The organism is Rahnella sp. GSA61A (assembly GCF_019969905.1).
Classification (GTDB): Bacteria; Pseudomonadota; Gammaproteobacteria; order Enterobacterales; family Enterobacteriaceae; genus Rahnella; species Rahnella aceris.
Window position 1 is genome coordinate 57,672 of the sequence record NZ_JAHXYO010000017.1, and the last position, 51,864, is coordinate 109,535.

Annotated in this window: 48 protein-coding genes, 1 tRNA gene and 1 other RNA gene (1 of these 50 cut by a window edge); 26 read left to right on the top strand and 24 right to left on the bottom strand. The window is 52.0% G+C overall.

Features of this window, described 5'->3' with window-relative positions:
• The 5 genes from LC431_RS19425 to LC431_RS19445 all read left to right on the top strand — a co-directional run.
• Positions 1-1,004, top strand: the 3' portion of a protein-coding gene (locus LC431_RS19425; protein ID WP_013575981.1) for an ABC transporter substrate-binding protein. Its footprint begins 577 nt before the window's first position; 1,004 of the gene's 1,581 nt are visible here — the last part of the coding sequence; the start codon falls outside the window, past its left edge; its stop codon occupies positions 1,002-1,004.
• Positions 1,005-1,065: 61 nt separating this feature from the next.
• Positions 1,066-2,082 (top strand): ABC transporter permease, encoded by a 1,017-nt coding sequence (locus tag LC431_RS19430; protein WP_015690085.1) that lies wholly within the window; start codon positions 1,066-1,068, stop codon positions 2,080-2,082.
• 4 nt (positions 2,083-2,086) lie between these two features.
• A complete protein-coding gene (ddpC, locus tag LC431_RS19435) occupies positions 2,087-2,998 on the top strand; it encodes a D,D-dipeptide ABC transporter permease (RefSeq protein ID WP_112152523.1) in 912 nt (303 codons plus the stop codon).
• A gap of 1 nt (position 2,999) precedes the next feature.
• On the top strand, positions 3,000-4,028 hold the full coding sequence (locus tag LC431_RS19440; protein ID WP_112152524.1) for an ABC transporter ATP-binding protein: 1,029 nt from the start codon (positions 3,000-3,002) through the stop codon (positions 4,026-4,028).
• Positions 4,028-4,984 carry an ABC transporter ATP-binding protein gene (locus tag LC431_RS19445; RefSeq protein WP_223510184.1) on the top strand — a complete coding sequence of 319 codons (957 nt, stop codon included), beginning with the start codon at positions 4,028-4,030 and terminating at the stop codon, positions 4,982-4,984. Before LC431_RS19440 ends, LC431_RS19445 begins: the two co-directional genes overlap by 1 nt.
• 262 nt (positions 4,985-5,246) lie before the next feature.
• Here the strand turns inward: LC431_RS19445 and LC431_RS19450 are convergent, their stop codons facing one another.
• Genes LC431_RS19450 through galB form a run of 4 tightly spaced genes read right to left on the bottom strand, consistent with a single transcriptional unit; the run spans position 5,247 to position 8,726 of the window.
• A complete protein-coding gene (locus LC431_RS19450) occupies positions 5,247-6,131 on the bottom strand; it encodes an NAD(P)-dependent oxidoreductase (RefSeq protein WP_223510185.1) in 885 nt (294 codons plus the stop codon).
• Positions 6,124-7,248 carry a 4-oxalomesaconate tautomerase gene (locus LC431_RS19455; RefSeq protein WP_223510186.1) on the bottom strand — a complete coding sequence of 375 codons (1,125 nt, stop codon included), beginning with the start codon at positions 7,246-7,248 and terminating at the stop codon, positions 6,124-6,126. The genes LC431_RS19450 and LC431_RS19455 overlap by 8 nt, the downstream gene beginning before the upstream one ends.
• 9 nt (positions 7,249-7,257) lie before the next feature.
• Positions 7,258-7,983 carry a 4-carboxy-4-hydroxy-2-oxoadipate aldolase/oxaloacetate decarboxylase gene (locus tag LC431_RS19460; protein ID WP_131637880.1) on the bottom strand — a complete coding sequence of 242 codons (726 nt, stop codon included), beginning with the start codon at positions 7,981-7,983 and terminating at the stop codon, positions 7,258-7,260.
• Positions 7,980-8,726, bottom strand: coding sequence for a 4-oxalmesaconate hydratase (gene galB / locus LC431_RS19465; protein WP_013575973.1), 747 nt, complete (start codon positions 8,724-8,726; stop codon positions 7,980-7,982). Before galB ends, LC431_RS19460 begins: the two co-directional genes overlap by 4 nt.
• A gap of 150 nt (positions 8,727-8,876) precedes the next feature.
• On the opposite strand from galB, the gene LC431_RS19470 reads away from it, so the two are divergent.
• The 3 genes from LC431_RS19470 (at position 8,877) to LC431_RS19480 (ending at position 12,826) form a co-directional block, all read left to right on the top strand.
• Positions 8,877-10,106: a LysR family transcriptional regulator gene (locus tag LC431_RS19470; RefSeq protein WP_112198151.1), complete on the top strand. Its 1,230-nt coding sequence runs from the start codon at positions 8,877-8,879 to the stop codon at positions 10,104-10,106.
• A 361-nt stretch (positions 10,107-10,467) separates the two neighbouring features.
• The gene (locus LC431_RS19475; RefSeq protein WP_223510187.1) at positions 10,468-11,580 is read left to right on the top strand and encodes a glycosyltransferase; all 1,113 of its coding nucleotides are present in this window, start codon (positions 10,468-10,470) and stop codon (positions 11,578-11,580) included.
• Positions 11,573-12,826 (top strand): O-antigen ligase, encoded by a 1,254-nt coding sequence (locus LC431_RS19480; RefSeq protein WP_131637874.1) that lies wholly within the window; start codon positions 11,573-11,575, stop codon positions 12,824-12,826. Before LC431_RS19475 ends, LC431_RS19480 begins: the two co-directional genes overlap by 8 nt.
• Positions 12,827-12,895: 69 nt before the next feature.
• Here LC431_RS19480 and aroQ read toward each other — a convergent pair whose 3' ends face one another.
• The 5 genes from aroQ to dapF form a co-directional block, all read right to left on the bottom strand.
• Positions 12,896-13,336 (bottom strand): type II 3-dehydroquinate dehydratase, encoded by a 441-nt coding sequence (gene aroQ / locus LC431_RS19485; RefSeq protein ID WP_015690079.1) that lies wholly within the window; start codon positions 13,334-13,336, stop codon positions 12,896-12,898.
• Between the two features lie 16 nt (positions 13,337-13,352).
• Positions 13,353-14,186, bottom strand: coding sequence for an amidohydrolase (locus LC431_RS19490; RefSeq protein ID WP_223510188.1), 834 nt, complete (start codon positions 14,184-14,186; stop codon positions 13,353-13,355).
• Entirely contained in the window at positions 14,183-15,445 is a 1,263-nt protein-coding gene (locus tag LC431_RS19495) for a gallate dioxygenase (protein ID WP_223510189.1), read from the bottom strand. Before LC431_RS19495 ends, LC431_RS19490 begins: the two co-directional genes overlap by 4 nt.
• A 105-nt stretch (positions 15,446-15,550) precedes the next feature.
• Positions 15,551-16,930: an aromatic acid/H+ symport family MFS transporter gene (locus LC431_RS19500; RefSeq protein WP_013575966.1), complete on the bottom strand. Its 1,380-nt coding sequence runs from the start codon at positions 16,928-16,930 to the stop codon at positions 15,551-15,553.
• 322 nt (positions 16,931-17,252) lie between these two features.
• Positions 17,253-18,092, bottom strand: a complete 840-nt coding sequence (dapF, locus tag LC431_RS19505) for a diaminopimelate epimerase (RefSeq protein WP_223510190.1) — start codon at positions 18,090-18,092, stop codon at positions 17,253-17,255.
• A 101-nt stretch (positions 18,093-18,193) separates the two neighbouring features.
• Between dapF and LC431_RS19510 the strand changes: the two genes are divergently transcribed.
• On the top strand, positions 18,194-18,763 hold the full coding sequence (locus LC431_RS19510; RefSeq protein WP_112152533.1) for a GNAT family N-acetyltransferase: 570 nt from the start codon (positions 18,194-18,196) through the stop codon (positions 18,761-18,763).
• Between the two features lie 174 nt (positions 18,764-18,937).
• On the opposite strand, the gene LC431_RS19515 is transcribed toward LC431_RS19510, so the two are convergent.
• Genes LC431_RS19515 through LC431_RS19530 form a run of 4 tightly spaced genes read right to left on the bottom strand, consistent with a single transcriptional unit; the run spans position 18,938 to position 23,222 of the window.
• Positions 18,938-19,867: an ROK family protein gene (locus LC431_RS19515; protein WP_223510191.1), complete on the bottom strand. Its 930-nt coding sequence runs from the start codon at positions 19,865-19,867 to the stop codon at positions 18,938-18,940.
• The gene (locus tag LC431_RS19520; protein WP_121019210.1) at positions 19,864-20,730 is read right to left on the bottom strand and encodes an ABC transporter permease; all 867 of its coding nucleotides are present in this window, start codon (positions 20,728-20,730) and stop codon (positions 19,864-19,866) included. Before LC431_RS19520 ends, LC431_RS19515 begins: the two co-directional genes overlap by 4 nt.
• Positions 20,730-21,650 carry an ABC transporter permease gene (locus tag LC431_RS19525; protein ID WP_223510192.1) on the bottom strand — a complete coding sequence of 307 codons (921 nt, stop codon included), beginning with the start codon at positions 21,648-21,650 and terminating at the stop codon, positions 20,730-20,732. The genes LC431_RS19520 and LC431_RS19525 overlap by 1 nt, the downstream gene beginning before the upstream one ends.
• Before the next feature lie 27 nt (positions 21,651-21,677).
• Positions 21,678-23,222 carry an ABC transporter substrate-binding protein gene (locus LC431_RS19530; RefSeq protein ID WP_013575960.1) on the bottom strand — a complete coding sequence of 515 codons (1,545 nt, stop codon included), beginning with the start codon at positions 23,220-23,222 and terminating at the stop codon, positions 21,678-21,680.
• A gap of 235 nt (positions 23,223-23,457) precedes the next feature.
• Here LC431_RS19530 and LC431_RS19535 point away from each other — a divergent pair, with 235 nt between their 5' ends.
• Genes LC431_RS19535 through LC431_RS19545 form a run of 3 tightly spaced genes read left to right on the top strand, consistent with a single transcriptional unit; the run spans position 23,458 to position 27,877 of the window.
• Positions 23,458-24,597 carry an ROK family transcriptional regulator gene (locus LC431_RS19535; RefSeq protein ID WP_013575959.1) on the top strand — a complete coding sequence of 380 codons (1,140 nt, stop codon included), beginning with the start codon at positions 23,458-23,460 and terminating at the stop codon, positions 24,595-24,597.
• 12 nt (positions 24,598-24,609) lie between these two features.
• Positions 24,610-26,043 carry a M81 family metallopeptidase gene (locus LC431_RS19540; protein ID WP_126124965.1) on the top strand — a complete coding sequence of 478 codons (1,434 nt, stop codon included), beginning with the start codon at positions 24,610-24,612 and terminating at the stop codon, positions 26,041-26,043.
• A gap of 1 nt (position 26,044) precedes the next feature.
• Positions 26,045-27,877, top strand: a complete 1,833-nt coding sequence (locus LC431_RS19545) for an ABC transporter ATP-binding protein (RefSeq protein WP_223510193.1) — start codon at positions 26,045-26,047, stop codon at positions 27,875-27,877.
• Positions 27,878-27,933: 56 nt separating this feature from the next.
• Here LC431_RS19545 and LC431_RS19550 read toward each other — a convergent pair.
• The 4 genes from LC431_RS19550 to LC431_RS19565 all read right to left on the bottom strand — a co-directional run bounded on the left by LC431_RS19550 (position 27,934) and on the right by LC431_RS19565 (position 29,761).
• A non-coding RNA gene (locus LC431_RS19550) (RtT sRNA) lies at positions 27,934-28,063 on the bottom strand.
• A gap of 43 nt (positions 28,064-28,106) precedes the next feature.
• A tRNA-Tyr gene (locus tag LC431_RS19555) sits at positions 28,107-28,191 on the bottom strand.
• A 213-nt stretch (positions 28,192-28,404) separates the two neighbouring features.
• Positions 28,405-29,253: a formyltetrahydrofolate deformylase gene (gene purU, locus LC431_RS19560; RefSeq protein ID WP_013575956.1), complete on the bottom strand. Its 849-nt coding sequence runs from the start codon at positions 29,251-29,253 to the stop codon at positions 28,405-28,407.
• A gap of 43 nt (positions 29,254-29,296) precedes the next feature.
• The gene (locus tag LC431_RS19565) at positions 29,297-29,761 is read right to left on the bottom strand and encodes a YchJ family protein (RefSeq protein ID WP_013575955.1); all 465 of its coding nucleotides are present in this window, start codon (positions 29,759-29,761) and stop codon (positions 29,297-29,299) included.
• A 148-nt stretch (positions 29,762-29,909) separates the two neighbouring features.
• On the opposite strand from LC431_RS19565, the gene rssA reads away from it, so the two are divergent.
• The 4 genes from rssA (at position 29,910) to LC431_RS19585 (ending at position 34,507) form a co-directional block, all read left to right on the top strand.
• Entirely contained in the window at positions 29,910-30,821 is a 912-nt protein-coding gene (gene rssA / locus LC431_RS19570) for a patatin-like phospholipase RssA (RefSeq protein ID WP_013575954.1), read from the top strand.
• Positions 30,822-30,917: 96 nt separating this feature from the next.
• Positions 30,918-31,931, top strand: a complete 1,014-nt coding sequence (rssB, locus tag LC431_RS19575; RefSeq protein ID WP_013575953.1) for a two-component system response regulator RssB — start codon at positions 30,918-30,920, stop codon at positions 31,929-31,931.
• A 215-nt stretch (positions 31,932-32,146) separates the two neighbouring features.
• Positions 32,147-33,490, top strand: coding sequence for a UDP-glucose/GDP-mannose dehydrogenase family protein (locus LC431_RS19580; protein WP_013575952.1), 1,344 nt, complete (start codon positions 32,147-32,149; stop codon positions 33,488-33,490).
• A gap of 9 nt (positions 33,491-33,499) precedes the next feature.
• Positions 33,500-34,507 carry an NAD-dependent epimerase gene (locus tag LC431_RS19585; RefSeq protein ID WP_013575951.1) on the top strand — a complete coding sequence of 336 codons (1,008 nt, stop codon included), beginning with the start codon at positions 33,500-33,502 and terminating at the stop codon, positions 34,505-34,507.
• Between the two features lie 201 nt (positions 34,508-34,708).
• On the opposite strand, the gene hns is transcribed toward LC431_RS19585, so the two are convergent.
• The gene (hns, locus tag LC431_RS19590; RefSeq protein ID WP_013575950.1) at positions 34,709-35,116 is read right to left on the bottom strand and encodes a histone-like nucleoid-structuring protein H-NS; all 408 of its coding nucleotides are present in this window, start codon (positions 35,114-35,116) and stop codon (positions 34,709-34,711) included.
• Between the two features lie 623 nt (positions 35,117-35,739).
• On the opposite strand from hns, the gene LC431_RS19595 reads away from it, so the two are divergent.
• A complete protein-coding gene (locus LC431_RS19595; RefSeq protein WP_013575949.1) occupies positions 35,740-36,348 on the top strand; it encodes a thymidine kinase in 609 nt (202 codons plus the stop codon).
• 112 nt (positions 36,349-36,460) lie between these two features.
• On the opposite strand, the gene adhE is transcribed toward LC431_RS19595, so the two are convergent.
• On the bottom strand, positions 36,461-39,130 hold the full coding sequence (gene adhE / locus LC431_RS19600; protein WP_013575948.1) for a bifunctional acetaldehyde-CoA/alcohol dehydrogenase: 2,670 nt from the start codon (positions 39,128-39,130) through the stop codon (positions 36,461-36,463).
• A 535-nt stretch (positions 39,131-39,665) separates the two neighbouring features.
• Here adhE and LC431_RS19605 point away from each other — a divergent pair.
• From LC431_RS19605 to oppF, 7 genes are all read left to right on the top strand, one after another.
• On the top strand, positions 39,666-40,310 hold the full coding sequence (locus LC431_RS19605) for a YchE family NAAT transporter (protein ID WP_223510194.1): 645 nt from the start codon (positions 39,666-39,668) through the stop codon (positions 40,308-40,310).
• Between the two features lie 594 nt (positions 40,311-40,904).
• Entirely contained in the window at positions 40,905-41,108 is a 204-nt protein-coding gene (locus LC431_RS19610; protein WP_126124218.1) for a hypothetical protein, read from the top strand.
• 376 nt (positions 41,109-41,484) lie between these two features.
• A complete protein-coding gene (oppA, locus tag LC431_RS19615; RefSeq protein WP_013575946.1) occupies positions 41,485-43,125 on the top strand; it encodes an oligopeptide ABC transporter substrate-binding protein OppA in 1,641 nt (546 codons plus the stop codon).
• Positions 43,126-43,312: 187 nt separating this feature from the next.
• Positions 43,313-44,233, top strand: a complete 921-nt coding sequence (oppB, locus tag LC431_RS19620) for an oligopeptide ABC transporter permease OppB (RefSeq protein WP_013575945.1) — start codon at positions 43,313-43,315, stop codon at positions 44,231-44,233.
• 15 nt (positions 44,234-44,248) lie between these two features.
• Entirely contained in the window at positions 44,249-45,157 is a 909-nt protein-coding gene (oppC, locus tag LC431_RS19625) for an oligopeptide ABC transporter permease OppC (protein WP_013575944.1), read from the top strand.
• A gap of 11 nt (positions 45,158-45,168) precedes the next feature.
• Positions 45,169-46,194 (top strand): ABC transporter ATP-binding protein, encoded by a 1,026-nt coding sequence (locus LC431_RS19630; RefSeq protein WP_153376529.1) that lies wholly within the window; start codon positions 45,169-45,171, stop codon positions 46,192-46,194.
• Positions 46,195-46,223: 29 nt separating this feature from the next.
• On the top strand, positions 46,224-47,228 hold the full coding sequence (gene oppF, locus LC431_RS19635; RefSeq protein WP_015690069.1) for a murein tripeptide/oligopeptide ABC transporter ATP binding protein OppF: 1,005 nt from the start codon (positions 46,224-46,226) through the stop codon (positions 47,226-47,228).
• Positions 47,229-47,363: 135 nt separating this feature from the next.
• Here oppF and LC431_RS19640 read toward each other — a convergent pair whose 3' ends face one another.
• Both LC431_RS19640 and cls read right to left on the bottom strand, forming a co-directional pair.
• Positions 47,364-47,687, bottom strand: coding sequence for an HI1450 family dsDNA-mimic protein (locus LC431_RS19640; protein WP_013575941.1), 324 nt, complete (start codon positions 47,685-47,687; stop codon positions 47,364-47,366).
• Positions 47,688-47,767: 80 nt separating this feature from the next.
• The gene (cls, locus tag LC431_RS19645) at positions 47,768-49,228 is read right to left on the bottom strand and encodes a cardiolipin synthase (protein WP_013575940.1); all 1,461 of its coding nucleotides are present in this window, start codon (positions 49,226-49,228) and stop codon (positions 47,768-47,770) included.
• A gap of 297 nt (positions 49,229-49,525) precedes the next feature.
• Here cls and LC431_RS19650 point away from each other — a divergent pair, with 297 nt between their 5' ends.
• Positions 49,526-49,708, top strand: a complete 183-nt coding sequence (locus LC431_RS19650) for a YciY family protein (RefSeq protein WP_037034487.1) — start codon at positions 49,526-49,528, stop codon at positions 49,706-49,708.
• On the opposite strand, the gene LC431_RS19655 is transcribed toward LC431_RS19650, so the two are convergent.
• The 3 genes from LC431_RS19655 to LC431_RS19665 form a co-directional block, all read right to left on the bottom strand.
• Positions 49,709-49,870: a YnfU family zinc-binding protein gene (locus LC431_RS19655; protein WP_013575939.1), complete on the bottom strand. Its 162-nt coding sequence runs from the start codon at positions 49,868-49,870 to the stop codon at positions 49,709-49,711. It abuts the gene before it with no gap.
• A 116-nt stretch (positions 49,871-49,986) separates the two neighbouring features.
• Complete coding sequence (locus LC431_RS19660) at positions 49,987-50,277, bottom strand: zf-TFIIB domain-containing protein (protein WP_013575938.1); 291 nt, start codon at positions 50,275-50,277, stop codon at positions 49,987-49,989.
• A 163-nt stretch (positions 50,278-50,440) separates the two neighbouring features.
• Positions 50,441-50,737 carry a YciI family protein gene (locus LC431_RS19665; protein ID WP_037034485.1) on the bottom strand — a complete coding sequence of 99 codons (297 nt, stop codon included), beginning with the start codon at positions 50,735-50,737 and terminating at the stop codon, positions 50,441-50,443.
• A gap of 213 nt (positions 50,738-50,950) precedes the next feature.
• Between LC431_RS19665 and LC431_RS19670 the strand changes: the two genes are divergently transcribed.
• Positions 50,951-51,682, top strand: a complete 732-nt coding sequence (locus LC431_RS19670; RefSeq protein WP_013575936.1) for an energy transducer TonB — start codon at positions 50,951-50,953, stop codon at positions 51,680-51,682.
• Positions 51,683-51,864: the final 182 nt, after the last annotated feature.

The window sequence follows — 51,864 nt, forward strand, 5'->3', positions numbered from 1 at the left end:
GTAAGGCGTGGCTGGCGGGACATACTGCCGGTTCCGGCCCGTATAAACTCGATCGCTGGCAAAAAGGTCAGCAACTGGTGCTGGTGCCCAATCCGCATTACAGCGGCGCAAAACCAGCCTTTAAACGTGTTACCGTGAAAATTATCGGTGAAAGCGCCACCCGCCGCCTGCAACTGTCGCGCGGGGATCTGGACATTGCCGATTCCCTGCCGATGGACCAGCTGGCTGCCCTGAAAAAAGAAAATAAAGTCGCCGTGGAAGAATTCCCGTCGTTGCGCGTGACCTATCTGTATCTCAATAACGGCAAAACGCCGCTGAATCAGGTGGATTTACGCCGCGCAATTTCTTCTGCCGTGGATTATCAGGGCATGGTGAAAGGCATTCTCGGCGGTAACGCCAAACAAATGCGCGGGCCAATTCCTGATGGCATGTGGGGTTTCGACCCGACGGCGAAGCAATACACCTTAGATCTGACGCAGGCCAAAGCTGACCTGGAGAAAGTCAAAGACAAGCCGCAGACGCTGGACTTCCTGTATTCCGATAACGATCCGAACTGGGAATCCATCGCGCTTTCCGTGCAGGCCAGCCTCGGCCAGGCCGGGATTAACGTGAAGCTGGAAAAACTGGCTAACGCCACCATGCGTGACCGCATCGGGCAGGGTGATTACGACATCTCAATTGGTAACTGGAGCCCGGACTTCGCCGACCCGTACATGTTTATGAACTACTGGTTTGAGTCCGACAAAAAAGGCCTGCCCGGTAACCGTTCCTTCTACTCAAATCCTGACGTTGATGCGTTGCTGAAAAAAGCCGTGTCAGTGACCGATCAGAAACAGCGCACCGACTATTACCAGCAGGCGCAGAAAATCGTTATCGACGAAGCGGCATACGTGTATTTGTTCCAGAAAAACTATCAGGTGGCGATGAACAAAGACGTCAAAGGCTTTGTTTTCAACCCGATGCTGGAGCAAGTCTTCAATGTTGGTCAGATGCATAAGCAATAACCGCAATATCATTCACGAAAACCCCTTTCACGACCTGAAAGGGGTTTTACGGGGAAAAACTATGACTTTTTGGACTCTGATTCGCCAGCGCTGCTGGGGTCTGATACTGGTGATGGCGGGCGTGTGCGTCATTACTTTTATCATCTCGCATATGATCCCGGGTGATCCGGCGCGGCTGCTGGCGGGCGATCGTGCAAGCAATGAAATGGTCGAACATATCCGTGAGCAACTGGGGCTGAATCAGCCGCTTTACGTGCAGTTTTTCCGTTACGTCAGCGATTTGTTGCACGGCGATTTGGGCACGTCGATCCGTACCGGTCGTCCGGTACTCGAAGACCTGAAAGCGTTCTTCCCGGCGACCCTGGAACTGGCGGTCAGCGCACTGTTTCTGGCGATTGTGCTCGGCATTCCGCTGGGCGTGTTGTCGGCGGTGTACCGCAATAAATTTCCGGATCATCTGGTGCGTCTGCTTTCCGTGCTCGGCATTTCCACGCCTGCGTTCTGGCTGGGACTGGGCGTCATCATCCTGTTCTACGGGCATCTGAACCTGCTGCCGGGCGGCGGAAGGCTGGATGACTGGATGGATCCGCCCGCCAATATCACCGGCTTTTATGTGCTCGATTCCCTGCTGACCGGTAACCGGGACGCCTTCTGGAACAGCCTGCAACATCTGGCGATGCCTGCGCTGACGCTGGCGTTTGTACACATGGGGATCGTGGCGCGGCAAATTCGCTCGGCGATGCTTGAGCAACTGAGTGAAGACTACATTCGGACGGCGCGGGCTAACGGGTTGTCACGCTGGCGGGTGATCCTGAGCCACGCCTTGCCGAACGCGCTGATCCCGTCGGTCACCGTGCTTGGGCTGGCGATGGGCGATTTGTTGTATGGCGCGGTGCTGACCGAAACGGTGTTTGCCTGGCCGGGTATGGGCGCGTACGTGGTGAATTCGATTCAGGCGCTGGATTTCCCGGCGGTGATGGGTTTTGCGGTGGTGGTGTCGTTTGCCTACGTCATCGTCAATTTATGCGTCGATTTACTGTATGTGTGGATCGATCCGCGCATCGGCCGTGAGGGGTGAGCCAATGTCTGTGATTGAACCGGGCGTCAATAATCCTCGGGCCGACATCGTGGCGCCAGATGTCAAACCGCGCTTTGCCAACTGGCGGCGCACATTCTATCTGCTGAGCCGCAGTCCGCTGACGATGTTAGGGCTGGCGATCATGCTGATTGTGCTTTTCATCATGATCTTTTCGCCGTGGCTGGTGCCGCACGATCCTAACGCCATCAGCCTGACTGACCGCTTGCAGGCACCTTCCGCGCTGCACTGGTTTGGGACTGATGAAGTCGGGCGGGATCTGTTCAGTCGTGTGCTGATAGGTAGCCAGCAATCCGTAGCCGCCGGGCTGGCGGTGGTGATCATCGCGGGCACGACAGGCTCGTTGCTTGGCTGTTTTTCCGGCGTGGTCGGCGGTGTGGTGGATGCGCTGATTATGCGCTGTATGGACATCATGCTGTCGGTGCCGTCGCTGGTATTAACCATGGCGCTGGCCGCCGCGCTCGGGCCGAGTTTGTTTAACGCCATGCTGGCGATTGCGGTGGTGCGCATTCCGTTTTATGTGCGGCTGGCGCGCGGTCAGACGCTGATGCTGCGTCATCAGGCTTATATGCAGGCTACGCGGACGTTCGGCGCGTCACGCTGGCATCTCATTACCTGGCACGTGCTGCGCAATGTGATGCCGCCGCTGGTGGTGCAGGCTTCTCTGGATATCGGTACCTCGATTCTGATGGCGGCAACGTTAGGGTTCATCGGCCTGGGCGCTCAACAACCGACCGCAGAGTGGGGCGCGATGGTCTCCAACGGCCGCAATTATATTCTCGATCAATGGTGGTATTCAGCCTTTCCAGGTGTGGCAATTCTGATTACCGCCACCGGTTTTAACCTGTTCGGCGACGGTCTGCGCGACCTGCTGGATCCGAAAAGCAGAGGGCGCTGAGATGACTGAACAATCCCAGGCGCCGGTACTGGAAATCGACAATCTGCAACTGGTCTTTCCGGTTTACGGCGGAGAAGTGAAAGCGCTGAATCAGGTGTCGCTTTCAGTGAACGCTGGCGAAATCGTCGGCGTGGTCGGTGAATCCGGCTCAGGCAAATCGGTCACGGCGATGATGGCGATGCGCCTGCTGCCACCTGACGGTTTTACCGTGACCGGCGGTGCGTTACGCATGCTCGGCACCGACGTGATTCACGCCAGTGAGGAGCAGATGCGCACATTGCGCGGCGCGCGCGTGGCGATGATTTTCCAGGAGCCGATGAACGCCCTGAATCCGACGCGTAAAATTGGCCGTCAGATGTGCGAAGTCATTTGTCTGCACCAAAAACTCAGCAAGGCACAGGCGTGGCAAAAAGCCATCGGCCTGCTGCAGGACATGCAGATTGCCGATGCGGAGCAGGTGATGTCACGTTATCCGTTCGAACTCTCCGGTGGTATGCGTCAGCGTGTGCTGATCGCCATGGCATTTTCCTGCGAGCCGGAGCTGATTATCGCCGATGAACCGACCACGGCGCTGGATGTTACGGTGCAGCGTCAGGTTTTGCGTTTGCTCCAGCGCAAAGCCCGTGCCAGCGGAACCGCCGTGTTATTTATCACCCACGATATGGCGGTGGTGTCCCAGTTGTGCGACCGGGTGTACGTGATGTACGCCGGACATGTGATTGAAAGCGGCAACACGGCGGATGTAATTGAAACGCCATCGCATCCCTATTCCATCGGATTATTACAGGCGGCACCGGAAAACGGCGAGCCGCGCAGTCTGCTGAAAGCCATACCCGGCACGGTACCGAATCTGGCAAAACTGCCGCAGGGCTGTGCGTTTCGTGGCCGCTGCAATCATGCCGATGACCGCTGCATCGCGACACCGGCGCTGGCCTCGTTGCCGTATTTTCCGCAGCAATCTGTTGCCTGCTGGCATCCGCAGCGTTATGCCGGCGAAATCCACATTCAACGCATTGAGGAGCATTCCTGATGATGGCTGAGGCACTGGTAGAGTTGCAGGATGTGCGCGTGCGGTTCCCCGCCAGTTATAACTGGCGCGGCAAACCCACCAGTTATGTGCACGCGCTGAACGGGCTGGATCTGAATATTATTCGCGGCGAAACGTTAGGCATTGTCGGGGAATCCGGCTGCGGGAAAAGTACGCTGGCGCAGTTGCTGATGGGCTTACAGAAGCCGAGCAGCGGAGAAGTGCACCGCGCACGCCATGACAATTCCTGGTTCGGCTCCGGTATGCAAATGGTGTTTCAGGACCCGCAATCGTCGCTGGATCCGCGTCTGCCGGTCTGGCGGATCATCACCGAACCGGTGTTCGTGCAAAAACACAACAGCAGCCGCGAGCGTCGTGAACTGGCTGCGACGCTGGCAGAGCAGGTGGGGATCCGCAGGGAATACCTCGACCGTCTGCCGCATGAGTTTTCCGGCGGTCAGCGTCAGCGTATTTCTATCGCCCGTGCGCTGTCTTCAGAGCCAGACATCATCGTGCTGGATGAGCCGACCTCGGCGCTGGATATTTCAGTGCAGGCGCAAATCCTCAATTTGCTGGTGGAACTGCAACGCCAGCGCAACCTGACTTATGTGCTGATTTCTCACAATGTGTCGGTTGTTCGCCACATGAGTGACCGCGTGGCGGTGATGTATCTCGGGCAAATTGTGGAACTGGGCACTGCGGAAAACGTATTGTCCGAACCGCAACATCCTTACACCCGTCTGCTGCTGGATTCGGTTCCCCGCGCCGGTCGTCAGCTTGATGAAGGGATAGTCGATAAGAAAGGTGAATTACCCAGCAACCGTAACCTGCCGATGGGATGTTACTTCCGCGAACGTTGTCCGCTGGCCGGGGATGGTTGTCAGATGCCGCAGGATCTTGTGCATGGGGTGGGCGGCGTGGTGGCGAGGTGTCATCGGGTTATGCCGGAGCGGGTGTAGTTTTTAGCTCCTCCCCTGCGAAGGGAAGGAAGCACGCCAGTTAAATCTGACCAGAGTTTGGTTTTAGCTCCTCCCCCTGCGAAGGGGGAGGCGGGGAGGGGGTATTAATGGCGAAACGATTGTTGAAGTATCCGCCGGGTAAAAACGTGCCAAAGCAAACTTCAACGCTATGATTTCTCTGTAATACCCCACCCCAACCCTCCCCTTCGCAGGGGAGGGAGTTGACCGGTTTTCTCCTCCGGTCAGGTGAGAAAGGGACAACTTATTTTCGTAAAAGATCTACTGTCCTCCCCCAGTCAAACGGCTCCAGATCCGTATATCTGACCCCCTTCGCGGCCAGCGCATCCACCAGCCCCTGCTGGGCAAGTACGGTTCCCCGGCTCAGGTTGGGCGCGACGCCGACGTCTTCCAGTGTTTTCACCACTTCACGCATTTCCTCGGCGCGGCGCTTGCCGTGTTCAGCGATGCGGCTGATAAGATAATGCGGAAACGGTCCGTCCCAGCCCAGTGACGGAAAGCTGGCGTGCAACGAGGCGAGCACTTCTTTCTCGACGCCGTACTGACGTGCGGCACTCAGACATTCGGCGGTCAGCGCTTCCAGGCCTTTTATCATCACACTGCGGCACATTTTTATCGCCGAGGCTTCTCCGACGGTGTTGCTGTGAACTTTGCTGTTAAATCCGGTTTCATTCAGCCATTCATTGATCGCGTAAACATGTGTGCCGCCCAGCAGTAACGGGGTTTTCAGCCTTGCAGGCGGATAGGGGGCCATGACGGCGACATCAATGTAATTGCCACACGCCTGCTCAATCAGCGCCATCGCTTCGCGTTTGGTGTGCGGCGAAACTGAATTCAGATCGAGAAAGAACTGACCGGGTGCGAGATGCCGGGCGACGGCACCGGCTACATTCAACGCTTCGGCGGCGGTCACAGCGGAGAAAATGATCTGACTGCCTTTCACGGCGTCTTCCAGTGACGGCGCAAAATGCACTCCGGCGTCACGGGCGCGCTGCCGGATAACCGCTGAATCTGTCAGCTTATCAAACGCCACGATATCCGGTGCCGGATTTTGCTTTTTCAGATCCGTTGCCAGAATGGTGCCCACTTCGCCGAGGCCGATGAGGGTAATGCGGGTCACGTTATTCATGATGAGATCCCTGTTGATCGTCCTGATGACCGTCCCAGACGCTGGCGGGGATGGCGACACGGCCTTCAAAAATCAGCCTTGCGGTACGTAACAGGGCACAGCCAGCCAGCCGTTCTGCCCCTGTTTTTGTCGGATCGAGTTGTAATTCCACGCTGAATTCCCCGGCCGGATGTTCCACGCTGATTAAAGGCGTGTTGCCGGACGGCGTATGTGCCAGCCCTTCGGTGATGCTGCCGGGGATCAGGCAGGCGCTGGCGACGCTGACCGCGCCGAGTACGCCAATCGAGGCGTGGCAGCGATGCGGAATAAACGTCCGGCTGGAGATGGCACCGCCATTTCGCGGTTCGGCAATTAATGTCATTTTTGGCACGGTGCGCTGCGTGACATCGCCGAGTTTCATTTTCGGGCCCGCCTGTAAGCGGATGGATTCGAGGCCTTTTTTCAGCTCCGTGTCTGCATCCAGCTGTTCACGGCTTTCATAACCACTGCGCCCGAAATCGGCGGCGCGCAGCAGAATAACCGGCATGCCGTTGTCGATGCAGGTGACGTCGATACCGTCGAACGTGTCGCGGGCGTTACCGGTTGGCAGCAACGCGCCGCAACTGGAACCGGCGATATTGGCAAATTCCACGCTGATTTTGGCCGCGGTGCCCGGTACGCCGTCGATGCGCAACTCACCCTGATAGCACACCTGACCCTCTTTTACCGGCACATGCGCGGTCGCAATCTGGCCGGTGTTTTCCATGAAGATCCGCACCGGGGTAATCCCTTCAACCGCGCTCAGCAGTTGCCTTTCAATGGCGAACGGGCCGACGGCAGCCAGGATATTGCCGCAGTTTTGTCCGTAATCCACCACGGCTTTATCGACATTAACCTGCGCAAAAAGATAATCGACGTCGGCGTCAGGGCGTGCCGAAGGGCGGATAATCGCCACTTTGCTGGTCAGCGGATCGGCGCCGCCAAGGCCATCAATCTGGCGCGGATCGGGGGAACCCATCGCCGCCAGCAGCACATTGTCGCGTAAGGCCTGCTCGTGCGGTAAATCGTCCGCCAGAAAAAATGCGCCTTTTGACGTCCCGCCGCGCATCAGCAGGCAGGGGATTCGGGTCTGCGGCATATCGGCTCCTCAGCGCCTTGCGGCATTTTCCAGTTCTTCCAGCGAATCGAAATACTTCAGGCCTTTTTCTGCCAGACGCGGGCGCATATTGTAGATATCCAATCCGAGTTCACCGTCAGCCATCCTGGCACGTTTACTTTCTTCCAGCGCTTCACGCTCACGGCTGGCCTGTGCCACTTGCGCGACCTCTTCGCGGGGGATGACCACAACGCCGTCATCATCGGCCACAATGGCATCGCCCGGATTCACTAACTGTCCGGCGCAGACAACCGGCACGTTCACGGAGCCGAGCGTTTCTTTGATCGTACCCTGCGCGTGAACGGCCCGTGACCAGACGCGGAAACCCATATCGCGCAGCGTTTTGGTATCACGCACGCCGAGATCGGCAACCAGCCCGACCACGCCGCGCGCTTTCAGTGACGTTGCCAGCAAATCGCCGAAGAAGCCGTCAGAACATGGCGAGGTTGGCGCAACCACCAGAATATCGCCCGGCTGACATTGTTCGACTGCGACGTGGAACATCCAGTTATCGCCCGGTGCGGTGAGCACGGTGACGGCGCTGCCGGAAATCGCACAATCCTGCTGTATCGGACGGATGCCCGCATCCAGCAAGCCTTTGCGACCCTGCGCTTCATGTACCGTCGCCACGCCAAAACCCGCCAGTGCCGACACATCTGCTTTATTTGCCCGTGGAATATGGCGAATCACGACGCCTTTTTTGCCGACCAGACTCATGCTAAATCCTCCGTCACTCGCGGGAAGAGGCTCTGATAGCCTTCGCCGTAAACGATGTTTTTGGTGCTGGTGATCCCGACGTTACGTTTGGCCTGCACGCCGCGCTGTTGGGCGACGCGGGTATAGTATTCCCACAGATGTTCCTGACCGGCCATGCATTGAATGGCCTGATATTTCTTGTCCCAGACATCAGTGATATCGAGCAGAACATCGGGTTTCCAGTCGCACTGTTCCGGCTGATGTGGTTCAAAACAGTAAACCGGCGGTGCACCGACAATGGTTTCGCCCGGCTTATAGCCTTCTGCCTGCGCGATAATCCGCGCTTCCTGTGCCAGATGCGTCGCCATCGGGTGATCGTAGTTGTACGGGTCTTTCAGCGAATGGGTCAGCACAAAATGCGGCTGTACGCGGCGGTAAACATCGGCCAGACGGAACAACGATTCCTTGTCGGCGCGCAGCGGATAATCGCCCATATCGAAAAACTCGACACTGGCCCCGAGGATTTCGGCGGCGGCCATGGCTTCTTCGCGGCGTGATGCTTTCACGACTTCTTCGGTCATATTGCCTTTGCGCCACAGTTTGGCAGACTCACCGCGTTCACCAAACGACAGGCAAACGATGTGCACGGCGTAACCGGCCTGAGTATGTCTGGCGATGGCACCGCCCGCACGCCAGACGAAATCGGCAGAGTGGGCACTGACGACTAATGCACTTTTAGTGTTCTCTTTTTTGGGCTGAGTCATGGAGATGTCCTTGGTTTTTGTTCTCAAAATGTCTGAGTTCCATGCTGTCAGTCTGTGTCTGCGACGGGTAATTCATTTGATTGCATGGGGTATGCGTTTTATTTATATTGCAGGGAAAGGTCACGCAAAAAATGCTGAAGGGAGAAGGGGATGGCACAGTCGCAGATGTTGAGTAACCTGATGCAAATCAGAGCATTTTGTCAGGTGGTCGACCAGGGAAGTGTATCCCGCGCGGCTGATGAACTGTACCGCACACAATCTGCGGTAACACGGGCGATACGGGATCTGGAACAGTCCCTCGATGTTCCGCTGTTTGAACGTCACGCCAACGGCATGCTACTGACGGATTTCGGTAAATGCGTGCTGCCGCGTGCGCGACGGGCGATTGCCGAATTGCGGCAGATCCCCTCGCAGCTGGCGAAATTACAGGGCAAAAGCGGGCAAAGGCGCGGGGATACCGAACCGCTGTATCTGTTTAACGTCCGGCGTCTGCAAATTTTTATCTCTCTGTGTAAAACCCGGCATATGCAGACGGTCGCCACGCTGCTCGGCCTCAGCCAGCCCGCGGTCAGTGCTGCGCTGAAAGTACTGGAAAACGGTGCCGGTGTTGCGCTGCTGGAACGCACACCGCACGGCATGATGCCTTCACTTGCGGGGCAGGATATCGTGCCGAACCTGCGTCGTGCGCTTAATGAATTGCGTCATATTCCCGCCGACATTGCCGCCCGTCGCGGTGTGCTGGAAGGCACTGTGCAGGTTGGCGCTTTGCCACTCGGGCGCACGCGCTTACTGCCGCAGGCGATTATCGGCCTGACGCAGCGCTACAGCGGCGTGAAAGTGGTGACCAACGAAAGTGCCTTCAGCGCACTGGCGTCCGAGCTGCGGTCCGGCGAAGTGGACTTTATTTTTGGCGCGCTGAGATCCCGTGATTATGCGGCTGATATGGCAACAGAAACATTGTTTACCGAAAGCATGGTGATTCTGGCGAGAAAAGGACATCCGTTGCTGGCAGAAAATGTCACGCAGGAAACTCTGCGCGAGGCGCGCTGGGTGTTGCCGCGTGCTGAAACCCCGGCAAGACACCTGCTGGATAACAGTTTTGCCGCCATGGGGATGCCGCCGCCGGACCCGGTGGTGGAAAGCGGTGATCTGGGGATTGTGCGTGGGCTGCTGCTCGGTTCGGACATGCTGGCAGCAGTATCAGCCCGCCAGCTTGAGCATGAGCTTGAATCCGGCGAACTGGTTAAACTGCCGCTGGATCTGGCCGATACGCACCGCGCCATTGGCCTGACCTTCCGCGCCGGAAGTCTGCTTTCACCTGCCGCAGAGGCGCTGGTGATGGAGATCAGAAAAGTGTGTGGCAACCCCATTTTCATATGAAAATTTTGATTACGGGTAATTATCGTGTGTGAAATATGAACGATGTTGTTATGTGCTTTGGGTTTTGGGTCATTATTATCCTTAATACAAACAGGATGAATTCCGGTTCGTTGTATAAACAAAATACCTGTATCAGATCGCCCTCGTTTTACAGGCCCTGTCAGTATTGGGAATTCTCTAATTTTTAAGACAAGGTTACGTTTGTGTCTGTTTTGTACATGAATGGCCTGTCATTTTAAGGTAAGATGTCCGCCCTTGTGAAGGGAATGCCTGTTTTTTGATAAACCTTGTATAAATATGTGTTGAGAAATAAAGGTTGAATATTGCTCTCGCGGTTTGAGGGCTGTGAAGAGACTGGACTATGATAACTAAAGAAAAAGAAGTTATTAATAAAAAGAAAATAGTGCTTGTGACAGATTTACTTATCGGGCGTGGCGGCATGGAAAACGTGACCAGCCAGGTAATATCAGCACTCAAAAAGAGTGAAGAGTTTGAGGCGGGTTTTTTCGTCATCAATAGTGGTGAAAAGACGTACTCAAAATCCTGGCTCGATAATGCCGTGCTATTTGAAAGTGTCTGCACACTACGAAATAAAAAAGTAAAAAACTTCATACATACTCTGCGGCTTCTCTTATTTATCAGAAAATATAAACCAGAACATGTCATTACACTTAATACAATACCCAGCTTAATGGCACGTCGTGCAATTACCTTTTCTGCGCATAAGACTGTTTTATCCACATGGATGCATCTTCCACCCCGGGAGCGGTATCGCCCGCATTATCTGTTATCAGCAGAACATCATTTTGCGATCAGCGATGAAATAAAAAATCAACTGACAGAGTTGGGTGTCGACAAAAATAACGTCGATGTGATTTTTAACCCCGTGAAAAAAACGGATACGGTTATTTTAAGACCCGAGTCGCTCAGAATCCTCTACATCGGCAGAATACATTTTGAAAGACAAAAGCAGTTAAAAGATCTCTTTGATGCGCTTGCCCGGGTCAATGTCCGCTGGTCATTAGATATCGTGGGAGATGGTGAAGATTTGGCCATATGTCAATCTTATACGCAACAGTCGGGGATTTCTGATCAGATTACCTGGCATGGATGGCAAAGTGACCCCTGGGAATATGTCGAAAATAATATCAAAGAAGTCACTTGCCTGGTCATGACGTCTAATTTCGAAGGCTTCCCGCTTGTGCTGCTGGAAGCGATATCCCGGGGAATATATTGCGTCTCCTCTGATTGTATCAGCGGTCCGTCAGAAATAATTGAAAACAATATTAATGGGCAACTTTATCCGCAAAATGACATTATTACGCTTTCTCAAATCATTAATAAAATAGGCAGTGATCGGGTATTGCCAGAGCAGGCCGTGATAAAGGAAAGTATCGGGAAGTTTTACGAAGATGCGTATATGAATAATTTTAAGAATATTCTTAATAAGATTGCTGAGGGAAAAGATGAATAGCAAATCTGCTACAGCTCCTTTGAAAATAATTGTTAATGCATCAGTTATTGCTCTTTGCATTTCACTTTCATTGAGCATGTTTATTACCGGATGGCCACAAAAAATATTCTATGTTGTTTCTTACGTCAGTTTTTTTACCACTTTATATGCTATTTACAAAAAGGATATCTCATTTAAGAATGAACATTTTTATCTGGTGATGTTCTTTTCATTGTTTTTTTTAGCCGCAGTCCGTTTTGTCTGGGCAATGATGCTAAAGCATAATGGCATAGATCCCTCGCCGACGAGCGCAGGCATCATTAACAATTATTTAGTAGGGAGCAAAAGGATCCTGCTGGGTGCTTTTGTCATCTTATGTCTTTCTGTGTATGGTTCGCTGACAACTCAAAAAACTATATTCTTAAGTAAAGTAATAATCGTGCTGGGGTTGATTGTTACGCTGGGCTTCGGGTTACATGAACATTTTTATACCGTGAATGACCGGATAAAACTGACGACTGATGCATCGTCAATGTCCTCTTATATGATTATTTTCATATACGCGGCTTATCTGGGGTTAAGCCGGTTAGAAAATCATCGTTATTCAAAATGTGTGGATCTAGGGGCTTTTATACTGACCTTTATCCTCCTGTATTTATGTGGGACAAGAATTACCATTCTCGCTCTCATATTCCTTAAGCTTACCTTTATATTTTTAGAGTATAAAATAGACTTAAGAAAAAATTGGCAGATGGCGGGGTTGGTCGTGCTCGCTATTGTGGCGATTTTAGGCATCACCGGGCATCGCTGGGCCCAGGGTATTAATGATATCCAGAAATATGATGTACAAAGTTCAACATCACTGGGGGCCAGGGTGGCGATCTGGCAAAGTGGTATATACCTGTTACATCACCATATTGGTTTTACTACGCCTGATGAGAGAACCACGTTGGCCAGAGCGTTTATCAAAACGCATCATCCGGAAAACACGGAAGGCTATACCAATGTTCAATATAATATGCACAACGAATTTCTTGAGGTCACTACACTTCAGGGATTATTAGGAACGTTTTCCTTATTGCTGCCTTATCTGGTTTTAATCTATGGGTGGGTGAGGAAAGTTAATATTAAAGGCATGGTGCTACCATTTATTGCTTTATTCGTTACCGGACTGACGGATTCAGTGATTCTTTATGATCAGACAGCAACATTGTTTGTCATGTCGCTGGCAGTCTGCTGTATTGGTATTCGAAAATCTGCTGAATAACATGCCTGAAATATAAGGATTCACACTCTGAATCCTTATATTATTTAAGTTTTTTTCCAAAAATCTGCTTTATTTATTCAGATTCACCACAGCCTGTCTGATCGCATATTCATAGCCCTGAATGCCAAAACCGCAGATTACGCCGACGGCAACGTCGGAAAGGAATGAATGGTGGCGGAAGGCGTCGCGTTTATGCACGTTGGTGATATGCACTTCGTACAGCGGCAGGCTGACGGCGGTCACGGCGTCACGAATAGCTACTGAAGTGTGCGTCCAGGCAGCGGCGTTGAGCACAATCGCGTCCACTTTGCCACGGCATGCCTGAATGCGGTCAATCAGATCTCCTTCGTGATTGGTCTGGAAGAATTCGATTTTTGCGCCGCAGTTTTCGCCAGTCTGATGACAAAGCTTTTCGATGGTCGCCAGCGTGTCGTGACCGTAGGTTTCCGGTTCACGGGTGCCCAGTAAATTGAGATTCGGGCCGTTGAATACGGCAATGTTGTAGTTCATCAGTGTCTGCCTTTTTTCAGTAATCCGTAAATCCAAACAAATCTTTCGGGGTCTGCCACAAAATCTGCTGGCGGATCTTTTCATCAGGAAATAATTGTCCGACCAGCATCAGTAACGTACCGAGATCCATCCGGTGCTCCGCCCGCAGGAACGGCCAGTCGGAACCCCACATGCAATGCTCCGCGCCGAAGGCATCCAGCAGGGCGTGCTGGTAGGCGTGCCCGTCCTGATACGGGAAAGGCTGACGGCTGAATTTCGCTAAGCCCGACAGTTTTACCCAGGTTCTTTGCTGGTCAGCGAGGCTGAGCAGTGCCTGAAAAGCCGGTTGTTGCAACCCCTGCGTAACGTCTGGTCGTCCTGAGTGATCAATCAGCAGCCGCGTGCGGGTACGGTTAATCAGCGGCAACAACGCCAGAAGCTGATCGTTTTGCACCTGAATGGCGGCGAACATATCCAGTTCGGCAAGACGCCCCATCAGGCCGTCGAGATGCAAAAACGACTCCGTGCCGAGCATCGCGACGTTCATGGCAATGCCGACCACACCGGCATTTTTCAGGTTTGCAAGCTGCTCAATGCCGATGTCAAACGGCACCACGGTAATGCCTTTGAAGCGCCCGTTGCCTTTTTGCAGCGCATCTAGCAGACACGCACTGTCGGTGTTATATCCCGAGGTCGGGCCGACAATCAGCGAGTGGCGGATGTTGTACGCCTGCATCACGGCACGGTAATACTCGGTGGTGCCAATCTCGTGACCTTCCGGACGATACGGCGTGTCCGGCAGGTACGGAAAGCGCGCCGGATCAAACACGTGGTGATGGGTGTCGATCTTGGGTTGCTCAAAAATTGTCATGCTTTCGCTTTACCTGCTACTGAATAGAGAACTTGCTGATTGCGGGTTTTCTGGAATTCTTCCAGCGTTTCGCCCCGCATCGCGGAATAAATATGTAAGTTGGACACACCGACTACCGCGCCGAGTTTTTCCAGCAGAAAGAAACTGACGCCGTAATGGATCATGCCGCGCCAGTCGAGTTCGCGCAGCAGTTGCTGTTCCTCGTCCGTCAGCTTGTTTTCGGCAAACAGCGCATGTTGATCGGTAAGAAAACGTTCACGCCATGCAGGCTGGATCAGACGGTGCAGGAAACGGTTGATGCGCAACGCTTTCAGACTGCGTGCCTGGGTGAACGGATAGGTGCCCGGCAGCTTTTCAACGCCCGCCATTTGTTGCGCGATTTTGTCACGCTGGCGCTGTTGCACATCATACGGTGCTTCACGCGACTGATTTTCGAGGATCAGCGTGGCGATACCGGTCATCGACGGCAGGTAATAAGCCTGATGCAGTTTCTTCACATTGGCTGACAGCGCACCGCGCATCACCAGCCACATGATCACTTCCGCGCCTTCCATGCCGCCCAGCGTGGCGAATTCAGCCAGCGTTATTTCGGTCAGACGTTCCGGGTCGTTGACGATCATATCGACAAACTGCTCATCCCAGTCCGGGTTGTTAAACCCGCAGCGTTCGCCGTGAACCTGATGCGACACGCCGCCGGTGGCGACAATCGCCACGTTTAAATCTTCCGGGAAACTTTCAATCGCACGGCGCAGCGCCTGACCGAGTTTGTAGCAGCGGCGGGCGGTGGGAATAGGGAACTGTAATACGCCGATTTGCAGCGGAACGATTTGTGTTGGCCAGCCGCCTTCATGCGGGAGCAGGGCGGAAAGCGGCGAGAACAAACCGTGATCCAACGGCTTATCCTGAAAGAAAGACATATCGAATTCATCCGCCATCAGGCTGGCACCGATATGCTGAGACAGCGCCGCATGGCCTTTGACCGCAGGCAGGTCACGCGGGCCGCCGCCTTCATCGGCCACTTCATACTGCTCGTCGATACCTAACGTAAAGGCGGAATAGTGATCGAAGAAGAACGAGGTCACGTGGTCGTTGAAAATGTAGACCAGCACGTCCGGTTTTTTCTCATCCAGCCATTTTTGCATCGGCGCAAAGCTCTCGAAAATCGGCGCCCAGGCGCTTTCTTCCTGCTTGTTATGGTCAACCGCAAAACCGATGGTCGGGGTATGTGAAACTGCTAAACCGCCTATGATTTTCGCCATCTTAAATCCTCAATACTTTTTGTAGGGTAACTGCGACACGCACGTCGCGCCGCATTATTTATGGTGATGAATATGTTTCTAATTATCAGGTGGCTAATCCGGAGACTAGCGGATATTCATGGTGCGCGACAACTCCGGGATGTCAGTAATATCAACGCCTTTGATCATCTCGGCCGGGTGCGCCGCGCGGTGTAAAAGAATGCTCAGCCCCGCCAGCAACGCAGGCAGCGCCAGAATAATAAAGATCATGTTTTGGCCGGAGAAAACGCCCAGCAGAACGCCGCCCATCGATGAACTGATAATCGCGCCGCTGCGGCCGATACCGTGCATCCAGCAGACGCCGGTGGCACGCATTTCGGTCGGATAGAAGGCCGGAGAAAACGCCTGCAAACCGGTCTGTGCGCCGTTAATACACACACCGCTGATGAACACCAGCAGGGCGAGAATATCCGGGCCAAAGTTGCCAATACCTTGCGACAGCAGGCTGACCACGCCCATCATGTAGAAACCCGCAATGACACGTTTGGCGGTGAATCTGTCCATCAGCCCGCCGACCATCAGGCCGCCGAAAGTGCCGCCCAACTGGAACAAACCGGCGACGATAGCCGCGCGTTCCAGCGAGAAACCGCCGTTACGCATAATGGTTGGCAACCAGCCGTTGAGCAGATAAATCACGAACAGGCCCATGAAGTAAGTGACCCACAACACCATCGTGCCTTTGGCGTAGCCATTGGTGAAAAGCTGGAATACTTTGGCTTTTTTCTGAATAACCGGCGCCTTGAGCACAAATTTGGTTCCTTCGCTGAAAACACCCCCGGCGCGGGTCAGCACTTTGGCAATTTTTTCTTTCGCGACGTTACGCACCACCATGTACATGGCGGATTCCGGCAGGATCCACAGCAGTAACGGCAGCATCAGCAGCGGCAAAATCCCACCGGCAAAAATCACCGCTTTCCAGCCAAAGTGCGGCAACAGACCGGCCGCGACAAATCCCCCCGCGCCGGAACCGACGTTAAAGCCGCTGTACATCACAGTGATCATCAGGCTGCGGCGGCGTTCGGGCATGTATTCCGACACCAGCGTCACGGTATTAGGCATGACCGCGCCTAAGCCGAGACCGGTGAGAAAACGCAGGATTGCCATTTCCATCGGCGTGCGGGCAAAGGTGCTCAGCAGACTGAACAGGGCGAAACACAGAATCGACCACATCAGCACCCGCTTGCGGCCGAAGCGATCCGCGTTCGGTCCGGCAATCAGCGCGCCGATCGCCACGCCAAACATGGCGGCACCCAGGATCGGCCCCATTTCCGCGCGGCTGATGCCCCAGTCTTCGATCAGCGCCGGGGCGATAAAGCCCATCACCGCGGCGTCATAACCGTCGAACATGATGATGATGAAACACAGCGATAAAACCACCCATTGATATTTCGATATCGGGCGTTCATCTATCCACGTTTTCACATCCACGATGGTGTTGTTGCTCATAGGGTACGCTCTCTGTTTTTTTTATTAATATGTGATCGGATTAAAACTTTGAACAAAATTTCACTGACCGGTTAAGCACGGAGAACGGCCGTGAGAGGTTTTTATAAGTATTATTTTATTTATTAAACAGTAAGTTGGTTATTCATTCTTGTGTTTCCTGATAACCAACTTAGGGGCTGCAAAGCATGCTGTCTGCCATAAAATCATTATGCAGGTATGAGTTTTGTTTATAGGGGGCGTGCAGAAAGAGCGGCAGACAGGCTGCCGTCAGGAGAGTTTCATACAAGGGAGGTGAGTCGGGAACGTCCAGCAGGCCAGAATGCTATGCCGGCATATCCCGGAAGCAGTCGTTATCAAGGGTAATTATGGCGATTTTCTGCACCGGGCCACGCATGTTGACCTGAAAGTCGCCGCTGAAACTGATGGCGAGTTTTCCGCCCGGCATCTGTACCGTGACATGGTCATCCACCAGCCCGAGTTTGCGCATCGCGCTGGCTGCCGCGCAACTGCTGCTGCCGGAAGCCAGCGTATAACCCGCGCCGCGCTCCCAGATACCGATGCTGATATTATTGCGATCAAGGACCTGCGCGAACTGCACGTTGGTACGTTTCGGGAAAATCGCCAGCGTTTCAATCTCTGAGCCGAGTTGCTTTACTAAATCCAGATCCAGTTTGTCCACCCGGATCACGCAGTGCGGATTGCCCATGGATACCAGCGTCGCACTGAGATTATGCCCGCCCGCGACGATGGGTAGCGCGAGAGCTTCATCGCCTTCTACACTGGCGGGTAAAGCGGCTGGCGAGAATTTTGCCTGCCCCATATCCACGATCACCTGATGGGCGCAGTCGGTGACTTCACAACACACTTGCCCGCCCGGTGTATTCACCAGAAACGGCTCATGCGCGACGCGGCCAATATCAAACAGATAACGGGCGTAAATACGCAGACCGTTGCCGCTTTTCTCAGCTTCTGAACCGTCAGGATTGATAATACGCAGGGAGGGGATATCTGCATCGTCATTGTCGATCAGCAAACCGTCGGAACCGATGCCGTAATGACGATCGCAGATGCGCCGGATTTGCTGGTTACTGAGCAGGGCGGCGACGCGGTGATGGCAGACCAGATAATCGTTACCCAGTCCGTGATAGCGGTGAAAAATCATAATGGCAGCTCCGGAATTATTTATTATTGTTATAAATATCATTAACAGGAAATACCAGAATTTACTTTTAACCCATGTCTGCCATAAAAAAGGAGTTGTTTATGCAGTCTTTTACCGTCCCCGTTGCATCGCCGCCGCTGGCTATCACCACATCGCGACTGATTTTGCGCCAGTGGCAGGATAAAGATTTTGAACCTTTTGCCGCCATGAACGCTGATCCGCAGGTGATGGAATTTTTCCCGTCAGTGCTGGCCCGTGAAAAAAGTGATGAAATGGCGATCCGCTGTCGGGATTTGATCACTGAACGTGGGTGGGGGATCTGGGTGGTTGAGTTACGTGAAACCGGCGAGTTTATGGGCTTCGTCGGGTTGCATACACCGGGATATAACCTGCCGTTCAACCCGTGCGTTGAAGTCGGCTGGCGTTTACGGGCGGATGCGTGGGGACAGGGTTTTTGCACCGAAGCTTCCCGCGCTGCGCTGGATGCCGGGTTTATTCAGCTAGGGCTCAACGAAATTGTGGCATTTACAGCGCTGCCGAATGTCCGCTCACAGGCAGTGATGAAAAAGCTGGGAATGGTGTGCGATCCCGAAGAGAACTTCATGCATCCGGTGATTGAGGAAGGGCACTGGTTGCGGGAACATTGTTTGTATCGGCTAAAACGGGTCTGACTCCCTCCCCTGCGAAGGGGAGGGTTGGGGTGGGGTATTAAAGATAAATCAGTGGGATACGTGACCACGCAGGCCTTTGTTTCAATACTTAAAACCCCCTCCCTGCCTCCCCCTTCGCAGGGGGAGGAGTTGAAACCAAAACTGTACGGCCATTGCAGGGAAAGGATCAAACAACTAACTCTGCATCCTCCCCAGTACCGATGCCCCCACTAATCCGCCGTCGGTCAAAAATTTCCCCGGTATCAGCAACGGTTCTGCATAAGTGTGCAGCACACCGCCGCGTACTTTCACATCCAGCGCCGCGATAAGTTCTTTTGCCGAGGCCAGCCCGCCGCCCGCGACAATACGGGAAGGGCCGAGGATGTTGACCAGCAGCGCCAGCGGTTCAGCGACCAGCCCCAGCCAGGCATTCACGGTCAGCGAACAGTCGGGATGCCCGTTCAGCCAGCCGGTGACAATCTCCAGACTGGTATTTTGCTGGCTGTGAAAATGCTGATGCAAACGTTCCATGCCACGCGCACCGCCGAGCATATCGAGGCAGCCAGTCTGGCCGCAGCCACATTTCAGGCGCGGAACGGCGTATTTTTTGTTGTCAATCGTCAGTTCCGTGCGGGTAATCGCCCCGTGTCCCCATTCGCCGGTGACGCCGCCGTGACCGCGAACGAGCTGACCGTTGATCACCAGTCCTCCGCCGACGCCGGTACCTAAAATAATCGCCGCCACGACGGACTGATGTTGCGCATTACCGGCATGGGCTTCAGCGAGGGCAAAACAATCTGCATCGTTGGCGGCGGTGACCGGGCGGTCCAGCGCAGCACTGAGATCTTGCGCCAGAGAATGTCCGGTGAACGCGGGAATGTTGGTGGCCAGCATTTCGCCGGTTTGGGGGGAGACCAGCCCGGCGGTGGAAATCGCCAGTGGTGTGCCAGCCGGTAAATCAGCGCCATACGTGTTGATCAGATTTTGCATGGCGTTAACGAAATCATTCCATGAGGCAACGGGTGTCGGCACTTTGCCGCATTCTTCCACTTCGCCGGAATAACGTGAAACACCAAATTTAATAAATGAACCGCCGATATCGGCGCAAAAAACTGCAGAACTCATGAGCGTGTGTCCAGTAAATCTCGCAGTCCGTCGCCCAGTACGTTAAAACCAAGCACGGTCAGCATAATGGCCAGACCGGGGAACAGCGAAAGGTAAATATTAATGCCGAGGAAGTTCCGGCCATCGCTCATCATGGTACCCCATTCCGGCATCGGCGGCTGCACGCCAAGCCCCAGAAATGACAGGCTGGCAGCGGCGAGAATCACCGTGCCGGCAGTCAGCGTCGATTGCACGATAATCGGCCCGATGGCATTGCGCAAAATGTAATGCACGATAATACGGTAATTTGATAAACCCAGCGCCTGCGCGGCTTCCACGTATTCCATCTGCTTTAAACCGAGCGTCAGGTTACGGCTGAGGCGTGCATATACCGGAATGGCAAACAATGAAATCGCGATCAGCAAGTTCACCAGCCCGCCGCCGAGAATACTGACCACCAGAATGGCCAGCACGATGCCCGGAAAGGCAAACAGCATGTCCATAAACCACATGATGATCATGTCGGTATAACGGCCCGCCATGCCGGCGATAATTCCCAGCGGAATGCCGATAATCATTGCCAGCCCGACGCTCAGTACCACTTCGATAATCGAAATCCGCGCACCATAAATCACTCTGGCGAAGATATCGCGGCCATAATCATCCGTACCGAACCAGTGACTTGCATTCGGAGAAAGCAGGGTATCAATCAGGTCTTGTGCGTAAGGATCGTGACGGGTGATCAATGGCGCAAACAAGCCCATCAGCACGATCAGGCTGACAATAAATCCCCCGAGAGCCACGGCCGGATGACGCCATAACCAGCGGAACAACCGCAACGTGCGCGGTTTGCGACGGGGTAATTGCGTGATAATGGCAGACATTAATCGAACCTTATTTTTGGATTCAGGAAAGCAATCAGTAATTCACCGAGCAGGTTCATTACCACCACGCCGCAGACGGCGACCAGCGCCACGCCCTGAATGACCGGATAATCGCGATAACGCACGGAATCCACCAGCAGGCGACCAATGCCCGGCCAGTTAAACACGGATTCGGTGACGACTGCGCCGCCAATCAGGCTGCCGAAATTGAGCGCCACAATAGTGACAATCGGGATCAGCGCATTGCGAAACGCATGGCTGCAATACAAGGTAGTGGCGGACAAACCTTTGGCGCGCGCGGTGCGGATATAATCTTCCGACAAGACATCCAGCATGCTGGAACGCGTCATGCGCGCCATCACTGCCATGGGTAAAACCGCCAGCGTCACGGAAGGCAGAATGTAGCTTTTCCATGATGTCGCGCCGAGCAGCGGCAGCCAGCCGAGATTGACCGAAAAGGTGTTCATTGCCATCAGCCCCAGCCAGAAGTTGGCGATGGACGCGCCGGCAATCGCCAGTAACATCACGCCAAAATCCGGCCAGCGGTTGCGGTAAACCGCGCCTATCATGCCCGCCGGAACGCCAACCGCTACAGCCAGAAAGTACGCCAGCACCGCCAGCATCAGGGTATACGGCATTCGTTCCCCGATTTCCTGCGTGACCGGCTGCTGCGACTGTAGCGAGATGCCGAGATTGCCATGCAACACATCACCGGCAAAATGCAGATACTGCGTCACCAGCGGCTGATCCAGCCCGAGACGAACGCGCATGGCATCGACCGCTTCCTGCGTCGCTTCAGGCCCGGCCATCAGACGCGCCGGATCGCCCGGCAGCGCGCGGATGGACACAAAAATCAGCATCGACACCCCGATCAGGATGACCGGGAAGGCGATGAGCTTTTTGGCAAGATAGGCTTTCATGGCTATTTTCCACTGTAGATACTGCGGTTATTTTTTCTGTGCATCTTTCACCACAATTTGTCCACCCGGGATCATCGTGACACCTGAAATATTCGTGCCGGTGGCGTACAAATCATTCTGGTAATACAACAGCACCTGCGGTGCCTGCTGGTTAATTTCTTTCTGGGCGTCAACGTAAATCGCGTTGCGGGTGTTTTCATCCAGCGTTGAGGCGGCTTTGTCTAACATGTCGTCCAGTTTCGGGTCACTGAAGAAGCCCAGATTTGCGCCGCCGGGTGCGAAGCTTTTGCTGTAATACAGCGGACGGAGTTGCAGATCTGCGCCGTTGGCGCCGGAAGACCAGGAAGCCAGCACCGCACCGGTGTTATCGGCTTTTTTACCGGCCTGATCGGCAAACGCGGCTTTAGTCCACACGCCGCTTTCCATGATCCGCACGTCAAGTTTCACGCCGATTTTCGCCCACATGCTTTGCAGCACCTGACCGATACGGGCGTCCTGGCCCTGTACGGCAATCGACATCGTGAAACCGTCAGCCACACCGGCTTCTTTGAGCAGGGCTTTGGCTTTTGCCAGATCCAGCGGATACGGGTTCAGTGTTTTGTCATAACCGGCGGTCACCGGTGCCAGCGGGGAATTCGCCGGTTGTGCGAAACCGGACATGATGGCGCGCACCAGTCCGTCGCGGTCGGTGGCATAGTTCAGTGCCTGACGGACGCGGACGTCACTCAGGGGTTTAAGGTCGGTATTCAGCGCAACCCAGAACACGGCGGCACCCGGGCTTTCATGCAAACTGAATTTAGGATTATTTTTCAGTACGCGGGCAAATTGTGGCGGCACAGGGTTGATGACGTCGGTTTCACCCGCCTGCAACGCCATGTTCATGACCGAAGGCTCAGCGCTCCAGGTCCATTTAATGTCGTCCGGTCCGGCGGCTTTATCACCCCAGTAACCCGGATATTTTTCTTCCAGCACGAATTCGCCGGTTTTGTACTGCACCATTTTGTACGGGCCGGTGCCGACCGCTTTGCTGTCCAGCGTACCGGTTTTATCCGCTGCAGGGCTGACCATCAGACAGGCGCCGGTAGTCAGTAAATTCAGGAAGGCCGGATACGGTTTTTTCAGTTTGAACACGACGGTGGAATCGTCGGTTTTGGTGACGCTGTCAAGGAAGGTGCGCAGACGTCCGCTGGCGGCCAGCCCGCGTTTGGTATCGAGATGGCGGGCAAAGTTGGCGACAACAGCGTCAGCGTTAAACGGTGTACCGTCGTGGAAAGTGACGCCACTGCGCAGTTTGAAGGTCCACACCAGCCCGCTTTCATCGCTGCTCCACGAGGTCGCCAGCGCCGCTTCCGGTTTGAGTTGCGGCGACATGCGCAGCAGACCTTCATACATTGGATCCAGTACCGTGCCGGTAAAGGTCGCGGTCTGGTTGCCCGGATCCATACTGCGCGGCGCTTCGTTTTGCATCACGTTCAGCGTGGCGGCAAACACCGGCAGCGAAAACGCGGCGAGAAGGGCGCTGCTCAGCAGCGTTAACGGTAAGGGACGCCGGATATAACGGGTAATCTTCATGTTCTGCCCTCTGCGTGAAAAATCGGATTAAGTGGCTCTGGCTCAGTCTGCCGGTTGAGTAAAACGCCGGTTTTAATGACAGTTTGTTTTAACAAAGAGATTTAACAAATAGTTCATATGAAATACTTATATCGGAACATTTAGTTTAATTTGTGAACTAATTGGCATTGATATATCCATTTCTACCGTTTAATGTCAATGCAGATGAGCGAAAACTGAGAGCGCCAAAACGAATATGCTAACAACTTTGCAACGTCAGATTTTGGGCGCAGTGAATGCCGCAGGCGGTTTAAGCCGTACCGAACTGGCGCAGTCCTCAGGAATGAGTAAAGCGGCTATCGGCGGCGTGGTACGCGAGATGATCGAGGCCGGTTTTCTGCATGAGGCAGAAACGGTGCCGGGCAGCGGACAGGGGAGACCGTCGGTACGTCTGGTCGTGCATCCTGACGGCGCGTGGTTTGCCGGTGTTTCTTTGCTGCAAAATCCGGCGCAAATGGCCCTGATCAATCTGCATGGCGAAATACTTTCGCGGGTGTCTTTTGCTGCTGATGCGGATCCGCAACAACTGGCAGCCAATATCGCCAGCGCCTTACCGGCGTTACTCGAGCCTCATCCCGAGGCGGCAAAAAAGCTGGTCGGGCTGGGCGTGACGCTATCGGGTCTTATCGATGAACATCAGTCGACCTGCGTGCAGTCGGCGTTGCTGGGCTGGCGGGATGTGCCGCTGGCCAGGCTGATTTCGCAGGCGACAGGCATGGACGTGGCTATTGAAAATGACGCCAAAGCGCTGGCGGTAAGCGAGAAAAGTTTTGGTCAGGCGCGGGATCTGAGCAGCTTTACGCTGGTCAGCCACGGGGCGGGGATTGGCAGCGCGCATTTCATCGCCGGGCAATTGCATCGTGGTTTACACGGCGGTGCAGGGGAGATCGCGCACTGCACGCTGGAGCTGAACGGTTCCCCATGCCGCTGCGGCAAGCGCGGTTGTCTCGACACGCTGGCCTCCCTCAATGCTATTGCGGAAATGGCCAAAGCTGAAGGGCTGGATGCTTCCACGATCGGCGGGCTGGAACAACTGGCGATGCAGGGCCAGACGGCGGCAATCCGTATTTTGCACCGTGCCGGTTCTGCGCTGGGCCTGGCGATATCGCATCTGATTCAAATCAATGACCCGGACCTGATCCTGATTGCCCATCAGGATGCCGATTTTTCCGGGCTGTTCGGCACGGTTGTACATCAGTCTGTTGAAGCCAATGTGTTGCCGGGCAACGCCGGTAAAACACCGGTTCGTACTTTTACCCTAAACGACGACACCTGGGCGCGCGCGGCGGCGAGTATAGCCGCACACCGCTTTCTGGTTGGTCTGAAGCCTGTCTGAGGAATGAGCAACATGCGTATAGCGGTCAGCGGTATCCATATTGAATGCAGCACTTACAATCCGGTGCTTAACGAGGAAAAGGATTTCACCGTCGTGCGTGATGCGCAGTTACTGGCATCACCGCGCTTTCGTTTTTTGCAGGACTATCCTGCGACGTTTTTACCGACCATTCACGCCCGTGCTATTGCCGGTGGTCCGGTAGCGCGTGCGACGTACGATAAATTCAAAGCGGAAATGCTGGCGGGTCTGGAGGCGCGAAAACCGTTCGACGGTTTGTATCTGGCGATGCACGGCGCGATGTATGTTGAAGGGCTGGAGGATGCCGAAGGTGACTGGATTGCCGCGGCGCGTAAAGCCGTCGGGCCGGATTGCCCGATCAGCGTCAGTTATGATCTGCACGGCAACGTGTCACAACGCATTATTGACGCCATTGATATGTTTTCGACCTACCGCACTGCGCCGCATATTGATGTGGAGGAAACCATGCGCCGTTCTGTCGCCATGCTGGTAAAGCATCTGCAAACCGGCGTAAAACCGACGCTGCTGTGGGTGCCGGTACCGGTGGTGTTACCCGGTGAGCGCACCAGCACGGAAGATGAACCGGCAAAAAGTTTGTACGCCCGTTTGCCGGAAATGGATGAAGTTGACGGCGTGTGGGACAGCTCACTGATGGTGGGTTATGTGTGGGCGGATGAGCCGCGTGCGACGGCGGCGGTGATCATGACCGGCACCGACCGTACTGGGCTGGAGCAGCAGGCCACTCAACTGGCACAGGCTTACTGGGACGCACGGGAAGATTTTGTGTTCGGCTGCGAAACCGACACCGTTGAGGCCTGTGTGAAAAAAGCGATTGCCAGTGAAACGCGGCCGGTGGTGCTGGCGGATTCCGGCGATAATCCGACAGGTGGCGGTGTCGGTGACCGCGCGGATGTGTTGCAGGAACTGATCAAACAGTATGCGCAGAATACCATTGTGGCCGGGATTGCTGATGCACCGGCAACCGATGCGGCATTCAATGCCGGTGTCGGGTCAATACTGACGCTGACACTTGGCGCGTCGCTCGATCATTCCAGCCCGCAGGTGAAAGGTGAATTTGAAGTCGTCTTTCTGCTTGACGCACTGGCACCGTCTGACCGTCAGGCCGTGCTGCGCATTGGCGGAATTGATGTGGTGGTGTCGGCGCGCCGCCGCCCGTATCACAACATCAGCGACTTTACCGTGCTGGAACTGGATCCGCATACCGCAGACATTGTTGTCGTGAAATCCGGCTATCTGTCACCGGAACTGGCACCGATTGCCAGCCCGAACCTGATGGCGCTGTCGAATGGCGTGGTCGATCAGTTTGTCGAACGCCTGCCACGCCATCGCAAACCGCGTAAAACTTTCCCGTTTGACCGTGACTTCAGCTACGTGCCGCAGGTGCAGCTTTCCTCCAGGAGCAAATGAAATGACCCCGACCACCGGACAACCGGAAAACCGTCAGCCCGTGCTGAGCGTGAAACATCTCACTACCTCGTTTCGCGGCGAAGACGACTGGCTGCCGGTGGTACGTGATTTGTCGTTTGATGTCTATCCCGGCGAAACGCTGGCGATCGTCGGCGAATCCGGTTCGGGAAAAAGCGTGACGTCGTTGTCGGTGATGCGCTTGCTGAAAGCACAAAGCAGCCGGATTGAGGGTGAAGTCTGGCTGAATCAGCGCAGTTTGCTGGCGCTTTCGGATAAGCAGATGCGTGATATTCGCGGCAACGACATGGCGATGATTTTCCAGGAGCCAATGACGTCGCTCAATCCTACATTCAGTATCGGCAGGCAAATCGCCGAAAGTCTCAAACGGCACCGGGGCATGTCATCTTCCGAAGCGCGGGCAGAAACTCTGCGGTTGCTGGAAAAAGTCCGTATTCCCAATGCAACCAAAAGGTTTGATGAATATCCCCATCAGTTTTCCGGCGGCATGCGCCAGCGCGTGATGATCGCCATGGCGCTGGCGCTGAAACCGAAATTACTGATTGCTGACGAACCCACGACCGCGCTGGATGTGACCATTCAGGGACAGATTCTGGATTTGATCAAGACGTTGCAGGAAGAAGAAGGGATGGCGGTGTTGTTTATCACGCACGATATGGGCGTGGTGGCGGAAATCGCTGACCGCACGCTGGTGATGTATCGTGGTGAAGCGGTGGAAAGCGGGGTGACGGAGGATATTTTCCATCGCCCGCAACATCCTTATACCCGTGCTTTGCTGGCCGCCGTGCCGAAACTCGGGTCGATGCAGGGGCGTGACTGGCCGTTGCGTTTTCCGCAAATCAATCTGCAAACCGGTGAGGCAAGCGTGCCGGGGGAAGTGGCAGGAACGGTCGCTTCGGGGCTGACGCCATTGCTCTCGGTGAAAAATCTCAGCGCACGTTTCCCGGTGTATGGCGGCATCTTCAGCCGTCAGGTTGGAGCGGTACATGCGGTAGAAAACATCAGCTTTGATTTATTCCAGGGTGAAACGCTGTCGCTGGTGGGGGAATCCGGTTGCGGAAAATCCACTACCGGCCGCGCGGTAACACGGCTGTTGAAACCACACAGCGGCGCGATTGATTTCGACGGTTTTGATGTGATGAATCTGGGCAAGCGCGATATTTTACAGATGCGGCAGCGTATTCAGATGATATTCCAGGATCCGTTTGCCAGCCTGAATCCGCGTATGCGTATTGGTGACGCGCTGATTGAACCGATGCTGCAACATAAACTGCATAACCGCAGCGATGCAAAAGAGAAAGCCGCATCGTTACTGCAAAAAGTCGGATTGTCGCCGGACATGCTGCGCCGCTTTCCGCACGAGTTTTCCGGTGGTCAGCGCCAGCGGATTTGTATTGCGCGCGCGCTGACGCTCGATCCGAAAGTGATTGTCGCGGATGAATCAGTCTCCGCGCTGGATGTGTCGGTGAAAGCGCAGGTGGTGAATTTGCTGCTCGACTTGCAGGAAAGCATGAATCTGTCGTACCTGTTTATTTCGCATGATATGGCGGTGGTCGAGCGGGTGAGTCATCGCGTGGCGGTGATGTATCTCGGGGATATTGTGGAGATTGGCCCGCGTGCGGCGATATTCGATAATCCTCAGCATGCCTATACGCGAAAACTGATGGCGTCAGTGCCGGTGCCGGATCCGTCGCGCAGAATGCTTAAGCGGCAAATGCAGGTCGATGAGCTGAAAAGCCCGGTGCGCGATAACGGCTATATTCCGCCGCAAAGGCAATATCAGGAAGTCTCAGCAGGGCATTTTGTTCAGGTTTGATAGTTAACTGTAAAGGGACTTTGTACAGAAGGGACTGAGTGGACAACTCGGGAAGATGGTGGTGGGGGAAGGATTACTCGGCCACTGGCCTCGCCCTGCGGGTCGTTGCTGCGCAACGCTGTCTCGCTTCGCTCGGCTCGAACCTTCGTGTCGAAGATTCTTCACCCTTCCCGCTCTGAGTTTTATTTTAGTTTGGGAATTTTTGGAAGGTGCGGTTGCACATAGAAGATGGTGGTGGGGGAAGGATTCGAACCTTCGAAGTCGATGACGGCAGATTTACAGTCTGCTCCCTTTGGCCGCTCGGGAACCCCACCACAACTTTTGTGGCATTTACTACATACTTCTTGGCCAAAATCATCATGTGCTACATGGATGATTTTTGTCGCTGCAGCGGTTAGCTGCGAACGGGGCGCATAATACCAAATGATTCGAAGGTGTAAAGCGCTGAAAGCGATAATAAAGTTCGTTTGCGGATTTTTTGCACTTAACGGTGCTTCTCTGAGCGAAAAGCACCGTCAGAAGGCGGATTACAGAATGACAGTGCGGTTGCCGTAAACAAAGACACGCTGCGCCAGCACGCGATATAAGGCACGGCTGAGCACGTTTTTCTCAACGTCGCGACCGGCGCGCATCATATCTTCCGCCGTATAAGTATGATCGACGTTAATCACGTCCTGCATGATGATCGGGCCTTCATCCAGGTTGTCATTCACGTAGTGCGCGGTAGCACCAATCAGTTTCACGCCGCGCTCATACGCCTGATGATACGGGCGGGCGCCAATAAATGCCGGCAGGAATGAGTGGTGAATGTTGATCACCTGATGCGGATAATGCTGCACAAAGCCCGGCGTCAGCACGCGCATGTATTTAGCCAGCACCACATAATCAGGCTGATACTGGTCGATTTGCGCAATCATTGCGCTGTCGTGCTGTTCGCGGGTCAGGCCGTCATGACTGACCAGATGGAACGGAATATCAAAACGCTCGACCAGCGTTTGCAGCGTGTCGTGATTACCGATCACCGCAGCGATTTCGACATCCAGACCGCCGTAAGCCGCTTTCATCAGCAGATCGCCCAGACAATGGGCTTCTTTGGTGACCAGGATAACAATGCGGCGGCGTCCGGTGCTGTTGAGTTCGCGCACGGAACCCGCAGGCAGCGCGCTGTCAAGATCGGCCAGCAGCGTGGTGTCGTTGAAAATCCCTTCCAGCTCGGTACGCATAAAGAAGCGTCCGGTGCGGTGATCGACGAATTCGTTGTTTTGCACGATATTAAGTTCGTGCTTGTAGCAAATATTGGTAATTTTGGCGATCAGACCTTTTGCGTCAGGGCAAATGGTGCGTAGTACCTTGGTTTGTACGTTCTGTTGCGGCATGAGGTTGTGGATCCTGTCCAAGACTTAAAATAGTACGGTTGAATTATTTACCGCAGCACTTCTTATATTTTTTACCCGATCCGCACGGGCAGGCGTCATTGCGTCCTGTCTGCGGTTTAATTCCGTCGATATAGTACCAGCGTTCGTTCAAACGAAGAAATCGCGAACGCTCATGGATCAGATGAATATGTTCGTCGCCGGTTTCGGTAAATCGTGCAGCAAACTCAACGAAACCTTCATCAGCATTGCGTCCCTCTGACTGAGCGATCACCTGTAAACCTTGCCAGTGCGTACTGGTAAAGCCTTCCTGTAAACTTTCACGCCAGCGCCCGGGTTGACAATCCGGATGCCAGGTGGCGATCAGATAACTCGCATTTTTCAGGACGTAGGCGGTGTAGCGCGAGCGCATCAGCGCAGACGGTGTCGGCGCCACTTTACACTCAGCGATGTATGGCTGGCAGCACTCTTCGAAAGAAAGGTTGCTGCAGCATGGGCAAAGTTCTGACACGGAAACTCCTGAATTGCAGGGCTTATAAATTTAACAACGCAGGTTGCGCTATTGAATGCACCAAACCGATATGTTACCTAACAAACTCGCCGGGTGACAACGCGCTTGCCCGTTGATTCTAATGCTATGCGCAATATAAGGTCATCAGATGAGCAGAAAAGTCACCATTGGTCTTGCCCTTGGCTCGGGAGCCGCGAAAGGGTGGGCGCACATTGGCGTGATTAATGCCCTGAAGGAAATGGATATCGACGTTGATGTCGTCGCCGGTTGTTCAGTTGGCGCACTGGTCGGCGCGGCCTACGCCAGTAACAGATTGCCTGCAATAGAAAGCTGGGTTCGCTCGTTCAGTTACTGGGATGTGCTGCGACTGATGGACTTTTCGTGGAAGCGCGGAGGATTGCTGCGTGGAGAGCGTGTGTTCAATGCCGTGGGGCAGTTGATCCGCATTGATGAGTTTGAAAAGTGCTCGAAGAAGTTTGGCGCAGTCGCCACCAATCTGAGTACCGGTCGCGAATTGTGGCTGACAAAAGGGGACTTGCATGAGGCTATCCGCGCCTCGTGCAGTATGCCCGGCCTGCTGGCACCGGTCTGGCACAATGGTTACTGGCTGGTTGATGGGGCGGTGGTGAATCCGGTGCCCATTTCGCTGACTCGCGCACTTGGCGCTGATATCGTTATCGCCGTTGATCTCCAGCACGACGCGCATCTGATGCAGCAGGATTTGCTGACGGTACAACCGACCGGCGAAGCACTGGATACTGAGAAAGAAGTGAGCTGGCGTGACAGAATACGTCAGCGTTTAACCCGTCCAAATGCCAGAAAACCCAACGTCAGCCCCTCGGCGATGGAAATTATGTCAACGTCCATTCAGGTGCTGGAAAACCGCCTCAAACGTAATCGCATGGCAGGCGACCCGCCGGATGTGTTGATCCAGCCTTATTGCCCGCAAATTTCGACGCTGGACTTCCATCGGGCAGAAGAAGCGATCGAGGCAGGCCGTCTTGCCGTTGAAAAACAGAGAGAGCAATTGCTACCCCTGATTAAAAATAGACAGTTCTGAATGGCTTAAAATGTGTTTGGCCTAATCTGACAATTCTGCCAAGCAAAAACAGGCTTTATGAGCCACTATTAGAATAAGAAATTCTGGGGGACCCTGATGGACAAGCCACTTACAAGCAAGCATATTCTCATCGTTGAAGACGAAGCCGTCTTCCGATCCATACTTGCTGGCTATGTAAGTTCCCTCGGTGCGACATTTACGGAAGCCGAAAATGGCCTTGAGGCTTTGTCTCTGGTCGAAGATTACCCGCCTGACCTGATTCTCTGCGATTTGGCGATGCCTGAGATGGGCGGTATGGAGTTCGTCGAAAACCTGCGATTACAGGGAAATAAAATCCCTGTTCTGGTGATCTCCGCCACGGATAAAATGACCGACGTTGCATCAATGCTGCGACTCGGCGTGGAAGATGTTCTTCTCAAACCGATCAGCGATCTCAACCGGTTACGCGAAGCGCTGCTTTCGTCTTTATACCCGAAGCTTTTTTCATCACAGGCGATGGAGGAAAGCTCGCTGGTTCAGGACTGGGAAGCGCTGTGCCGCAACCCTAATGAAGCACAGCGTTTGTTGCAGGAATTACAGCCACCGGTTCAGCAGAGGCTGGCGCATTGCCGCATCAACTACCGGCAACTGACATCAGCGGAAAGTCCGGGACTGGTGCTGGATATCGCCGCGCTTTCCTCCAAAGATCTCGGTTTCTATTGTCTGGACGTGACCCGTGCCAACGAAAATGGCGTACTGGCGGCGTTATTGTTGCGTGCTATTTTTAACAGCTTATTACGTGAGCACTTAAGTAATCAGCATCAGCGGTTGCCACAAATGTCGACGCTGCTTAAACAGGTCAACCATTTATTCAAGCAGGCAAATCTCGAAGGACAATTCCCGTTGCTGCTTGGTTATTATCATGCCGGGTATAAGAATCTCATTCTGGTTTCTGCGGGATTACATGCCAACGTGAATACCGGCACCAATATGATTCAGCTCAGCAATGGTGTGCCGCTCGGCACCACTGGCGCAACATACTCCAATCAAATCAGTCAGAAATGTGATGCCTGGCAATGTCAGGTCTGGGGTTCGGGTGGTCGTCTGAGATTAATGCTGTCTGTTGATTGAGCAAATTTATTACTATTGATAATAATTTATTAATAATCCTGAGCATTTTTCCCACACGTTTTTTTGTCTTCCCACTTTATTTCAATCTTCTAAGATGTATCTCAATGCAAAATATGCCTTTGCAGGCGCACTTGCGGCTGAAACTGGTATAATCCGTTCCGGTAAATTTGGCTGTCTATTTTACATTGTTTAAAATAACAAATAGGAATTCGCTGATGAAAGTAACAGTTTTTGGTATCGGTTACGTCGGACTTGTTCAGGCGGCGGTTCTTGCTGAAGTTGGGCATGAAGTTTTGTGTATCGATGTAGATGCAAAGAAAGTAGAAAACCTGAAAAACGGGCAGATCCCAATTTTTGAACCGGGCCTGACGCCGCTGGTTCAGAGCAACTATGAAGCAGGGCGCTTGCTTTTCAGTACCAATGCGGCTGACGGTGTAGCGCATGCAACGGTACAATTTATCGCGGTGGGTACTCCACCGGATGAAGACGGTTCCGCTGATCTGAAATATGTGACTGCCGTGGCGCGTACGATTGCTGAGTACATGACCGAACCCAAAGTGGTCATTGATAAATCCACCGTTCCGGTCGGTACTGCGGACAAGGTCCGTGCAGTAATGACCGAGAAACTCAAAGAACGTGGTGCAGATATCAACTTTGATGTGGTATCAAACCCTGAATTCCTCAAAGAAGGTGCAGCAGTCGCAGACTGTATGCGACCTGAACGTATTGTCATCGGTACTGATAACCCGGATGCTATTGATCCGATCCGTGAACTTTACGAACCTTTCAATCGTAATCACGATCGTATGATCCTGATGGATATCCGCAGTGCAGAGCTGACCAAATATGCCGCTAACTGTATGCTGGCGACCAAAATCAGTTTCATGAATGAAATGTCTAATCTGGCAGAAATGCTCGGTGCGGATATCGAGAAAGTCCGCCAGGGTATCGGTTCTGATTCACGCATTGGCTACCACTTTATCTACCCTGGCTGCGGCTACGGCGGTTCGTGTTTCCCTAAAGACGTCCAGGCGTTGATCCGCACTGCTGAGCATATTGGCTATCAACCTAAATTGTTGCAGGCGGTAGAACAGGTCAATTACCAGCAAAAATATAAATTGCCTGCTTTCATTCAGCGCCATTTTGGCGATGACCTGAAAGGGAAAACCTTTGCACTGTGGGGGCTGTCATTTAAGCCTAATACCGATGATATGCGTGAAGCATCGAGTCGCGTATTAATGGAACAACTCTGGGCTGCAGGCGCGAAAATCAAAGCCTATGATCCTGAGGCGATGAATGAAACGCAGCGGATCTACGGTCACCGTGATGATCTGGAATTGATGGGCACCAAGGAAGCGGCATTGCACAATGCTGATGCGTTGATTATTTGTACGGAGTGGCAGAATTTCCGTGCCCCTGATTTTGATGTGATCAAAAAAGCATTAAAAGAGCCGGTTATCTTTGATGGTCGTAATTTATTCGATCCTGAACGTTTGGAGAAACGCGGATTTACTTACTACGGCATAGGTCGTGGCGCATCAATCAATCCGGTTCTGTAAGGAGTTTTCATGAAATATCTGGTCACTGGCGCAGCGGGCTTTATTGGGTTCTATGTGTCACAACGTTTGTTGGCTGCGGGTCATTCCGTTATCGGCATTGATAATCTGAATGACTACTATGACGTCAATCTGAAACTTGCCCGCCTTGCTCAGCTGGAAAATAAAGTCGGCTTTGAATTTATTAAGCTGGATTTAGCTGATCGTGAGGGTATGGCCGCATTGTTTGCGGAACAGCGTTTTGAACGGGTTATCCATTTAGCCGCGCAGGCGGGTGTCCGATATTCAATCGAAAATCCTCTGGCTTATGCGGATGCCAACCTCATAGGATTTGTTAATGTTCTGGAAGGTTGTCGTCATAATAAAGTCGGACATTTGCTTTATGCCTCTTCCAGTTCAGTTTATGGACTGAACAAAAAACAGCCTTTTTCAACGGATGATTCTGTGGATCATCCTGTTTCGCTGTATGCCGCAACGAAAAAGGCTAATGAATTAATGGCTCACACTTATTCACATCTTTATAAGATCCCTACGACCGGATTACGTTTCTTCACCGTATATGGCCCGTGGGGACGCCCGGACATGGCATTGTTTAAGTTCACCAAAGCAATACTTGCCGGGCAGAATATCGATGTTTATAACCATGGCGAAATGCGTCGTGATTTTACTTATATCGATGATATCGCCGAAGCCATTGTTCGTTTACAGGATGTTATTCCACAATCTGATCCGGACTGGACTGTAGAAGGTGGCTCTCCTGCCAGCAGTTCTGCACCTTATAGTGTTTATAATATTGGCAACAGCAACCCCGTGAAACTGATGACGTATATCAGTGCGCTGGAGAAGGCGTTGGGAATGGTTGCGGGTAAGAATATGCTGCCAATGCAGCCAGGCGATGTACACGAGACCAGCGCAGACACATCACCGCTGGCTAAGGCGATTGACTTCAAGCCTGAGACACCTGTAGAGCAAGGCGTACAGCGCTTTGTGGACTGGTATCGCGACTTTTATCAGGTTTGATTTTGTATTTCTTGCTAAAGGCTGCTGACGCAGCCTTTTTTTATGGAATCAGTTAAATCTTATAGATGTTTATTGAACAGGTTGTATCAATCTGTTTTATCAGTTTTGTATTTGCGGTACGCCTGTTACAGCGTAATAAAAACAAAAAGCCCATCAGAGTGATGGGCTTTTTAGCATTAACAGTAACGTTAATCAGGGCAATTACAGCAGGAAATCGTCCAGTGATTTACCTTGCTCTTCGATTGCTTTCTTGATTACAGCTGGAGTACGACCCTGGCCAGTCCAGGTTTTGTTTTCGCCGTTCTCATCAACGTATTTGTATTTAGCCGGGCGTGCTGCACGTTTTGCTTTACCAGTCGCTTTAGTCGCAGCCATTGTCTGCAGCAATTCATTAGGATCAATACCGTCCGCAATCAGCATTTCGCGGTATTGTTGCAGTTTACGGGTGCGCTCTTCAATCTCAGCAGCTGCCTGAGAATCTTCTTCGCGACGCTCGTTCACAACAACTTCTAATTTTTCCAGCATCTCTTCCAGAGTTTCCAGAGTGCATTCTCTTGCTTGCGCACGCAGAGTACGGATGTTGTTCAGAATCTTTAATGCTTCGCTCATTATACTAGTCTCAAATTATATTGGTGGGGGGCGTTTGGCTAATAATAGAATGCTCTTCTGTATTCTGCAATAGCGAATTTGTTTGCTTGACCTTAATTTACGCATTTAAAGCAAATAATGTTTATCCGCAGAGAAATATAGCCAGGTCGCTTAGCGCTATTAATCTGGGGATGATAACCCTAATTTCAATCCTCTGTTGAGGATTGTTGATGCTTTGTGTAAGTGTTTTTTTAAGTCAGCGAGAGTTCACAAAATTAAAGGATCCGTGAAGTCATGTAATGTAAGGATATGGAAAGGCTTGAGAGATGAAGCACAAGATCAGAAAAATGATTCTTTGCCGGTAGCATTTCAATTGTCTTTTTTAATGTATAGACAAACTCTTACTCTGCAATGCAGACATATAAACTGCGCTTTCATTGCGGGTATTCTGCCGTGTCAGCAGGCCATAATTATCTCATGTCGTATAATTTTTATTGTAAGCCTCTGTGATTTCTTTACCGGGAATGAATGCCCGCCCGTGTCAGATATCAGTGCCACTCTCCGGTTGTTATAGTCTGCCAGGCATGTGATACAATACATGCCGAAAATTTATGCCATCCATTACTTTATGGGATCACTTCTTTATGGCTCAGCTTTATTTCTATTACTCGGCGATGAATGCCGGTAAGTCCACCTCGTTGCTGCAATCTTCATATAATTATCAAGAACGTGGTATGCGCACGCTGGTGTTAACAGCAGAACTCGATAACCGGTATGGTCAGGGTAAAGTCAGTTCGCGAATCGGCTTGTCGTCTCCTGCAGAGCTTTACAACACAGAGACAGAACTCTTCAATCTGGTGGCTCAGGAGAACCGCACACAGCGTTTGAGTTGCGTTCTGATTGATGAGTGCCAGTTTCTCACCAAAGCTCAGGTATCGCAGCTGACGGACGTTGTGGACGATCTGGATGTGCCTGTACTTTGCTATGGTCTGAGAACGGATTTTCGTGGAGAACTTTTTGAGGGCAGTGAATATCTGCTGGCCTGGGCGGATAAACTGGTTGAGCTTAAAACCATCTGCCATTGTGGGCGCAAAGCCAACCGCAACCTGAGACTGGATGAGAACGGTAACGCCTTACATGATGGCGCACAGGTCGTTATTGGCGGTGATGAAAGTTATGTTTCGGTCTGCCGTAAGCATTACAAAGAAGCGATGGCTGCGTTTGATGGCAGGGATGAAAGTAAGACTCTCTAAGTCATGAGCGCTGACTAAGTTCGATGAGCCAGAGTTGAATGATAAATCGCGAATTCGGACCATAAAAAAACCCGCCTTTCAGCGGGTTTTTTACTATGAGTATCTCAGCAGATTATTTTTTGCTGGTTTTCTTTTCAGCTTTTGGCGCAGGAGCAGCAACTTCTTCTGCTACGTCTTCACTGTATTCACGGCCGTAGTAAGTATCCATCAGAATCTGTTTCAATTCGGCGATCAGCGGGTAACGTGGGTTAGCACCGGTACACTGGTCATCAAACGCATCTTCAGACAGTTTATCTACTTTAGCCAGGAAGTCAGCTTCCTGAACGCCAGCTTCACGAATAGAGGTTGGGATACCCAGTTCAGCTTTGATTTCATCCAACCAGGTCAGCAGTTTCTGGATTTTCTGTGCAGTACGGTCACCAGGAGCGCCCAGACCTAAATGGTCTGCAATTTCTGCGTAACGACGACGCGCTTGCGGACGGTCATACTGACTGAAAGCCGTCTGTTTCGTTGGGTTATCGTTGGCGTTATAACGGATAACGTTTGAAATCAGCATGGCGTTAGCCAGACCGTGCGGAATGTGGAACTCTGAACCCAGTTTGTGGGCCATTGAGTGACAAACCCCAAGGAAGGCGTTAGCAAACGCGATACCCGCGATAGTCGCCGCATTGTGAACACGTTCACGGGCAACCGGGTTTTTAGCGCCATCTTTGTAGCTGGCTGGCAGGTTTTCTTTCAGCAGTTTCAGTGCCTGCAGAGCCTGACCGTCGGAGTATTCGTTCGCCAGTACAGAAACATAAGCTTCCAGTGCGTGAGTGACGGCATCCAGACCACCGAAGGCACACAGTGATTTCGGCATGTTCATGACAAGATTGGCGTCAACGATAGCCATGTCAGGTGTCAGAGCATAGTCAGCCAGTGGGTATTTCTGGCCAGTCGCATCGTCAGTAACAACGGCAAATGGTGTAACTTCTGAACCAGTACCGGAAGTGGTCGTGACGGCGATCATTTTCGCTTTTACGCCCATTTTCGGGAATTTGTAGATACGTTTACGGATATCCATAAAACGCAGCGCCAAATCTTCGAACTGAGTATTCGGGTGTTCATACAGAACCCACATAATCTTCGCAGCATCCATTGGTGAACCACCACCTAGCGCGATGATAACGTCTGGTTTGAAGGAGTTCATCTGCTCAGCACCTTTACGAACAATGCTCAGCGTCGGGTCAGCTTCAACTTCGAAGAATACTTCAGTTTCAATACCATGACCTTTCAGAACGCTGGTGATCTGATCGGCATAGCCGTTATTGAACAGGAAGCGGTCAGTTACGATGAAGGCGCGTTTTGCTCCATCAGTCGCCACTTCTTCCAGTGCGATTGGCAGTGAGCCACGACGGAAGTAGATAGATTTAGGAAGTTTATGCCACAACATGTTTTCTGCTCGCTTCGCTACAGTTTTCTTGTTGATCAAGTGTTTAGGACCGACGTTTTCAGAGATGGAGTTACCACCCCAGGAACCGCAACCCAGCGTCAGAGACGGAGCAAGTTTGAAGTTGTACAGGTCACCGATACCACCCTGTGAAGCCGGGGTGTTGATCAGAATACGTGCGGTTTTCATTTTGTTGCCAAAATAATTCACACGTTCTGGTTGGTTGTCCTGGTCTGTATACAGGCAAGAGGTATGGCCGATACCGCCCATTTCTACCAGTTTCTCTGCTTTAGCGACGGCGTCTTCGAAATTCTTAGCGCGGTACATAGCGAGGGTAGGGGACAGTTTTTCATGCGCAAACGGTTCAGATTCGTCAACAATGGTGACTTCACCGATGAGCACTTTAGTATTCGCAGGCACTTTAATGCCAGCCATTTCAGCAATTTTCACTGCTGGCTGACCTACGATAGCGGCGTTGAGGCCGCCATTTTTCAGAATGATATCTGAAACGGCTTTGAGTTCTTTACCCTGCAGCATGTAGCCGCCGTGAGAAGCGAAACGTTCACGGACTGCATTATAAGCTGAATCAACCACGATGATGGACTGCTCAGAGGCACAGATGACACCGTTATCGAAGGTTTTAGACATCAGGACGGAAGCAACAACACGTTTGATATCTGCGGTTTCATCAACAACGACTGGTGTATTACCTGCACCCACGCCGATTGCTGGTTTACCGGAGCTATAAGCTGCTTTAACCATGCCCGGACCACCTGTTGCCAGAATCAGGTTCAGATCCGGGTGGTGCATCAGTTGGTTGGAAAGCTCTACGCTTGGTTCATCAATCCAGCCAATGATATCTTTTGGCGCGCCGGCAGCGATGGCCGCTTGCAGAACGATATCCGCAGCCTTGTTCGTTGCATTCTTGGCACGTGGATGTGGAGAGAAGATAATACCGTTACGGGTTTTCAGGCTGATAAGCGCCTTGAAAATTGCAGTAGAAGTTGGGTTGGTAGTCGGGACAATACCGCAAATCAGACCAATTGGCTCAGCGATAGTGATGGTACCGAAGGTGTCATCCTGGCCCAGGATGCCACAAGTTTTTTCATCTTTGTAGGCATTGTAGATATATTCAGAGGCGAAGTGGTTTTTAATCACTTTGTCTTCGACGATACCCATTCCGGATTCTTCAACAGCCAGTTTTGCCAGCAGAATTCGAGAATCGGCAGCAGCCAGGGCGGCGGCAGCGAAAATCTTATCGACTTGCTCTTGACTGAAGTTGGCATATTCGCGCTGTGCCTTCTTGACCCGAGCAACGAGTGCGTTTAGTTCAGCGACATTTGTTACAGCCATAATGCTCTCCTGATAAAGTTAAACTCTTTTAGTAAATAATCCGCCAAAGACTAGTATAGACCTGCTATCAGTCACCGTGAGAAACTAATTAAATCTAAGATTCTCAATGTGTTGTCTTTGTCTCTTTATTTGCTCAAAGAGCTTTCAGTTGTGAAGCACCGGGTAAAGCAGATGACGTTAAATAAATCACCTTCATCACTGGACGTTTTATCTTTCATGTAACGCTGAGTGACTATGTACTGAGATTACCTATTTGTAGGCAGCGTCAATTTGATCTGGATCACTAAATACTGATGCTGACACCTTTCAGCAACTTGATATTGAGAATGGTTATCAAATTCTCCCTTGGATAATACAGTTTTGTATCTAAAGTTATCAATAAAAAATCTGTTTTTTAACAAAAGTTGTATTCACTGCCTTTGTTCGGAAATCTGGTGATAAAAACTATGAAACGACGTGGCGCCTTTACGGGGATTCCAGTACATTAGCGCCCATCAAAACCTTCATCTACTGGCATAGTTATGCGGAGTTCTGCGTGAGCCAATCTTTATTAGATTTTTCAGGGTATATCAAGTTTTTCGTCGGGCTGTTTGCGCTGGTCAACCCTGTGGGGATCTTGCCAGTCTTCATCAGCATGACAAGCTATCAGGCGGCAGCGGGGCGTAATAAAACCAATATGACGGCAAACCTGTCGGTTGCCATTATATTGTCGACTGCACTTTTCCTGGGCGATGCCATTTTACATCTGTTTGGTATATCTATTGATTCATTCCGAATTGCGGGTGGGATCCTGGTGGTGACTATTGCGATGTCTATGATCAGCGGGAAACTGGGCGAGGACAAACAGAACAAGCAGGAAAAATCAGAAACAGCGATACGTGAAAATGTCGGGGTGGTTCCGCTTGCGCTACCTCTGATGGCCGGACCGGGCGCAATCAGTTCAACGATTGTATGGAGTTCACGCTATCACAGTTGGCCGAATCTGCTGGGACTGACACTTGCGATTATCTTCTTTGCATTTTGTTGCTGGTTACTGTTCAGAGCGGCACCATTGCTGGTGCGATTACTGGGGCAAACCGGGATTAACGTGATTACGCGTATCATGGGGCTTTTGCTGATGTCTCTGGGTATCGAATTTATTGTGACAGGGATTAAAACTATTTTCCCTGGCCTGCTCTAACCTGCTGGTCACTGAATTATCACGGAAACACGGGTGGGTTTTCGTGATAATTATTACCTTTCCTTATAATGCGATGCATTAATATAGTGCAGCTAATGACTTAATTAAGCGCGTTTGCACCTAAATGTGGCGTAAAGCCACGTCTCATTCTTCTTTTCGAACCAAGTCTTCATTTCTTCTAATAAACTTAGCGAATTTTTAGCTAAATACGCATCTTTACTGCCCGTTTTGACGCTAATTTATCCACATCATTCTGTAAGGCTTGTGCATGCTGTATCGAGATGTTATTAGTGTTAACACCGCAGTTAACAGGTGTTTATCCTTGAAAACATCTTAATGTTAACGGATTGTGTCAGGCGAGTTCTTATGCAATCAGTGACGTTAATTTTGCGCTAAAAATTATCGTAAAAATGCCAATAAACAATGAGTTAAACAAGGTTTCCAAATGTTTCCTTGTGGATGGCTCATCGGGCTTGTAACCAGTAAAAGAGAATTGCGTAACAAATTTGCAAAATTTATTGGCGCCTGTATCAGGCTTCTGATAATTTTCAAATCGCCTTCAAAAATGGAATTTTGTTAAGCGGGATGCTCTGAGTGAGAACGAATCTTGCTAGAGACAGAAAGATTGAAGCCATTTTATTTGTTTTTGGAGAGTATCGTGTCGCAATGCGTACCACAAAATTATCCTCATCCGCTTTCTGCGAAAAGAAAGCCGGGCATTGTGCTGGCGACATTACACAGTCTTTTGTTGAGTCTGCCGGTTCAGCAAAACAAACCTTCATCTCTTCTTCTCATTAATTGAATTCAGGCGCTTAACTGCGAAGGGCTTTCTATCGCCGTCAGGCGAATAAGAAAATAATATTGTTAAGGTTAGGAATAACAGTATGTGATTACCTGGTGTGACGCAGAACCTTGTTTTGTTGTGCACGGGGTAAATCAAATGGGGTGGGATCATCCTTAACGATCCCGGAAACAACATGGCGAACAACAGCCTGACGTTTCCAACGTTATTGAGTAATACATGCAGTAATAGGGGACAGCCATCTGCGGGTGGTAACTACATGGGGGCCTTTCTTGAGCAATTCGTTCCTGCTTTTGAAACCCATTGACCCAGCAAGGGTTTATCTTGCACCCGGGCGTGCAAGTTCATAATAAAAACTGGAGTTGAATAAAAATGACCAACATCACAAAAAAAAATCTGCTCGCTGCCTGCATTCTGGCTGCAGTAGGATCTGTTTCAATCAATAATGCATTCGCAGCCAACGTGCCAGCAGGCGTGACTCTGGCCGCCAAACAAGAGCTGGTGCGCAACAACGGTTCTGAAGTTCAGTCTCTCGACCCGCATAAAGTCGAAGGCGTGCCGGAATCTAACGTTATCCGTGATTTGCTGGAAGGCCTGGTAAATACCGATAGCAAAGACGGCAGCGTTATTCCTGGTGTAGCCACCAGTTGGGAAAACAAAGATTTTAAAGTCTGGACCTTCCACCTGCGCCCGGAAGCTAAATGGTCTAACGGCGACCCTGTAACAGCCGAAGATTTTGTCTACAGCTGGCAGCGTCTGGCGGATCCGAAAACTGCGTCTCCGTATGAAAGCTATCTGCAATACGGTCATATCGAAAACATTGACGACATCATCAGCGGTAAGAAAAGCCCTGATACTCTGGGTGTGAAAGCGCTTGACGACCATACCCTGCAAGTCACTCTGACCGAACCTGTTCCCTATTTCGTCAAAATGCTGTCTCACACCGCGATGAAGCCGGTAAACAAAAGTGTTGTTGAGAAATTTGGCGACAAATGGACTCAGCCAGAAAACTACGTGAGCAACGGTGCATACAAACTGAAAACCTGGACCGTTAACGAACGTATTGTTCTGGAGCGTAGCCCGACTTACTGGGATAACGCGAAAACCGTTATTAATCAGGTCACTTACCTGCCAATCTCCTCTGAAGTGACTGACGTTAACCGCTACCGTAGCGGCGAAATCGACATGACTTATAACAACATGCCGATCGAACTGTTCCAGAAACTGAAAAAAGAAATCCCGACCGAAGTCCACGTTGACCCGTACCTGTGCACTTATTACTACGAAATCAATAACCAGAAAGCACCATTCACTGATTCACGCGTTCGTGAAGCGCTGAAACTGGGCCTGGATCGCGACATCATCGTGAACAAAGTAAAAGCGCAGGGCGATTTGCCAGCTTATGGCTATACCCCTCCTTACACTGATGGTGCAAAACTGACGCCTCCGGCCTGGTTCAAAGAGACTCAGGAACAGCGTAACGAGCAGGCTAAAAAACTGCTGGCTGAAGCGGGTTATACCCCAGCTAAACCACTGACTTTCGACCTGCTGTACAACACGTCTGATCTGCACAAAAAACTGGCTATCGCCGCTGCCGCTATCTGGAAGAAAAACCTGGGTGTTGACGTGAAACTCGTTAACCAGGAGTGGAAAACCTTCCTGGACAGCCGTCATCAGGGCAACTTCGATATCGCCCGTGCTGGCTGGTGCTCCGATTACAACGAACCTTCTTCCTTCCTGAACACCATGCTGTCTGACAGCAGCAACAACACGGCTCACTATAAGAGCCCTGCGTTTGATAAAGACATCGCGGACACGCTGACCGCGAAAACTGACGAAGAACGCGCAGCGCTGTATCAGAAAGCTGAAACCCAGCTCGATAAAGATTCTGCGATTGTGCCTGTCTATTACTACGTGAACGCGCGTCTGGTGAAACCATACGTTGGTGGTTACACCGGTAAAGATCCACAGGACAACGTCTACGTTAAAGACTTATACATCATCAAACACTAATTAATCAGTGTCAGAGCAAGGCATCCCCGAGCTGCCTTGCTCCTTCTTTATTGATGAAGGTAATGTTTTTAGTGCCGGTTTTCGGTGCTGAAGCAAAGAGCCACCACGGCGGCTATCACCCGATAGTCGTCGTGACCAAGCCAAAACTATCAAGCTGTAGTGACAGGCTTAGAAACAGGTACGGGCAATGTTAAAGTTTATTTTACGCCGCTGTCTGGAAGCGATTCCGACGCTATTCATTCTGATCACCATTTCGTTTTTTATGATGCGTCTTGCACCTGGCAGCCCTTTTACGGGGGAGCGTAATCTTCCGCCAGAAGTGATGGCGAACATTGAGGCGAAATATCACCTCAATGACCCAATGTATAAGCAATATTTCCATTATTTAGAACAACTGGCGAAAGGCGATTTTGGCCCGTCGTTCAAATATAAGGACTACACCGTTAATGATCTGGTTGCGGCTTCTTTCCCGGTTTCAGCGAAATTGGGTCTGGCGGCATTTATCATGGCGATTGTGTTTGGAGTCAGTGCGGGCGTTATCGCAGCACTCAACCAGAACACGAAATGGGATTACACGGTGATGGGCGTTGCGATGACGGGGGTGGTCATACCCAGTTTCGTGGTTGCGCCGTTACTGGTGCTGATATTTGCCATCACGCTTAAATGGTTGCCTGGCGGCGGCTGGAATGGCGGTGGTGCCAAATATATGATCCTGCCGATGGTGGCACTGTCACTGGCTTATATCGCCAGTATTGCGCGTATCACCCGCGGTTCAATGATCGAAATTCTGCATTCCAACTTCATCCGTACAGCTCGCGCCAAAGGGTTGCCGCTGCGTCGCATCATTTTGCGCCACGCGCTTAAACCTGCACTGCTGCCGGTATTGTCATACATGGGACCGGCCTTCGTTGGGATTATCACCGGTTCGATGGTCATCGAGAGCATTTTCGGATTGCCGGGCATTGGCCAGCTGTTTGTTAACGGTGCATTAAACCGTGACTACTCACTGGTCTTGAGCCTGACCATTTTAGTGGGCGCATTGACCATATTATTCAATGCGATCGTCGACGTGCTTTATGCCGTCATCGACCCGAAAATCCGTTATTAATGCCGGAGTACGTCAATGATGTTAAGTAAGAAAAATAGCGACGTCGTGGAAAACTTCAGCGAAAAACTCGAAGTTGAAGGCCGCAGTCTGTGGCAGGATGCACGACGTCGTTTTATGCACAACCGTGCCGCGGTCACCAGCCTGATCGTGCTGGCATTTATCGCGCTATTCGTGGCGTTTGCGCCGATGTTATCCCAGTTTTCCTACGATGATACCGACTGGAATATGATGTCAGCGGCGCCTGATTTTGCTTCTCACCACTATTTCGGCACTGACTCTTCAGGCCGTGATTTGCTGGTACGTGTGGCGATCGGCGGACGTATTTCCCTGATGGTCGGTGTAGCGGCAGCGTTAGTGGCCGTTATTCTCGGTACGCTTTACGGGTCGTTGTCCGGTTATCTTGGCGGTAAAATTGACTCCGCAATGATGCGTCTGCTGGAAATTCTCAACTCCTTCCCGTTCATGTTCTTCGTTATTCTGCTGGTGACCTTCTTCGGGCAAAACATCCTGCTGATATTCGTGGCGATCGGGATGGTGTCCTGGCTGGACATGGCGCGTATCGTGCGTGGACAGACTCTCAGCCTCAAGCGTAAAGAATTCATCGAAGCGGCGCTGGTGAGTGGTGTGAGCACGCGCAATATTGTCCTGCGTCACATTGTTCCCAATGTGCTGGGCGTTGTCGTGGTCTACGCATCGCTGCTGGTGCCGAGCATGATTTTGTTTGAATCCTTCCTGAGCTTCCTGGGATTGGGTACACAGGAACCACTGAGCAGTTGGGGCGCGTTGTTAAGCGATGGCGCCAACTCGATGGAAGTTTCACCTTGGTTACTGCTGTTCCCGGCAGGCTTCCTGGTTGTAACTCTGTTTTGTTTCAATTTTATCGGCGATGGCTTGCGTGATGCCCTCGACCCGAAAGATCGTTAAGGAGTGCAATCATGAGCACCATTGAACATTCCACATTTGCAGCCCCCGCCGCGGTTGACGGCAAAGTTCCGCCAATCTTACTTGATGTTCAGGATTTGCGCGTCACGTTCGAGACTCCGGACGGTGACGTTACCGCAGTGAACGATCTGAATTTCGATCTGCGTGCTGGCGAAACGCTGGGCATTGTGGGCGAATCCGGTTCTGGCAAATCACAAACCGCCTTTGCTCTGATGGGATTACTGGCCAGTAATGGCCGCATCGGCGGTTCGGCGAAATTTAATGGCCGCGAAATCCTCAATCTGCCACAACAACAGCTCAATAAGCTGCGCGCAGAACAGATTTCGATGATCTTCCAGGATCCGATGACCTCTCTCAACCCGTACATGCGCGTGGGTGAACAGTTGATGGAAGTCCTGATCCTGCATAAAAAAATGAGTAAGCGCGAAGCGTTTGAAGAATCCGTACGCATGCTGGACGCGGTGAAAATGCCGGAAGCCCGCAAGCGTATGAAAATGTTCCCACATGAATTCTCCGGTGGTATGCGCCAGCGTGTGATGATTGCAATGGCGTTGCTGTGCCGCCCTAAATTGCTGATTGCCGATGAGCCGACCACGGCGCTGGACGTGACCGTTCAGGCGCAAATCATGACATTACTGAATGAACTGAAATCAGAGTTCAACACAGCAATCATTATGATTACGCATGACCTTGGCGTGGTGGCCGGTATCTGCGACAAAGTGCTGGTGATGTACGCCGGGCGAACCATGGAATATGGCCGTGCACGCGATGTGTTTTATGAACCTTGTCATCCTTATTCCATCGGCCTGCTCAATGCGGTTCCTCGTCTTGATGCCGAAGGTGGCGCGATGATGACTATTCCGGGCAACCCGCCAAACTTGCTGCGCCTGCCAAAAGGTTGTCCGTTCCAGCCGCGCTGTCCGCATGCGATGGATATCTGCTCCTCGGCACCGCCGCTGGAGCGTTTCGGGGATGGCCGTTTGCGTGCATGCTTTAAGCCGCTGGAGGAGCTGGTATGACAGACAACACAATCATGAACAGTGCGGCAATGAACACCCACGCGCCAGAGAAAAAAGTTCTGCTCGAAGTGGCTGATCTTAAAGTCCATTTCGACATCAAAGACGGTAAACAATGGTTCTGGCAGCCCTCGAAAACCCTGAAAGCCGTCGACGGCGTGACCCTGCGTCTTTATGAAGGGGAAACGCTGGGCGTAGTGGGGGAATCTGGTTGTGGTAAATCGACCTTTGCCCGTGCGCTGATCGGGTTGGTGAAAGCCACTGACGGTCGTGTCGCATGGCTGGGCAAAGATCTGCTGAATATGTCGGACAGCGAGTGGCGCCACACGCGCAGTGATATCCAGATGATTTTCCAGGATCCGCTGGCGTCCCTGAACCCGCGTATGACCATTGGTGAAATCATTGCCGAGCCGCTGAAAACCTATAATCCGAAGATGCCTCGTCTTGAGGTGAAGGAAAAAGTGAAGGCAATGATGTTAAAGGTCGGGCTGCTGCCTAACCTGATTAACCGTTACCCGCACGAATTCTCCGGTGGTCAGTGTCAGCGTATTGGCATCGCGCGCGCACTCATCCTGGAACCGAAACTGATTATCTGTGATGAGCCAGTCTCTGCACTGGATGTGTCCATCCAGGCGCAGGTGGTTAACCTGCTTCAGCAGTTGCAGCGTGAAATGGGCTTGTCGCTGATTTTCATCGCGCACGATCTGGCGGTGGTAAAGCACATCTCTGACCGTGTTCTGGTGATGTATCTTGGTCATGCCGTCGAGCTGGGGACTTATGATGAGGTGTACAACAATCCTCAGCATCCGTATACCCGTGCCCTGATGTCTGCGGTGCCGGTTCCTGATCCGGACAAAGAGCGCAACAAAGTCATTCAGTTGCTGGAAGGGGAGTTACCTTCGCCAATTAATCCGCCGTCAGGTTGCGTGTTCCGTACCCGCTGCCCGATCGCCGGACCAGAATGTGCGATAACCCGTCCGTTGCTGGAAGGCAGCTTCCGCCACGCGGTATCCTGTCTGAAAGTCGATCCGCTCTGATAAATATTCTCAGACGGAAAGCATAAAAAAACCTGCCAATGGCAGGTTTTTCTTTTCTGTTAACCGCCCCCCTAAATCATTCGAGTTGCATGAAAGCAGCCAACACAGAGCCAGTCTGAAGGACGACGGAGAAGATTATTCTTTCCAGAGGATATGGCACAGCTTGTGATCTTTCTCGCGACACAGCAGAACACGGGCGAAAATATCATTGATAGGCTGGTCTTCAGCGTCAGCCAGGCCAATCACCACTTCAGCAAAGAAGTCCGGATTTAAGTCGAAATCCACGTGCTCAACCCAGTCTTCAGCCGGGTCATATAATTCAGCGCCGCCACGTTCTTCAAATTGCAGATTGAAGATCAGGATGTCTGCCGGATCAAGGTTATCTCCGGCCAGTTCCAGAAAGATGTCGTAGGCTTGTTCAAGCGTTTCGTCTTCGGTCAGGCGATTATTCAGGTCCATATCATTCTCGTTTACAGATGAGTGTATTCAGGCTGGTTCAGGCCGGTACTGTGTGTATTACATCATGCCCGACGTGGCTTTTACAGCAGCGGACTGAAAAAGTAGAATAATCGTTCGACGATGCGGTGCCAGAAAGGACGTTTAAGCCAGGCTTCCACATCCAGCAAATGCGAGCGGGCAATATAATCTTCCTGCACGCGGCCCAAATCATCGCCAAATCCGGCGTCATCAATGACCAGTGTTATCTCAAAATTGAGCCACAGACTGCGCATATCCAGATTCACCGTGCCGACCAGACTGAGCTGGCCGTCGACCAGAATACTTTTGGTATGCAGCAGGCCGTCTTCGAACTGGTAAATTTTGACACCGGCTTCCAGCAATTCGCCAAAGAACGCCTTACTTGCCCAGTTCACCATCATCGAATCGTTCTTCATCGGCAGAATGATACTGACATCCACTCCGCGCTGCGCCGCTGTGCAAATGGCATGCAGCAGATCGTCGCTTGGCACGAGATACGGTGTCGTCATCACCAGTTGTTCGCGTGCAGAATAGGTCGCGGTCAGCAGAGCCTGATGAATCATATCTTCAGGGAAGCCAGGGCCGGAAGCGATCACCTGAATGGTATGGCCGCTTTCCTGCTCGAACGGCATCTGGTTGAGATCCGGTTCCGGCGGTAAAATCCGTTTGCCGGTTTCAATCTCCCAGTCGCAGGAATACACGATACCCATTGTGGTGGCGACAGGGCCTTCCATGCGCGCCATCAAGTCCACCCACTGACCGACGCCAGCATCCTGTTTGAAGAAACGCGGATCGACCATATTCATGCTGCCGGTATAGGCGACATAGTTGTCGATCAGTACGACTTTACGGTGCTGACGCAGATCCATCCGGCGCAGGAACACACGGAACAGATTCACCTGCAACGCTTCAACGACTTCGATACCCGCGTTGCGCATCATGGCCGGGTAAGGGCTGCGGAAAAAGGCCACGCTGCCAGCGGAATCCAGCATCAGACGGCAATGAATGCCACGGCGAGAGGCCGCCATCAGGGATTCTGCGACCTGATCAACCAGACCGCCCGGTTGCCAGATATAAAACACCATTTCGATGTTACTGCGTGCCAGTCCGATATCACGCATCATCGCGTGCAGCACGTCATCGCTGGTGGTCAGCAGTTGCAACTGATTACCTTTTACACCGGCAATGCCCTGACGGCGCTCGCAAAGCTGGAAAAGTGAGGCGGCAATTTCACTGTTCTCAGTGGCAAAAATACGCTTACAGTCTTTGAGATCATTGAGCCAGCGGGCGGTGGAGGGCCACATGGCTTTTGCCCGTTCCGCACGGCGTTTGCCTAAGTGCAGTTCCCCAAACGAGAGATAGGCAATAATACCGACCAGCGGAATGATGTAGATGATCAGCAGCCATGCCATTGCGGACGGAACTGCCCGGCGCTTCATCAGAATGCGCAGGGTGACACCGGCAATCAGTAACCAGTAACCGAAAACCAGAAGACCGCTGATTACCGTATAAAATGTTGTCATAAAGGCGAAAAGTCCTGTTCGCAAGCCATCGGCATGAGTGTACGTGAAAGGGGAAACCTTTTAACTAACTTTATCCTGCTAATCAATCAGCTACCTCTGTAATCTGTATCAGATTAATAAAAGAGTCATCGCCCTGACATCAAGGTTAGCTGATAACGTGGAGGAAGGGGGAAAACAAGACTTGGATCACAACGTCATCGGCCTATAATGTCCCGCAGTTTTTCCGCTCAAGACACTTTCTGTAAAAGAAGCGCTTTCGTTAAAGAAGCAGCCACGGGCATTACGGGACACAAGTGAATGAAACACAGTAGAAATGAAGTCGGCCGGTGGCGGATGTTACGCCAGACCCAGCGCCGGAGAAGCCGCTGGCTGGAAGGGCAGTCAAGACGCTACCGCCATATTTACCGTATTCGTCAAATCCATCATCAGCAGCACCAGCGCCTTTCATTGTATGCCGTGAACTACGAATGGAATTCCTGATTAACGGGATTTAGGCTGAAAAAGCGCGCCACATTTTTTGCAGACCAGCGTGGCGTTTTTGCGCACTTTCGAGCTCATCTGTTCTGAAACATAACCGCATTCCGGGCAGGTGACCTTCGTGGTCGTGCTGGTTAGAAACTTCAGTCCGTCGAAGAATGACATAATGCTTACCTCATGGGTAGGGGTAAGCATTCTAACACAGAAGCGATGAATGCAATGTGACGGCATTCGGGGAATCACGCCATGAGGTGTGATGTCATGGCGCGTGAGGGGTGAAATCAGTCGAAAAGCTCTGAAAGGAAGCTCTTCTTTTTATAGGGCTTTTGGGACGGGTAATGGCCGCGGTTGTCATAATTGCCTTGCGGCCGGTGATCGTCTCGACGGTCACGTTCCTCATAGCGTGCAGTTGCAGGGCGTTCTGCGGCCTGTAATGTGGCAGATTTCTCGATGATTTTATCCAGCTCACCGCGATCCAGCCATACTCCGCGACAGTCAGGACAATAATCGATTTCAATGCCCTGACGTTCGGACATCACTAACTGACTTTCTTTGCATACCGGACATTGCATATCAGGTTCTCCGCTCGACTGTTAAAGAAAAAAGGCGCAGGTAACTGTTTGAGTAACCGGATATTTAGACAATCAACTGACGTAAGCAAAAGTAAAGTTGATTAAAGAGAAGGCGGGAAGGCACAGGGAATAGCGGGCAGCCCGAAAAACTGCCCATAAAACATCAGAATACGCGTTTGAACGGTTTGACAGTCACGGCTTTATACACGCCAGCTTTAACGTACGGGTCGGCATCTGCCCACACTCTGGCGTCTTCCAGTGTTTCGAATTCGACAATCAGCACGGATCCGGTCATGCCGGCGGCGCCCGGATCTTCGCTGTCAATGGACGGGGTCGGACCTGCAATCAGTACGCGGCCTTGTTCATGCAATTTTTTCAGGCGTTCGATGTGAGCAGGGCGGGCAGCAGCACGTTTCTCCAGCGAGTCGGAAACATCTTCAGAATAAATAACGTAAAGCATGAGTCACCTTTAATGGGGTTTTAGTGAGCGTTTTTTGGCAGCCAGAGGCTGCCTGACTATTTTACAGAATTAACATAGCTAAACCTGAAGTCCGGGGAAAGCGCTTTGCGTAGGATCAAAACAAGGGTTATTTGAGAATAGTTGTCATCTCGGTGTTGAATATGATTGCTATTTACATTTAAACTTGCGGCTTCACGGGGAAAATGAATCATTATGCCGCTAAAAAAGTTTAGATTTATCCGCAAGGTGACGGTGCCGGTTTTGCTTGCTGTTAGTTTACATGTCGCAGTCATTGCGGGCGTGTTGTATATGACGGTGGGCGAGTCAATCAAATTGCCAAGTCAGGATCAGAAGGTGATGAGTGTAACGATGGTCAATCCGGCCGACTTTGCACCCCCTCCGCCGCCGCCACAACCTGAACCGACACCGCCAGCACCTGAGCCGGAACCGGAAGTCGTGCCGGAGCCACCGCCGCCGCCTGAAGCCGTTGTGATTCCGGAGCCCCCAAAACCTAAGCCAAAACCGGTGAAAAAGCCGGTCGTTAAACCGAAGGTGAAACCCGTTGAACGTCCCGTCGAAAAACCGGCGCAAACGGTACAAACTGCCCCGGTAACCAGCAACCAGCCGGTCACTAAACCCGTGAGTCAGCCTCCGGCGTCTACCAATGCGCAGAGCAATACCGGTCCGCGGCCGCTGCAGCGTGGCGAACCTGCTTATCCGGCGCGAGCACTGGCCTTACGTATCGAAGGGCGGGTTCGTGTACAGTTTGATGTGGACAGCGATGGTCGTGTGCAAAACGTACGTGTTCTGTCAGCTGAGCCGCGCAATATGTTTGAGCGGGAAGTGAAACAGGCGATGAGCAAATGGCGCTATGAACCGAAGGCTGCCAGCAATCTCGTGGTGAACCTGGTGTTCAGGATTAAAGGCGGTTCTGCTGTCGAATAAGCCAGGACAGGTCATCACCAGTGATTTCCACGCAAAAAAAGGTCGCCATGAAGGCTAATGCCGATCGTTTAAGGATCAGTTGACCGATCCGGTGGCTCGTGTAAAAAGGGTTCATGCTCATCATGGACCCTTTTTAAATGGAACTTTCACAAGCTCTCGGTATTATCAATCTCACTGCCCCC

Coding starts and splice junctions, on each gene's coding strand:
- LC431_RS19430 (WP_015690085.1), top strand. CDS start 1,066: ATGACTTTTTGGACTCTGATTCGCCAGCGCTGCTGGGGTCTGATACTG.
- ddpC (WP_112152523.1), top strand. CDS start 2,087: ATGTCTGTGATTGAACCGGGCGTCAATAATCCTCGGGCCGACATCGTG.
- LC431_RS19440 (WP_112152524.1), top strand. CDS start 3,000: ATGACTGAACAATCCCAGGCGCCGGTACTGGAAATCGACAATCTGCAA.
- LC431_RS19445 (WP_223510184.1), top strand. CDS start 4,028: ATGATGGCTGAGGCACTGGTAGAGTTGCAGGATGTGCGCGTGCGGTTC.
- LC431_RS19450 (WP_223510185.1), bottom strand. CDS start 6,131: ATGAATAACGTGACCCGCATTACCCTCATCGGCCTCGGCGAAGTGGGC.
- LC431_RS19455 (WP_223510186.1), bottom strand. CDS start 7,248: ATGCCGCAGACCCGAATCCCCTGCCTGCTGATGCGCGGCGGGACGTCA.
- LC431_RS19460 (WP_131637880.1), bottom strand. CDS start 7,983: ATGAGTCTGGTCGGCAAAAAAGGCGTCGTGATTCGCCATATTCCACGG.
- galB (WP_013575973.1), bottom strand. CDS start 8,726: ATGACTCAGCCCAAAAAAGAGAACACTAAAAGTGCATTAGTCGTCAGT.
- LC431_RS19470 (WP_112198151.1), top strand. CDS start 8,877: ATGGCACAGTCGCAGATGTTGAGTAACCTGATGCAAATCAGAGCATTT.
- LC431_RS19475 (WP_223510187.1), top strand. CDS start 10,468: ATGATAACTAAAGAAAAAGAAGTTATTAATAAAAAGAAAATAGTGCTT.
- LC431_RS19480 (WP_131637874.1), top strand. CDS start 11,573: ATGAATAGCAAATCTGCTACAGCTCCTTTGAAAATAATTGTTAATGCA.
- aroQ (WP_015690079.1), bottom strand. CDS start 13,336: ATGAACTACAACATTGCCGTATTCAACGGCCCGAATCTCAATTTACTG.
- LC431_RS19490 (WP_223510188.1), bottom strand. CDS start 14,186: ATGACAATTTTTGAGCAACCCAAGATCGACACCCATCACCACGTGTTT.
- LC431_RS19495 (WP_223510189.1), bottom strand. CDS start 15,445: ATGGCGAAAATCATAGGCGGTTTAGCAGTTTCACATACCCCGACCATC.
- LC431_RS19500 (WP_013575966.1), bottom strand. CDS start 16,930: ATGAGCAACAACACCATCGTGGATGTGAAAACGTGGATAGATGAACGC.
- dapF (WP_223510190.1), bottom strand. CDS start 18,092: ATGATTTTTCACCGCTATCACGGACTGGGTAACGATTATCTGGTCTGC.
- LC431_RS19510 (WP_112152533.1), top strand. CDS start 18,194: ATGCAGTCTTTTACCGTCCCCGTTGCATCGCCGCCGCTGGCTATCACC.
- LC431_RS19515 (WP_223510191.1), bottom strand. CDS start 19,867: ATGAGTTCTGCAGTTTTTTGCGCCGATATCGGCGGTTCATTTATTAAA.
- LC431_RS19520 (WP_121019210.1), bottom strand. CDS start 20,730: ATGTCTGCCATTATCACGCAATTACCCCGTCGCAAACCGCGCACGTTG.
- LC431_RS19525 (WP_223510192.1), bottom strand. CDS start 21,650: ATGAAAGCCTATCTTGCCAAAAAGCTCATCGCCTTCCCGGTCATCCTG.
- LC431_RS19530 (WP_013575960.1), bottom strand. CDS start 23,222: ATGAAGATTACCCGTTATATCCGGCGTCCCTTACCGTTAACGCTGCTG.
- LC431_RS19535 (WP_013575959.1), top strand. CDS start 23,458: ATGCTAACAACTTTGCAACGTCAGATTTTGGGCGCAGTGAATGCCGCA.
- LC431_RS19540 (WP_126124965.1), top strand. CDS start 24,610: ATGCGTATAGCGGTCAGCGGTATCCATATTGAATGCAGCACTTACAAT.
- LC431_RS19545 (WP_223510193.1), top strand. CDS start 26,045: ATGACCCCGACCACCGGACAACCGGAAAACCGTCAGCCCGTGCTGAGC.
- purU (WP_013575956.1), bottom strand. CDS start 29,253: ATGCCGCAACAGAACGTACAAACCAAGGTACTACGCACCATTTGCCCT.
- rssA (WP_013575954.1), top strand. CDS start 29,910: ATGAGCAGAAAAGTCACCATTGGTCTTGCCCTTGGCTCGGGAGCCGCG.
- rssB (WP_013575953.1), top strand. CDS start 30,918: ATGGACAAGCCACTTACAAGCAAGCATATTCTCATCGTTGAAGACGAA.
- LC431_RS19580 (WP_013575952.1), top strand. CDS start 32,147: ATGAAAGTAACAGTTTTTGGTATCGGTTACGTCGGACTTGTTCAGGCG.
- LC431_RS19585 (WP_013575951.1), top strand. CDS start 33,500: ATGAAATATCTGGTCACTGGCGCAGCGGGCTTTATTGGGTTCTATGTG.
- hns (WP_013575950.1), bottom strand. CDS start 35,116: ATGAGCGAAGCATTAAAGATTCTGAACAACATCCGTACTCTGCGTGCG.
- LC431_RS19595 (WP_013575949.1), top strand. CDS start 35,740: ATGGCTCAGCTTTATTTCTATTACTCGGCGATGAATGCCGGTAAGTCC.
- adhE (WP_013575948.1), bottom strand. CDS start 39,130: ATGGCTGTAACAAATGTCGCTGAACTAAACGCACTCGTTGCTCGGGTC.
- oppA (WP_013575946.1), top strand. CDS start 41,485: ATGACCAACATCACAAAAAAAAATCTGCTCGCTGCCTGCATTCTGGCT.
- oppB (WP_013575945.1), top strand. CDS start 43,313: ATGTTAAAGTTTATTTTACGCCGCTGTCTGGAAGCGATTCCGACGCTA.
- oppC (WP_013575944.1), top strand. CDS start 44,249: ATGATGTTAAGTAAGAAAAATAGCGACGTCGTGGAAAACTTCAGCGAA.
- LC431_RS19630 (WP_153376529.1), top strand. CDS start 45,169: ATGAGCACCATTGAACATTCCACATTTGCAGCCCCCGCCGCGGTTGAC.
- oppF (WP_015690069.1), top strand. CDS start 46,224: ATGAACACCCACGCGCCAGAGAAAAAAGTTCTGCTCGAAGTGGCTGAT.
- LC431_RS19640 (WP_013575941.1), bottom strand. CDS start 47,687: ATGGACCTGAATAATCGCCTGACCGAAGACGAAACGCTTGAACAAGCC.
- cls (WP_013575940.1), bottom strand. CDS start 49,228: ATGACAACATTTTATACGGTAATCAGCGGTCTTCTGGTTTTCGGTTAC.
- LC431_RS19650 (WP_037034487.1), top strand. CDS start 49,526: ATGAAACACAGTAGAAATGAAGTCGGCCGGTGGCGGATGTTACGCCAG.
- LC431_RS19655 (WP_013575939.1), bottom strand. CDS start 49,870: ATGTCATTCTTCGACGGACTGAAGTTTCTAACCAGCACGACCACGAAG.
- LC431_RS19660 (WP_013575938.1), bottom strand. CDS start 50,277: ATGCAATGTCCGGTATGCAAAGAAAGTCAGTTAGTGATGTCCGAACGT.
- LC431_RS19665 (WP_037034485.1), bottom strand. CDS start 50,737: ATGCTTTACGTTATTTATTCTGAAGATGTTTCCGACTCGCTGGAGAAA.
- LC431_RS19670 (WP_013575936.1), top strand. CDS start 50,951: ATGCCGCTAAAAAAGTTTAGATTTATCCGCAAGGTGACGGTGCCGGTT.